This is a genomic window from Leptospira weilii serovar Ranarum str. ICFT, assembly GCF_000332415.1.
GTDB lineage: Bacteria > Spirochaetota > Leptospiria > Leptospirales > Leptospiraceae > Leptospira > Leptospira weilii_A.
This window is the reverse complement of the sequence record NZ_AOHC02000036.1, coordinates 35001-76235: the sequence shown is the minus strand read 5'-3', so window position 1 is coordinate 76235 and position 41235 is coordinate 35001. Positions and strand designations below refer to the sequence as shown.

At 44.4% G+C, this 41235-nt stretch carries 35 protein-coding genes (1 of these 35 cut by a window edge); 16 read left to right on the top strand and 19 right to left on the bottom strand.

The features are described 5' to 3' along the window. On the top strand, positions 1-275 hold a 275-nt coding region (locus LEP1GSC060_RS10975), incomplete at its 5' end, for an ATP-binding protein (RefSeq protein WP_196221641.1). A 163-nt stretch (positions 276-438) separates the two neighbouring features. Here LEP1GSC060_RS10975 and LEP1GSC060_RS10970 read toward each other — a convergent pair. After that, complete coding sequence (locus LEP1GSC060_RS10970; RefSeq protein ID WP_003003847.1) at positions 439-2529, bottom strand: heterodisulfide reductase-related iron-sulfur binding cluster; 2091 nt, start codon at positions 2527-2529, stop codon at positions 439-441. Between the two features lie 245 nt (positions 2530-2774). Here LEP1GSC060_RS10970 and mqnC point away from each other — a divergent pair, with 245 nt between their 5' ends. Further along, the gene (gene mqnC, locus LEP1GSC060_RS10965; protein WP_003003836.1) at positions 2775-3875 is read left to right on the top strand and encodes a cyclic dehypoxanthinyl futalosine synthase; all 1101 of its coding nucleotides are present in this window, start codon (positions 2775-2777) and stop codon (positions 3873-3875) included. A 241-nt stretch (positions 3876-4116) separates the two neighbouring features. Then, positions 4117-4485 carry an LIC11299 family lipoprotein gene (locus tag LEP1GSC060_RS10960; RefSeq protein WP_003003907.1) on the top strand — a complete coding sequence of 123 codons (369 nt, stop codon included), beginning with the start codon at positions 4117-4119 and terminating at the stop codon, positions 4483-4485. Here the strand turns inward: LEP1GSC060_RS10960 and LEP1GSC060_RS10955 are convergent. The 3 genes from LEP1GSC060_RS10955 to LEP1GSC060_RS10945 form a co-directional block, all read right to left on the bottom strand. Further along, positions 4469-5698 (bottom strand): GGDEF domain-containing protein, encoded by a 1230-nt coding sequence (locus LEP1GSC060_RS10955; protein WP_036096173.1) that lies wholly within the window; start codon positions 5696-5698, stop codon positions 4469-4471. The genes LEP1GSC060_RS10960 and LEP1GSC060_RS10955 overlap by 17 nt on opposite strands. A 106-nt stretch (positions 5699-5804) precedes the next feature. Further along, the gene (locus LEP1GSC060_RS10950; protein ID WP_036096200.1) at positions 5805-6635 is read right to left on the bottom strand and encodes a GerMN domain-containing protein; all 831 of its coding nucleotides are present in this window, start codon (positions 6633-6635) and stop codon (positions 5805-5807) included. Between the two features lie 28 nt (positions 6636-6663). Beyond that, positions 6664-7344 carry an HAD family hydrolase gene (locus tag LEP1GSC060_RS10945; RefSeq protein WP_036096197.1) on the bottom strand — a complete coding sequence of 227 codons (681 nt, stop codon included), beginning with the start codon at positions 7342-7344 and terminating at the stop codon, positions 6664-6666. A 93-nt stretch (positions 7345-7437) separates the two neighbouring features. Here LEP1GSC060_RS10945 and LEP1GSC060_RS10940 point away from each other — a divergent pair, with 93 nt between their 5' ends. Genes LEP1GSC060_RS10940 through LEP1GSC060_RS10930 form a run of 3 tightly spaced genes read left to right on the top strand, consistent with a single transcriptional unit; the run spans position 7438 to position 10537 of the window. Continuing rightward, positions 7438-8700, top strand: a complete 1263-nt coding sequence (locus LEP1GSC060_RS10940; RefSeq protein WP_003003890.1) for a KamA family radical SAM protein — start codon at positions 7438-7440, stop codon at positions 8698-8700. Next, a complete protein-coding gene (locus LEP1GSC060_RS10935) occupies positions 8693-9838 on the top strand; it encodes a D-alanine--D-alanine ligase family protein (protein WP_003003783.1) in 1146 nt (381 codons plus the stop codon). Before LEP1GSC060_RS10940 ends, LEP1GSC060_RS10935 begins: the two co-directional genes overlap by 8 nt. A gap of 15 nt (positions 9839-9853) precedes the next feature. Then, positions 9854-10537 carry an iron-containing redox enzyme family protein gene (locus tag LEP1GSC060_RS10930; protein ID WP_003003887.1) on the top strand — a complete coding sequence of 228 codons (684 nt, stop codon included), beginning with the start codon at positions 9854-9856 and terminating at the stop codon, positions 10535-10537. Here the strand turns inward: LEP1GSC060_RS10930 and LEP1GSC060_RS10925 are convergent. The 4 genes from LEP1GSC060_RS10925 to bfr all read right to left on the bottom strand — a co-directional run bounded on the left by LEP1GSC060_RS10925 (position 10514) and on the right by bfr (position 14139). Then, positions 10514-10858, bottom strand: coding sequence for a DCC1-like thiol-disulfide oxidoreductase family protein (locus LEP1GSC060_RS10925; RefSeq protein ID WP_003003841.1), 345 nt, complete (start codon positions 10856-10858; stop codon positions 10514-10516). The two genes, LEP1GSC060_RS10930 and LEP1GSC060_RS10925, sit on opposite strands and share 24 nt — an antisense overlap. A 438-nt stretch (positions 10859-11296) precedes the next feature. Then, positions 11297-12412 (bottom strand): hypothetical protein, encoded by a 1116-nt coding sequence (locus LEP1GSC060_RS10920; protein WP_003003936.1) that lies wholly within the window; start codon positions 12410-12412, stop codon positions 11297-11299. 15 nt (positions 12413-12427) lie between these two features. Next, positions 12428-13675, bottom strand: coding sequence for a THUMP domain-containing class I SAM-dependent RNA methyltransferase (locus LEP1GSC060_RS10915; protein ID WP_003003815.1), 1248 nt, complete (start codon positions 13673-13675; stop codon positions 12428-12430). Then, entirely contained in the window at positions 13672-14139 is a 468-nt protein-coding gene (gene bfr / locus LEP1GSC060_RS10910; protein WP_003003943.1) for a bacterioferritin, read from the bottom strand. Before bfr ends, LEP1GSC060_RS10915 begins: the two co-directional genes overlap by 4 nt. A 148-nt stretch (positions 14140-14287) precedes the next feature. Between bfr and LEP1GSC060_RS10905 the strand changes: the two genes are divergently transcribed. The 4 genes from LEP1GSC060_RS10905 (at position 14288) to LEP1GSC060_RS10890 (ending at position 20204) form a co-directional block, all read left to right on the top strand. Further along, a complete protein-coding gene (locus LEP1GSC060_RS10905) occupies positions 14288-15406 on the top strand; it encodes a thiolase family protein (protein ID WP_003003849.1) in 1119 nt (372 codons plus the stop codon). A 14-nt stretch (positions 15407-15420) separates the two neighbouring features. Beyond that, a complete protein-coding gene (locus LEP1GSC060_RS10900) occupies positions 15421-16452 on the top strand; it encodes a glycosyltransferase family 9 protein (RefSeq protein ID WP_003003736.1) in 1032 nt (343 codons plus the stop codon). After that, complete coding sequence (locus LEP1GSC060_RS10895; RefSeq protein ID WP_003003792.1) at positions 16449-17732, top strand: aminopeptidase P family protein; 1284 nt, start codon at positions 16449-16451, stop codon at positions 17730-17732. The genes LEP1GSC060_RS10900 and LEP1GSC060_RS10895 overlap by 4 nt, the downstream gene beginning before the upstream one ends. Positions 17733-17795: 63 nt before the next feature. Next, positions 17796-20204 (top strand): SpoIIE family protein phosphatase, encoded by a 2409-nt coding sequence (locus tag LEP1GSC060_RS10890; RefSeq protein ID WP_003003802.1) that lies wholly within the window; start codon positions 17796-17798, stop codon positions 20202-20204. A 76-nt stretch (positions 20205-20280) separates the two neighbouring features. On the opposite strand, the gene LEP1GSC060_RS10885 is transcribed toward LEP1GSC060_RS10890, so the two are convergent. Together LEP1GSC060_RS10885 and LEP1GSC060_RS10880 are read right to left on the bottom strand one after the other, a co-directional pair. Beyond that, the gene (locus LEP1GSC060_RS10885; RefSeq protein WP_003003894.1) at positions 20281-21450 is read right to left on the bottom strand and encodes an amidohydrolase; all 1170 of its coding nucleotides are present in this window, start codon (positions 21448-21450) and stop codon (positions 20281-20283) included. Between the two features lie 140 nt (positions 21451-21590). Then, a complete protein-coding gene (locus LEP1GSC060_RS10880) occupies positions 21591-23165 on the bottom strand; it encodes an FAD-dependent thymidylate synthase (RefSeq protein WP_003003915.1) in 1575 nt (524 codons plus the stop codon). Between the two features lie 577 nt (positions 23166-23742). Between LEP1GSC060_RS10880 and LEP1GSC060_RS10875 the strand changes: the two genes are divergently transcribed. Next, the gene (locus LEP1GSC060_RS10875; protein WP_003003769.1) at positions 23743-24021 is read left to right on the top strand and encodes a hypothetical protein; all 279 of its coding nucleotides are present in this window, start codon (positions 23743-23745) and stop codon (positions 24019-24021) included. A 53-nt stretch (positions 24022-24074) separates the two neighbouring features. After that, positions 24075-26003 (top strand): Lnb N-terminal periplasmic domain-containing protein, encoded by a 1929-nt coding sequence (locus tag LEP1GSC060_RS10870; RefSeq protein WP_003003856.1) that lies wholly within the window; start codon positions 24075-24077, stop codon positions 26001-26003. Between the two features lie 128 nt (positions 26004-26131). On the opposite strand, the gene LEP1GSC060_RS10865 is transcribed toward LEP1GSC060_RS10870, so the two are convergent. From LEP1GSC060_RS10865 to LEP1GSC060_RS20985, 3 genes are all read right to left on the bottom strand, one after another. After that, positions 26132-29440, bottom strand: a complete 3309-nt coding sequence (locus tag LEP1GSC060_RS10865; protein WP_003003909.1) for an efflux RND transporter permease subunit — start codon at positions 29438-29440, stop codon at positions 26132-26134. Between the two features lie 368 nt (positions 29441-29808). After that, positions 29809-30264, bottom strand: a complete 456-nt coding sequence (locus tag LEP1GSC060_RS10855) for an ankyrin repeat domain-containing protein (RefSeq protein ID WP_338041963.1) — start codon at positions 30262-30264, stop codon at positions 29809-29811. Next, positions 30243-30383, bottom strand: a complete 141-nt coding sequence (locus LEP1GSC060_RS20985; RefSeq protein ID WP_003003753.1) for an ankyrin repeat domain-containing protein — start codon at positions 30381-30383, stop codon at positions 30243-30245. The genes LEP1GSC060_RS10855 and LEP1GSC060_RS20985 overlap by 22 nt, the downstream gene beginning before the upstream one ends. 418 nt (positions 30384-30801) lie before the next feature. On the opposite strand from LEP1GSC060_RS20985, the gene LEP1GSC060_RS18975 reads away from it, so the two are divergent. After that, a complete protein-coding gene (locus LEP1GSC060_RS18975) occupies positions 30802-31845 on the top strand; it encodes a PLL family lectin (RefSeq protein WP_003003765.1) in 1044 nt (347 codons plus the stop codon). 262 nt (positions 31846-32107) lie between these two features. Here LEP1GSC060_RS18975 and LEP1GSC060_RS10840 read toward each other — a convergent pair whose 3' ends face one another. From LEP1GSC060_RS10840 to LEP1GSC060_RS10830, 3 genes are read right to left on the bottom strand one after another with little or no spacing between them, the layout of a single operon-like run. After that, positions 32108-32464: a hypothetical protein gene (locus LEP1GSC060_RS10840; RefSeq protein WP_036096166.1), complete on the bottom strand. Its 357-nt coding sequence runs from the start codon at positions 32462-32464 to the stop codon at positions 32108-32110. Positions 32465-32519: 55 nt separating this feature from the next. Continuing rightward, on the bottom strand, positions 32520-34151 hold the full coding sequence (locus tag LEP1GSC060_RS10835; protein WP_003003746.1) for an MptA/MptB family glycosyltransferase: 1632 nt from the start codon (positions 34149-34151) through the stop codon (positions 32520-32522). Further along, on the bottom strand, positions 34148-34858 hold the full coding sequence (locus LEP1GSC060_RS10830; protein ID WP_003003866.1) for a glycosyltransferase family 2 protein: 711 nt from the start codon (positions 34856-34858) through the stop codon (positions 34148-34150). The genes LEP1GSC060_RS10835 and LEP1GSC060_RS10830 overlap by 4 nt, the downstream gene beginning before the upstream one ends. 159 nt (positions 34859-35017) lie before the next feature. On the opposite strand from LEP1GSC060_RS10830, the gene LEP1GSC060_RS10825 reads away from it, so the two are divergent. The 3 genes from LEP1GSC060_RS10825 to arsS all read left to right on the top strand — a co-directional run bounded on the left by LEP1GSC060_RS10825 (position 35018) and on the right by arsS (position 37147). Further along, entirely contained in the window at positions 35018-35515 is a 498-nt protein-coding gene (locus tag LEP1GSC060_RS10825) for a DUF4395 domain-containing protein (protein WP_003003830.1), read from the top strand. 226 nt (positions 35516-35741) lie between these two features. Then, a complete protein-coding gene (locus LEP1GSC060_RS10820) occupies positions 35742-36080 on the top strand; it encodes an arsenosugar biosynthesis-associated peroxidase-like protein (protein ID WP_003003912.1) in 339 nt (112 codons plus the stop codon). A gap of 23 nt (positions 36081-36103) precedes the next feature. After that, positions 36104-37147: an arsenosugar biosynthesis radical SAM (seleno)protein ArsS gene (gene arsS, locus LEP1GSC060_RS10815; RefSeq protein ID WP_036096191.1), complete on the top strand. Its 1044-nt coding sequence runs from the start codon at positions 36104-36106 to the stop codon at positions 37145-37147. On the opposite strand, the gene LEP1GSC060_RS10810 is transcribed toward arsS, so the two are convergent. The 3 genes from LEP1GSC060_RS10810 to LEP1GSC060_RS10800 form a co-directional block, all read right to left on the bottom strand. Beyond that, on the bottom strand, positions 37096-38181 hold the full coding sequence (locus LEP1GSC060_RS10810) for a DNA-methyltransferase (protein WP_036096163.1): 1086 nt from the start codon (positions 38179-38181) through the stop codon (positions 37096-37098). The genes arsS and LEP1GSC060_RS10810 overlap by 52 nt on opposite strands. A gap of 162 nt (positions 38182-38343) precedes the next feature. Further along, the gene (locus LEP1GSC060_RS10805) at positions 38344-40563 is read right to left on the bottom strand and encodes a cation:proton antiporter (protein ID WP_003003839.1); all 2220 of its coding nucleotides are present in this window, start codon (positions 40561-40563) and stop codon (positions 38344-38346) included. Positions 40564-40655: 92 nt separating this feature from the next. After that, positions 40656-41235, bottom strand: the 3' portion of a protein-coding gene (locus LEP1GSC060_RS10800; protein WP_003003775.1) for a penicillin-binding transpeptidase domain-containing protein. 257 nt of this gene lie beyond the right edge of the window; the window shows 580 of its 837 coding nt (coding positions 258-837); its start codon lies off the right edge, out of view; its stop codon occupies positions 40656-40658.

Below are 41235 nucleotides of genomic sequence, written 5' to 3'. Positions count from 1 at the left end.
TTCCTTGTGCGATGATCTTCAACGAACTTTTGAACAATTCGCTTACACACGCGTTTAAGGAATCTCAGGATCCGAACATAGAGATTCGTTTTTCTAAAACCGGAGAAAATTACAAATTAATGATAAAGGACAACGGAGTGGGAATGACCGCTCCGATTGATTTGAAAAAATCAAATACGACCGGTTTCACTTTGATTCGGATTCTTTCCAAACAGATCCGAGCCGATTTCGAGCTTTTTAACGATCGGGGTTTGGTCGCCGTTTTGGAATTCTAAATTTGTAGTTCTTTCGTAGCCCTTGCGAAGGATCGGTAAGATCTTAGGTAGGTCTGAAATGGGATCGAACGACGTCGGGTTTCTTATCCGGCTTTTACGGACCCGTCGAAATCACTTACGCGATTTCGACGGTGTATTTTAGAAAATCCTAAATTAGAATTTGTTACTGAAGATTTTCCGCAACCAACTCCGCGATGTCTTTCACTTTTACTTCTTCGATCTTTCCTTCGTGTTTTACGCCGTCGGTGATCATGGTCACGCAGAAAGGACAAGCGGTCGCAATCGTAGTCGCTCCGGTATCCAAAAGTTGTTTCGTTCTTTTGACGTTAACGCGGTCGTTGTTTTGTTCTTCCATCCACATCTGAGCTCCACCGGCTCCGCAACAGAGACCTTTTGAGTGGTGATCGGAAGGTTCCGCGAGTTTTCCACCCGCAACTTTTTTAACCACGTCTCTCGGGTTTTCATAGTTGTCGTTGTAACGGCCGATGTAGCAGGAATCGTGATAAGTGTATTTGCCGGAAGAAGCGTCTTCTGCCGTTTTAACGTCCAACTTTTTCTCTTTTACGAGGTCGTTGATAAACTCGGAGTGATGAACCACTTCGAAGTTTCCTCCGAACTGAGGGTATTCGTTTTTGATTGTGTTGTAACAATGCGGACAAGCGGTTACGACTTTTTTGACGTTGTATCCGTTCATCGTATCCACGTTGGCTTGCGCCAGAGTTTGGTAGAGGTATTCGTTACCGCCCCGTCTCGCGGAATCACCGGAACAGTTTTCTTCCGTTCCTAAAATTCCGAACTTCACGTCCGCCTTCTGTAAAATTTTCACGAAAGACTTAGCGATACTTTTGTTTCTTTCGTCAAAAGCTCCCGCGCATCCGACCCAATAGAGAACGTCTACGTTGGAATCTTCCGCCATGGTTTTAACGCCCAGGCCGTCCGCCCAATCGGCTCTCGTATGCGCCCCGACTCCCCAAGGGTTCGAGTTGTTTTCCATGTTTACAAATGCGTTTTGAAGTTCCACGGGGAACTTGGATTCCGCAAGAACCAAGTGCCTTCTCATTTCCATGATCGCGTTGACTTGGTTGTTTCCGACAGGACAAGCTTCCACACAAGCGTAACAAGTAGTACAACCCCAAAGGGCTTCTTCGGAAAGTCCTTCGTAGGCGTTGATCACTCCGGTATCCAGAGCCGCTACTTTTTCAGCGGCTATCGCCTGGTCGGTTTCTTCCGCTCTGATTTTTGCGACTTCCGGCATTTTATCCAGAAGTGCGTGTTTGAGATCGGCGATGATCGCTTTCGGGTTCAGAACTTTTCCGGTTCTGTTTGCGGGACACTGAACTTGACAGCGACCGCATTCGATACAAGACATCCCGTCCAAAAGATTCGGCCAAGGGAAATCTTCCACACGATTTACGCCCCAGACTACATTCTCATCTTCTAAATTGAGTTTGGAAAGAGCTCCCTTGGGAGTATCGGATTGAAGAAAGTAGTTAAAAGGTGCGAAGATTAAGTGCGCGTGTTTGGAAGTCGGAACGTAGAGCATGAAAGAGAACACGGAAAGAATGTGAACCCACCACATGATCTGAACGACTACGTCCGCTGTGGAATATTCCACACCGATCGATTTCCAAATCGCACCGATTCCCGCCGCGATGAAAGAAGCGTTTTCCGTAGGACTGTCGTAAACCGCGCCGACCGCCTTCGCGCCTTCTCCCAAAAGAGTGGAGATCATCAGGATCGAAATCATTCCGATTACGATTGCGGAAGCGGGAGAATGAACGTCCAGGCCTTTCGCTTTTTGAATCCATCTCCTCCAGGCAAAAAAACCGAGACCGATCAAAACGAGAATCGAAACGACTTGAACGACGGACTCGTAGAGATGTCCCGTACTTTCTCCGAATAAGAAACCGATCAGGGAGAATTGATAAGGGTCGTCCATTCCGTAACCGACAAGACCCGCGACCATCTGGCTCGTGGTATGAATGGTATAAACGACGAAACCGTAAAAGATAAACGCGTGCATGATTCCGCGCAGAGGTTCTTTGAAATTCTTCTTTTGAAGAATTACGTTTTGAAAGAAGCTGTTGATTCGAAACACCCAATTCGGGTTTTCTAGAAAGTTTTCCGTTCCGGCGGCTTTTCTCGCGCTAAAAATCAATCGGAGACGATACAAAATCGCACGGATAAAAACTACGTTCGCGATTACGAATAAGACTGTGAAAATCAGATGGAAGGCGATTTGTGAAATTGCCATATGGATGAGTTACCCTTTCTTGTGAATTGGTGAATGATTTACAGCGTAGGAATCGAGATTTCCCCTGTCGAGGAATTTTCAAAACAAGACCCCGAACACCGAATCCTGATTTCTAATCCTGAACCCTAACACTGAATCCTGATTTCTAACCGCACCTGATCCCTAAAAAGAGGGTGCAAAATTCGGAATCGGTTGAATGATTGAAGGGCGGGCTTTTTAAGTTCGTTTGATTATAAGGAGTAAACGTGGCCTCTATCTTTTCATCACAACCCGCAGATCGGATTTTAGAAAAAGCCTTGGATGGGAATCGGATTTCTCCCGAAGAAGCTCTGACGCTCTATCGGGAAGGGGATCATCTTAAGATCATGGCTACGGCCCGTACGCTCCGGGAAAAAATTCTCTCTCACTCCTACGCAAGTTATACGATGTTTCGGGTCGTGAATTACACGAACTATTGCAACGTAGAATGTAGTTTCTGTTCTTTCATGGACGAGATCGGAAACGGCAAAGGTTACGTTCTTTCCTCGGAAGAAATATTGGAAAAGATGGACTACGCGGTCCAAGAAGGAGCCGATCAGATGTTTCTGCAAGGAGGAGTCTATCCGGATCTTCCGTTTGATTATTATTTAGGCGTGATCACGGCCGTTAAAAAGAAATATCCGGAAATGCACATCCGCGCTTTCTCCCCGGTGGAAATCATCAACTTGGAAAAGGTCACCGGACTTTCACTCAAAGAAGTTCTCCACCTTCTCAAACAAGCGGGACTCGATTCCGTTCCGGGAGCCGGGGCCGAAATCCTGACCGATCGGATGAGAAACATCATCTCGCCCAAAAAAGCGACCACGGAAGAATGGGTGCGCGCGATGGAAACCTGTCACGAAGCGGGACTTCTCGGAAGCGCGAACATCGTGTTCGGCTCCGAAGAAACTCAGGAAGAAGTCATCGAACATTTAAACGTTGTGCGAAATCTCCAGGACAGAACCGGAGGATTTTTATCCTTTATACCTTGGACCTTTCAACCCCAGACCAAACGATTTAAGGTGCGAGCGGTTGCAACCCAGGAATACCTCAAGGTTCTGGGGATCTGTAGAATTTTCTTGGATAACATCAAACATATCGAAACTTCGGTGATGGTCCTCGGAAAAGGAGTCGGACAATTGGCTCTCACGAGCGGAGCGGACGATATATCTTCCGTGGTCATAGAGGAAAACGTTTTGCGATCTTACGGACTCAAGACCGAAAAAGAAGCGGTAAAGTTTTTAAAAGAAGGAGGATTTGTTCCGAAACGAAGGGATCTTCTCTACAATTACGATCGTTACAAGAACGAACCGGTTCAAACTTTTTGAATTAGCCGCTACCGATCTCTATAAAATCGAGTACCGTTACCGTTTATCGCAAAATACTGTTTTTATGCAAAAGATCGGATACTGGAGTATATAGTTATGAGTAAGAGAAAAAAAGTTTCGTACAAAAATGTAAGTGACTCATTCCTTCTTGTCGGTCGGATATCCTTCGGTAACTTGCGATAAGGGCGACTTTTGATCGGTCGGGATCGGGATTCAAAAAATCTGGTTGAGGGAACCAAAGATGATAAAAATATTAAATTGTATTCTTGTGTTTTTAATCGCGCTTGCCGCTTGCACGAAACAAGTCAAGGAAAGGATTCATATCGATACGGGAGTGACCGTGGAGGTATTAGGTCCGCACAAATACAAACTCGTCTCGATCGGAGGCGCTTCTTCGGCTTCCGTCGAGGAAAACGATCTATTCAAAATGAAGAATACTTCCTGCACGGCCGCAAAGTCCATCGCGGCGCGCAAACTCGAAGAACTCGAACCCGAACAAAAAAACAGATTATTTTTTATGGAAGCCGTGGAAACGAAGTACATAGACGAAGGTGCGTACTGTGAAATTACGTTTCACTACGAACTCCCCGTTCCTAAGAAGCAGCCGTAGTTCCCCGATCCCCTTTCGAAAAGTAACGAATCGGCTCGATAAAGGAAACTCGGTTTCTTCCTTTTTTCTTGGATTCGTACAGAGCCGAATCGATGGAATGATAAATATCGTCGAAGCTGAATTCTTCCGTCGGACCGAAGATACAAGCTCCGATGGAAACGGAAATTTTAACGGGACTTCCGTTTTTGGTTCGGTAGGATAATTCCTTTTCGGAGACTTCCATCCTTAACTTTTCGCAGAGTTGAGCGAGATCTTCCTTTTTGATCGCATCCAGAAGAATACAAAATTCGTCTCCTCCGATTCTGGAACAGATGTCGGTCGCTCGCACTCTCTGTTTCATCACTTCCGAGATGGTACGCAGAGACGAATCTCCCGCCAAATGTCCGTAAGAATCGTTGATCTCTTTCAGATAATCCATATCCAAGATGATCATCGCGAGAGAGAATCGATAACGTTGCGCTCTTTTGAGAAAGAGTTCGAACTGTTCGATCAAATATCTTCGATTGTAGAGCCCGGTGAGTTCGTCCACCTTTGAGATTTTTTCGATCTGAATGTTTTTATCTCTGAGTTTGCTCACCGCTTTTTCGAGTTTTTTCTTGGCCCGGTGATCCATCACTCTCCAAAAATTAATGAGAAGGTTTCCGAAAACTCCCGTAAACAAATAGATGAGTACGTTTGCGAAGTCGTGTTGTAACACGTTTGCGCTTCCGGTCAGAGTTGTACACAAAACCAGGGAAAAGTAGAAGAGCGCGTTGAAAATGACCGCGGTCGTACCGGTCAACCAAAGGAGAATGTTTCCGCTTACGACTAAGGTCGTATAAAAATGAAAGTAGAGTTCCATTCTTTCCGAATCCAAAAAGACGTAAGGGAGGATAGAAAACACGATCGCTCCCGAAGAAAGAATGCTGTATCTTTCGATTCTCCTGCGGAAAAAAGGTGGCCATTTTATAAGCAGAAATGCGAAGAAAGCGGACAAAAGAACGACCGTTAAACGCGAATAAATCAGAATTCGATTTTCTTTTCCGAAAATGGAAGCGCCGTCCGGAACCAAGGCCGAAAGAAAACTGATTCCGATACAAAAAAAGAAATAGCTGACCGTGGCCCTTCGAACGTCCGGTTGATAGACTCTCAAATAATCATCCGGAAACGGATTGAAAAAAACTCTCCTAGCGAGTAGTTTTATTTTTTGATTATTTCCCAATGAGAATCTCATACGTTTTGCAAGGAATCAGCTTCCTCATTTTAGAAACGGTTCTGTTTAAACAATCAGGATTTATAATTCCGTTCGGGTGATTTTGTCTGTACTCGTTGTTTGACGATTAAAAAACGACGATCTTTCTAGGGTTTTTTGTCAGAAGGGAGGGCAAAGGCATTCCTTCGCCGCCGATGGAGCGTACGAACTTTCCGTTGATCTTGAGTTGAACGCCGGTGATCGGAAGATTTTCCATCAGGCTGTAGGTAAGTTGATCGATCCTGTCTTTTAGAATTTCAGGTCCCGCTCCTTTTTCCAGATCGTTACTCAAAGAAAGTTGGAGAACACCTTCTTGGATTCTATAGTCTTCGTCATAGTGTAGGTTTTGCGGAATGGAATTCAGGATTCCTTTTTCTTTTTCCTGGGAAACGGGACCCGCGATCAGCGAATTTAAGATGAGTTTGACCCTGTCGCCGCCCTTCGAAAGCCGCAGAACCTTTACAAGTCTGGAATGACTTTTGCTTCCCTTGCCGTAGAATTTTAAGAAATACAAAGACAATTCTCCCTGATTTGTTGGGATGGGAGTAGAGTAGGATTGGTTTTCGACGGATGGGACGGGAGGTTCCAGAACGGGAACGAGACCGTCTTCGTTTAGATCTTCTTCGATGGAGTTAGAGTTGTCGGAAGAAGTCTGAACGTCTCCGTTTCGGAGAAGTTCTTCTAAGATCTCGTCTTCCGCCTGATCCATGATCTCTTTGTGATTGAGATTTCCCCTCTGAGCGGAAGTTGATTCGGGGTTCATCTTTCCTACGTTTCTAAATCCTTGAAATCCGGTTCCGGAAAATCCGGCTCCGGAAAGGGAAAAACCGGCCCCCGTACTTTTATCCAAAAGCACCAACGTAAAAATGATTCCGGTGAGAATGAAGATGAGATTTTTTCTTTTTTCGGAATCCTGCACACTCTCATTTTCGGAAAGAAAGGAGATTCTATGCAGGCAAAAATCGAAGGACATCCGAGAGGTTTTTGAGTTCCCACTCGAAGTCGGGAATTTCCCCGGCAGGCGCGTGTCCGTACGAACAAAACGCGAAAGGACAACCGTTTTGACGGGCGGCTTCGTGGTCGGAAAGTCGGTCTCCGATCATGAGAATTTTGTCTGGTTCGAGATCGTAGAGTTTTCTATATTCTTTCAGAATTTCTCCCTTGGTTTGGATCCGCTCGTTGTCTAAAACGAGAATCGGATCAAAGTAGGAAAGAACTCCGGCGATTTCCAAGATCGTTTCGATGTAGGGTTTTCGTCCGTTGGAGGCGGCTAAAATGCGAAATCCTTTTTTAAAAAGAGATTCGATCGTTTCTTTTACGCAAGGATACAATTCTCCTTCTCCGTTTCGGATCCTCTCACAGAGAAAACGAAGTACGCCGTCGGAAATGACGTCTCTTTGTGTTTCGTTCAGTTGGGGGAGAAGGTTTCGGAAAATGGTTTTGACCGGCTTTCCGATTTCCAACATAAGCCGATCCCTGGTCGGAAGTTCCACCTCGACTCCGGAGGTTTTGGAAAAATTTCGGATCGAGTCCCGATAGACTTCGAGTATGATTCCCTCGGACGAAAAAAGGGTTCCGTCCACGTCGAATGCGAGCGCTCGGATCGAGTCGCCTGAAAAATCAACCATCGAAGGACAGTTTTTCGAAAACGATCCTTTTGGCATTTTCTTTTTCCCTTTGCTTGATTTTCCTCCGACTCGGGGAAAATAGGAAGAACCTTTATGAAGAATTCGGATTCGCACTCATTCGCACAAAAAACCAAGACAGAAAGTTTTGCAAATCGGTCCGAGTTGTTTTCTTCCTTCGATTGGACCGATTATAAGGCGCAACTTCAAAATCGGGTGAGAGGTTTGGAACTGGGACGTTATTTCGATTTGACGGAAAGCGAAATCATCGGAATCGAAAATACGATTCGACTGAACGTTTCCGCGACGCCGTATTATATTTCCATTGCGGACCCGGAAGATACAAATTGTCCGATCCGAAGGATGATCCTTCCGAGAGAGGCCGAATCGATTTTTTCTCCCGAAGAATCTCCCGATCCTTTGCACGAGGAACGATTGTCTCCGGTCAAGGGATTGACTCACATGTATCCGGATCGGGTTCTTCTTTTTACTAATCACGAATGTTCGGTTTATTGCAGACATTGTATGAGAGGTCGTAAGGTTTCCGATTCCAAGGAAAGAATGCTCACGGAAGATCTGGAAGCCTGTTTTGAATACATCCAATCGCGTCCGGAAGTGACCGACGTCGTTTTATCGGGGGGAGATCCGCTGAATCTGAGCGATTCCAAGGTCGACTGGATTTTGGAGCGTTTGGAAAAAATAGAACACGTAAAGATCTGCAGACTAGGCACTCGAAATCCGGTCACTCTTCCGTTTCGGATCACATCAGAACTTTGTAATATTATAGAATCCCATAATACGGATCGGCTTTCCATTTTCTGCAACACTCAGTTCAATCACGCGAAAGAATGTACTCCTCCGGCCAAGGAAGCGATCTTAAAACTTCTCAAGGCGGGAGTGAACGTCGGAAATCAATGTGTTCTCCTGAAAGGAATCAACGATTCCGGAGAAACTATGTTAGAACTTCATAAAAAACTGTTGGAGTTACGGATTCGCGCCTATTACATGTACGACCCCGAGCTGATTCCGGGTTCCAGGGGTTTTAGAACCCCGCTCGCTAAGGGAATCGAAATCATAGAATTTATGAGAGGAAAGATCGGAGGAATGGGGATTCCTCAGTTTGTGAACGATCTTCCCGGAGGGGGCGGAAAAATCACGTTGACTCCGGACTGGTACTTGGGTTTTTACAAACCGGAAAGGACACACGTATTTAGATCCGCGTTACGCGGAACCTATCACTTAAGTCCGGAACCTCCCGACTCCACGATGGAAGGATTTTATCCGGAAATTTCTTTGGAAACCTGGGAAAAAATTCTCTCGAACGGTACCGGAGCAAAGGAAAAAAAAGCCGATGCGTGACGTAACTCCGACCGTTCTTATTTACGCCGACCTCCACGAGTTCGAGGGAGAGTTTCCGGAAATCTACAAACAGGAATGGGAATCTTCAAGGTCCGTGGAAGCGATCTTGGAATTGTTAAGCGAAGTCGGAGAAAGACCCGAGTTGATCGCGACTCCGGGAGAACTTTTGGAAAAACTAAAACGTTACTGTGACTTCGACTTTACCGAACGTCCCGTGCTCTTTCATCTGATGGAAGGTTTTTGTTCTAGAAACAGGGAGTCTTTGATTCCGGCTGCGGCGGAGTTATTCGGTTTTCCTCATACGGGTTCCGACGTTTATTGTCAAAATTTATCCTTGGATAAAAACCTAACTAGAATTTTCGCCCAATCGATCGGCGTTCCGATTGCGCCCGGATTTTTGATTCGTTCCCAAAAGGATTTTGTCCCGCCAAAAAAAAAATCGATCGGTTCTAAAGAAAGTTCTTTCGAGTCGAATGGGTCTTCGGCTTGTCCGAAATTCAACTTTGTAGTTCCGAAAGGATTTTCCTTTCCCGGTTTTTTAAAACCTGCCGGAGAAGGTTCCAGTCTCGGAATCGGGGAGGAAAGTGTCGTTTCCGACGAAAAGGACCTATGTCTTAAGTTGTCCTCGAAATCCGAGGTTTTTTTTCCGTATCTCGTGGAAGAATACTTAACGGGAACTGAATATACTATTTCTGTAATAGGTTCTGCGATTCTAGGTTATCGGGCCGGTTCGGCGGGTAGATTGGTTCTTCGGGACGATTTGAAAGTGGAAGAGGTCTACGGGGAAAAAACGAAATCCAAAAGTGTTATGCCGGAAACTCTTGTATTTGATTGCCCGAAGGATTTGGAAACATTCTTTCGGGAACAAAGCGTTTTACTTTGCGAATCTCTGGGGACATCCGGGCCCGCGAGACTCGACTGGAAACTCGACTCTTTGGGAAATCCTTTTTTTCTTGAAATCAATTTGACTCCCGGTTTGTCTCCGTTTTATTCCACCTTTCCGATTTGTTATCGTCAGAGCCTAGGGGACGAAAAAACCTTGTTCCAAGAGATTTTACAAATAGCTCGTTTGGATTTTGAGACCGATCGATTTTTATATTCCAAAAAGAAAATCGGAACCGCTCTAAACCGAAAATAGAATTAGAGATTTATCATGCAGACCGTAACCCAAACATCCTTTCGAAATTTTTTGGAAGAATCGGTTCGCAATCATCCGGTTCTAACTTCCAATCGCTGGTTGGAAAAAAAAGAAAGTAGAATGGAAAAGGAAGATCTTCTTCTTTGGCTTCGTCAGGAATACTTTGTAAGCGTGGATTTCGTAAACTGGTTTTTGAACGCGGCCGCGATCAGCGATTCCGTGGAAGCGAAGATCGTACTGGTTCGGAATATTTGGGAAGAATTGGGCGAGGGTAAGGCGGAGGATTCTCACGTTTGTATCTTAAAGAAATTTCTTTCGGATATGGGCGCGAACGTTCATAACGAACACCGACTTCCCGAAACGAAATCCTATCTGGATTTGATGCAAAAAATCACCACGTCCGATTTTTATTCCGCCCTGGGCGCGCTCGGTCCCGCGAACGAGTACTTGTTGAAATTAGAATATTCCAGAATGTTTAAGTCTTATCGGGATCTGAGAGAAAGGTCTTTTTTGCCCGAAGGAAAATTTTTTCAGGTTAACCTGGACGCGGACGAATCCCACGCGGAAAAACTCTTTCGTTTGATCGAAGTTGTAGCCGACACGGAAGAAAAACGAAATCGAGTGACGGAAGGAAATCGGCTCGCTCTCGACGCAAGACTTGTGTTTTACGAAGGTCTAACGGCTTTTCAGGGATTTTAAAAGATTCATTCCGATCATTCCGAAAATCGGAATCAAGGGAAGATAAAGAAGGGGGGCGATCCAGCGAACTCCTTTGAGGGAATGACCGAGTTTTCGAACCGCAAAAAAACCCGGATATCTTCTTCCGTTTGCGATCATCTGAACGTTTCCTTCTAGGACGGAGACGTTCAGAGTCGGATGGATTTCTTTCAATTCTTTTTCCGAAAAGTCCCGAAAGGACCGAAATCTGATCTTGGGATCAAGATTGAGATTTTGTAATTTGATTGCGAGTTTGGAGCAAAAAGAACATTCCCCATCGTATAAAAAAACGTAAGCTTCCATGATCGTTACCGGTTTGCCGTTAAATTAATTTTTGATCGGTTCATTCTTTGAAACATATCGATGAACGTTTTTTAAAATCCGATTCATAGAATTGAAATTTGTAGTTTATTTTCAATCCGTTTTTTCTTGCTCATAACTATATAATAAATATATAATATTTTGAATGAAAGCAGTGTTTGCATTAAAAATTAACGGGTCGTGTTCCGGGTCGCTCATCTTTGCTTCGCAAAGAACCAAATGCTTAAACGCGAAACTCAACCTCGCGGGTCGCTCGGTAATGCTTGCATTTGGTTATCTCGCTCCCTGAACTCAACGGAACACTCTCTACGGGTCGTGTTCCGGGTCGCTCATCTTTGCTTCGCAAAGAACCAAATGCTTAAACGAGAAACTCAACCTCGCGGGTCGCTCGGTAATGCTTGCATTTGGTTATCTCGCTCCCTACGGGTCGCTCGATAGATCTTGGGGGAGGTTTTTTAAAAAAAAGCAGATGTTGGAAACATGTTCTCCTTTGACACCGATCCAAAAGTAAATCCAGATTCCTTCTTTCTGCATCCCGTCGCAGACTTTCATGTACCATTTCGAGATCGTGTTTTCCTTTCGGGCCCTCCAGAATAAAACGGGAAACTTGCGGATCATCGCGTCCCAAATATCTCTTCCGACGCCTTCTCCTCTTGCAATTTCGTCTACCGCAAACTTCGAAAGAAAGGTTCCGAAAGGAGTGTTCTTTATCAACGCACAACCCTTGAATTCGGATTCTAAAAGAACGCCGGCAAATTCCTGATTCCAAAAATCTTCTTTGAGAGATTTCTGAAACGCTTTCTCTATCAGTCGATGCATTTTCTCTTTCGAAATCGAATGGGGATCTTCGATAAAGTCGATTCGATTTTTTTTTCGAATGAGCGTCCCGCTTCCTTTGATCGTAAATAATTCCTTGAGTAAGGACGAGGCGGACGTGATCGCGATTCCGAATTCCTTGTCCATTACGTTTTTGTAAAGTTCCAAACAGGAAGACAAAATAAGCGCGTCCTCCGGATCGGATGGAGTCGACGAGTCTACGTCGAAGATCGAAATTTTATTTCCTTCCGAATAAATTCCGCCTCTCAAATAAAGATGAACCAATTTTTTCGTGTGTAGAGTGGAACAGAGTTCGGTTAAGAATGCGAATAAAGCCGGACCTTTTTCTTCGGCGATGAAAACCGGAAGTTTTTTTTCCGAAAGAGCCGAGTTCACCGCGCCCGCCAAGTTCCTCGGATGTCGGAATAATTTTCCGGGCAGAATCGAAGAGGAATCTTCCTTGTTATGATTTCTATAAAATAGATTGGTATAGGAAATCCCGTCTTTGTCTAAAACGACAACCGGATACAGGTTCAACTTGTGAAGTAGTTTGAGATTGTAGAGAAGCGCTTCCGCAGATTCCGTGAGTGTTCCGGAATCCGCATAGATCACCGCGAACTTTTCGGGTTCGATCGAACGAAAGAGTTTTAAAAATTGAAACGAATCTTGGGTGTTTTCTGTGACTTCTAAAAGTTTAAGGAGAATTTCCTGATGATTCATTCCGATTTGATTGGATTATTTGCCCAATGTGTAGGCAACTAATTTTCCTTTCAGCTTGCCGATCGTAAGCGACTGTTCCTTGTCTTTTTTCAATTTAAGAAAACCTAAAAGAGAAGTGTCTCCGCATACGAGCGCGAGAATGTTCCCCGCAAAATGGTCCTTCAACTTCTTCCCCCAAGCGATATAAATTTCCTTGGCCTCTTCCTTGGTTCCCAACCTGACTCCGTAAGGAGGATTGGTAACGATAAAACCTTCGGAAATTTTTTTTTCGTTTTCGGAAGTGGTCGCGTCGGATTCAAAAAAGGCGATGAGATGATCCACACCCGCGTTTTTCGCGTTCAGTCTCGCAAGGTTCAAAACCTTTTCATCCCGATCGGACGCAAAAATTTTCACTTCGGAATCATTCCTAACGTTTTCCTTAAGACCCGGTTCTCCGAAAAGTTTTTTAAACGGAAGTGAAGAATCCAAACTTCTGTAATTGGTATAACCGCCGTATAAAAGTTTGAGAGCCGCTTCTATTACGATCGTTCCGGAGCCGCAGAACGGATCGTATAACGGCGATTTGGTGTTCCATCCCGAATAACGAACCGACGCCGAGGCCAGAATTTCCCGCATAGGCGCCTCTCCTCCGATTCTTCCGTGCCCTCTTTGTTGAAGAGGTCTCGTATTCAGTCCGAGAGAAAGTTTTGCGTGATCGGAATGGGAACGAAGATAAAATAAAAAATCGGGTTCGTCTCGGGAAACCTTAGGGGGTTCCTTTCCCTTGGAACGAAAACGATCGAACATCGCGTCCTTAAGTTTGTATGTCGCATAACGCGAGTCCTTCAAAGAATCCTTTGTGGTCGAATCGATTCGAAAGGAATGTTCGGAACCTATGATTTTCTCGAACGGAAATTGAAGGGCTTGATCGTAAAGGTCCTCGGGACTTTCCACTCTCCAATATCTTAAGGAAACGCTGATTCCGGAAGCGATTCCCGTGGAAAGAATGAATTCCTTTAAAGATTTGGTCGGGCCTTGGAAAAAAACTCCGCCTCTGTTTTCGGCGACGATCCTCAGACCGGCCTCCAAAACTTCATCTCGCAACAGCCCGGAAAGTCCGTCCGGGCAGGACGCGTGATATTCGAACGAATCCGGTTTTGAAAAATCCCATTCCGTTTTGGACGTGGAGTCGTTTTGTTTTTGAATACGATCTTCGGAAGGAAAGGGTCTTTTTGTTTTCAACCGGAGTGATTTTTTAGGAACGGGTCTCTTAAAATTTGTCACTCGATTTGTTGTGCTAGATAGTTTTCAACGCCGATCCGACGAATGATTTCCTGTTGGGATTCGATCCAATCGATATGTTCTTCTTCGGAGACGAGGATTTTTTCAAATAACTCTCTCGTTCCGTTATCGTTGTTCTTAACAGCGATCGTGATTCCACGATTGAATCTTTCAACCGCCGAGTATTCCAGATCGAGATCCACTTTTAAAATCTCTTCGATGTTTTTTCCCACGTTAATCTTCATATATTTTTGAAGATCGGGAACTCCGTCCAAGTAAAGAATACGATCGATGACTTCATCCGCGTGTTTCATCTCGTCGATGGATTCGCGTTTCATAAAGTCTGCGAGTTTTTTAAAACCCCAGTTCTTGTTCATCTTTGCGTGAATAAAATATTGATTGATCGCTGTGAGTTCCGCAGTGAGCACTTCGCCGAGAATCTCAAGCACTTCCTTGTTACCTTTCATTGTATTCCCCTTTTGTTATCCATTCAGTATAAAAATCATTCTTAATTTTGCAAGGATAGTTTACGAACTCGGATGAAAAGTCGTCTTACTTGTGTTATTTAATTTTTTTTGATTTTCAATCTCACAATTTTCAAAAACATAGACTCTAATGTCTTCATCCGTTTTTATCATCGATTCGGAACTCAGTCGTTTCGGTAAGACCGAACTTGATTATCATTCTCTTTCTTATCAAACTGCGATCCGACTTTTGGAAAGAAATGTTGAGTTTGAACCTCAATTTCTAATTTTTGCGGCGATGGCTCCCGAAAGATATACGGGAGAAATTTTTCTTCCCGCAAGAATCAAAGAAAGCCTGGGTTTAAAAAATTTATTTACCGTTCGAACCGAAACGGCTTCTTCCTCCGGAGCCAGTGCGTTTCATACGGCGACGTATCTTTTACGATCGGGAGCGTTTCAAAGAGGAATCGTAATCGCCACCGAAGTGATGAGTCGTTTGGAAAGGGAACAGAACAATCTTCTTTTAGGAAGTGTTTTGTCGGAACGCCAAAAACGTTTTGCGATGTCGATGGCTCAAGGCGGAGGAATGATCGCGACACGTTATCTGCACGAGTACGGATACGATCGTAAGGATCTATATGCCCTTTCCAAAAAGTTGCACGACAACGGACTTAAAAACGAAAAGGCTCATATTAAAAAGAATATTACGGAAGAAGAATATTTTAAATCTCCTCTTTTTACGAGTCCACTTTGTCTTTATGATATTTCTCCGCTTTCCGACGGAAGTTGTGCGGTTCTCTTAAGTTCCGAAAAAACGAAATCCTCAAAGCCGCTGAAAGTCAGTGGAATCGGACACGGGATCGGAAATCTTTCCTCTCCTCCGGGGCTTTTGAGTTTTCCCGCAGGTGTGGCCGCGTTTGCGGGAGCTTACAAGGAAGCGGGTATCAAACCGGAACAAATTCAAATCGCGGAATTGCACGACGCGTTCACACCTTTTGAATTGATCGGAGCCGAGGACGCCGGACTTTTTCCGAAAGGTCAGGCCCTACGTTATGTGAAAGAGGGAAAAACTCATCCGGAAGGACAACTTCCGATCAACGCCTCGGGCGGTTTAAAAACGAGAGGACATCCCGTCGGGGTTTCGGGGCTGGCTCAAGTCGCGGAATTACAAACCCGGATGTATAAGGAAGAACGTTTTCAAAACGGTTTGGCGTTTTCCATAGGCGGATTGGGTGTGAACAATTTTGCGACGATTCTTTCCAAAGTTTAGAACGGAATTTGACAGTGAATGAAAAAATACTTCTGATTCAGACCGCATTTTTAGGAGATCTGATTTTAACGACGTCCTTCTTTCGAGAAGTCAAAAGGAAATATCCGAACTCGCATCTTACGGTTATCGTCAATAAGGGAACGGAAAGCGTCTTAGAGGCCAATCCTCACATCGATCGATTGATTCCCTTGGATAAAAAAGAATTCAAAAAGTCTCTTTGGAAATTTTTTTCTTTTTTACGGAGTCTCAGAAAAGAACGTTATACGCTTTGTCTGCTGCCTCATTTTTCCTTTCGTTCCACTTTGATCGGATTTGCAAGCGGAGCCAAGGTGAGAATCGGTTACGAATCCGCGGGTTTTTCCTTTTTGCTTACGAAAAAAATTCCCAGACCACTCAGGGGAACACACGAGGTGGAAAAGTTATTTTCCTTGTTATACAGTAAAGAAGAATATTCTAATATTCAAAAACGTCCCGAACTTTTCTGGCGGGAGGAATCCGTCTTCCGGGTTCGCGTGCTCATGAAAGAGAACGGACTGGAAGCCGGGAATTACGTCCTACTCGCGCCGAGTTCCGTCTGGGAAACCAAACGGATGCCCGCTTCCAAGTTTAGGATTTTAGGGGAACGTCTCGCCAAAGAATCCGGAAAAAAAGTGGTTCTTATCGGTTCCAAGGCGGATATCGATCTCTGTGAAGAAGTCGGGTCCGGTTACGGAATCAATCTCGCCGGAAAAACCAACTTACCCGAACTTTCGTTTTTGGTTTCCAAGGCGGCTTTGATGGTCAGCAACGATTCCTCTCCGATCCATTTTGCGTCGGCGTTTAACGTTCCCACGTTAGCCGTCTTTGGCGCCACCGTTCCGGATTTCGGTTATACTCCTCTTTCCGATTCTTTTTTTATCTCCGAAATTGAGGGACTTGATTGTCGTCCTTGCGGGATTCACGGAGGAAGGATTTGTCCGGAAGGACATTTTCGTTGTATGAAGGAACAGGATACGGACAAAATGTTCCAAGCCGCCGTCCAATTAGAAAAAGGAAACGTAAAATGACCCCTTACAGAGAAAGGATCGAAAAAGTTCAAAAGAGATTGAAAGAAGGAGAGGTTTTGATCGTATTCGCCGCTTCTCATTCCATCCGAAATCGGGACGTGGAATATAAGTTTCGTCAGGATTCCGATTATTACTATCTCACCGGCATCGAAGAATCCGATGGAATTCTAATATTAAAAAATTCTTATAAATCGATTTTTGTACTTCCGAAAGACAAGGAAAAGGAGATCTGGACCGGAATCCGAATCGGAAAAGAAAAAGCGAAAGAACTTCTGAACTTGGACGAATCCTTCGATACGACCGAATGGGAATCCAAGCTGGATGAAATTTTAGTCAATCAATACACGTTGTTTCACTTTTTTGGAAAAAATTCGACTCGGGATTCCAAGTTGATCGAATGGATCCATTCTCTCAATCAAAGATCCAGGGAGGGAAAATTCGGTCCTAAAAGAATCGAGTCGCCCGAGTTTTTACACTGGATGCGTATGTTTAAATCTCCTTTGGAAATCGAAGCGCTTCGGGAATCCGCAAGAATCACGGCCTTGGGTCATGAAAGACTGATGCGCGAATCCAAACCCGGAATGTACGAGTACGAACTGGAAGCGATTTTGGAATCGGAATACTTAAAACACGGGGCTTGGGGCGGTGGTTACGGACATATCGTCGCGGGCGGAAAGAACGCCACGATCCTTCACTATACGTCTAACAACTGTCAGTTGAACGACGGCGAACTTGTACTCGTCGACAGCGGAGCGGAAAAGGGATATTATACCGCGGACGTGACTCGTAATTTTCCAGTGGGAAAAAAATTCTCTCCCGAACAAAAGGCCGCGTATGAAATCGTTTTAAAAGCGCAAAAAGAGGCGGTGTCCAACGTAAAGGAAGGTACGGAGTTCGTTACGATCCATAACCGCGCCGTTAAAACGATCTGCGAGGGTTTGAAAGATTTGGGCCTTTTGGAAGGTTCTTTGGATTCCATTTTGGAACAAGGAACATTCAAAAAATATTATATGCACAAAACCAGTCATTATCTGGGTATGGATGTACACGACGTGGGATCGTATTATCAGAACGGAGTTTCTTGGGTGTTGGAAAACGGCCAAGTGATCACGATCGAACCCGGTCTTTATTTCGATCCTACAGATCCGGAAATTCCCGAAAAATTCAGAGGGATCGGAATTCGAATCGAAGACGACGTTTTAGTTCAGGGCCAAACCCCGGTGAATCTGACTTCCATGATTCCGAAGGAAATCGAAGAGATAGAATCCAGAAAGAATTGAATTTCGTTCTACAAAGCCATCGTTCTAAATAACCTGAATTCGGTATAAGAAAGTTTCTTTTTTATGAAAACGACAAGTAAGCTTTCTAAAAAACTCTTGTCGAAACCGGAAGAAACGGGAGTTTTATGGTTTCTTAGGGTGTTTTTTTATTTCATTTCATGGATCACAAAAAGCGTCGGTTTTTCCAAAAATCGCCGACCTTTCCGCTCGCAATTTTTAAAAGATCAACATCAACATCCTTCCCGGACCTCACATTTTTTCGTTTTTCTTTTTACCAAAATTTTGTTTTTTTACGCGGCGTTTCATAATTTTTACAAATCGTTTTTTTGTAATGTTGCAAATCGGATTCCGATTTTTCCGGCGTTTTTATTTTACTTTTTGATTTTATCTACGCTTTCTTCCGAGTCGATCCAGAAAATTTACTCGTTAGACGAAATCGTCAGTTTGGATTCCACCCAGGAACATAGTTGGGAAATCGCGTCGCAAAAAATCGATCCCGTTTCCTTTTCAATGTCTTATTTGGAAGGTCAAAGGAATTTGAAGATTCCGTTTGAGCCGTACAAAGTTCCCGGAGTTTATAAACTTTCGGACGAATCCGTTCAAACCGCGATCATCGTTAAAAAATTTATCGCTCCCGAAAACTGGAAGAGCGTCGGGCTTGCGGTTCGTCTGGGAACTTTGACGGATAAGGATAGGACTTATCTGAACGGAACTCTGATCGGTCAGACGGGGAATATGGATTCCACCCTACCGCAGGCGTATGATAAAATTCGAATTTATCCGATTCCGAACGATCTGATCCGCCGAGGTCAGGTGAATATTCTCGTAATCGAAGTGAAGAAATACTTTCAAAAAGAGATCGGAATCGAACAGGATAAAACCGCGATCGGAGACTCTCTCCTGATACAAAAGGAACTGCTGAGTACCGAGTATATTAAAATTTTATTATTGATGATTTATACGACCGTGGGAGCGTATTTTCTTCTTCTTTATCTGCGCCGTCGAACCGATCGCGAAAATTTATACTACGGTCTTTTTACGATTTTACTCGTTATATATCAGTTTTTAAGAAACCAGATCAAATACGAACTCGGGATCGAGTTCATTTATATGAAAAAATTGGAATATATAGTTCTTACCGTTCTGGTTCCGATTTTCGCAAATTTTATCCGTATCTATTTTAAATATCCCAGAAAACTTGTTCTGAACGTTTTGGACGTTTTTTACGTTTGTTTTGCGCTGTTTTATATCGTTTCAAACGAAGTAACGTATTATAATTTTATAAATAAGAATCTGGTTCAATACGGATGGATTTTATATCTCGGGATCGTGTTGGATCATTTGATCCGTCGTGTGATCGCAAAGGATAAGGACGCTCTTTTGATTTTAATCGGGGTTTTGATCACCGTATCGGCGGCGCTTTTGGACACACTCGGCGCGAGAAACATAATCGTTTTTCCGAGGATCGTGGGTTATTCGTTCCTCTTTTTTATTTTGAGCATCGCGACGATTCTCGCCAATAAGTTCGTTCGATTGAACGAGGAAGTGGAGGAACTCAACGAGGACCTGGAAAAAAAAGTCGAACAAAGAACCGAGGAATTAAAACTTTCTTTGGAACAGGTCAATCGGTTGAAAATTCAGCAAGACGCGGATTATTTTTTAACTTCACTTTTGATCAATCCTCTTTCCTCGAATAAAAACACGAGCGAGGTGATCAAAACCGAATTTTATACGAAACAAAAAAAGTCCTTCGAGTTTAAGAACAAAACTTACGAAATCGGAGGAGACATTCTGATTTCGGGTAACGTGAAACTTTTCGAAAAAAAATACGTCGTTTTTGTGAATGGGGACGCGATGGGAAAATCGATCCAAGGCGCCGGCGGCGCGCTGGTTCTGGGGACGGTGTTTAATACGATTCTTACACGATCCTCAATCCCATCCCAACAAAATAAACGTCCCGAAAGATGGTTGGAAGAGGCTTTTTTAGAACTTCAAAAAATTTTCGAATCCTTCGACGGTTCCATGTATATCTCCATCGTTTTGGGTTTGGTGGAGGAATCCACGGGTCTTCTTTATTATATCAACGCCGAACATCCTTGGACGGTCCTCTATCGAGACGGGGTCGCTTCGTATATCGAGGAGGAACTGACTCTCAGAAAAATCGGAATTCCGGAAAACGAACAACACCTTGTCATCAAAAACTTTCAGATGTTTCCGGGTGACACGATCGTGATCGGTTCGGACGGAAGGGACGATCTTTTGATCGGAAACGAAGAGAATCGGGTCGTCAACGAGGACCAGAATCAATTCTTAAAAAGAGTGGAGGAGGGTCAAGCGAACCTTCGCGAAGTATATGATCGAATTCTAAAGTTCGGCTCTCTTCTGGACGATTTTTCTCTTTTAAAGATCACGTATCATCCCGTACTAGCGGATGGATTTCAGAAATCAGATTTCAGAGATATTACAGAATAATTTACAGAATAGAAAAATCATGCTTTGTCAAAGTCTGATCACCCTAACTCCTTGAAACACACATCCGCATTTTTGATCAGTTTTCTTCGAGATAGATTTTAATCGCCTCTTTCAGCACTCTAAGGCCGATCGAAAGAGAATCCTCGTCTATATCGAATTTGGAACTATGATGCGAATGAACGAATCCTTTCTCTTCGTTCCGGGAGCCCACAAAAAAATAACAACCCGGAACCTTCATGAGAAACGCGGAGAAATCCTCTCCACCCATGGACTTTGTGTTTTCTTCCGTTACACTGCCCGGCCCGAGAATGTTAAACGAAGCCTTACGCACGATGTTTGCCATCGCAGAATCGTTGATCGTGGGTTGATTGGTTCTTTCGTAACGGATGGAAACTTTCGCTCCCAGCGCGGACGCGATTCCGTTTACGACCCTTTCCAGTTTTCCGGGAACTTCCTCGAACATCTTTTTGGAATACGTTCTTACCGTTCCTTTTAACTCGGCGGTTTCCGGAATCACGTTAAACGCGTTTCCGGCATGAAAACTTCCTACGGTTACGACACAGGAATCGAGAGGGTCCGTGTTTCTGGAAACGATCGTCTGTAACGCAGTCACGATATGCGCACCTACCACGATCGGGTCCACGGTATGTTGAGGCATGGCTCCGTGTCCGCTGATTCCGTCGATCGAAATCGTAAACTCATCCACGGCGGCCATCATAGGTCCGTCCACAACTCCGATTTTTCCCACAGGAATATGATTCCAAACGTGAAGCGCGAGCGCCGCGTCTACGTTATATTTTTCTAATATACCTTCTTCGATCATTTTGTCCGCGCCCTGGCCGCCTTCTTCCGCGGGTTGGAACACGAGCAAAACCTTTCCTTTTGGGAGAATGGATCCGATGTCCTCCTTGATTTCGGTCGCGAGCCCCATAAGAATCGAAGTATGAGCGTCGTGACCGCAAGCGTGCATAACGCCGTCGTGAACGGATTTGTATTCCTTATGGGATTCCTCGAAGATGGGGAGGGCGTCCATGTCCGCTCGAACGAGAAGCGTTTTTCCGGGTTTGCCGGAATCGATCAAAGCGACAACTCCGGTTTTTGCGATCTTATCCTGAAAGGAAAGTCCTAGGGATCTTAAGTGATCGATCACGAAATCGGCGGTCCGATTCTCCTCGTACTTAAGTTCCGGATGTTTGTGGATTTGTCTTCTGTAACGGACGAGTTCGTCGGTTCGGTTTGGGTTCACTGTGAGTTTCCTATTTCTCGGACCATTCTACTCTTTCGAACCGTTTTGGGAAAGAATTTTAGATTTCGCTTAAAAACTCTCGAGGCCGAAAAAAATAAATTCTTTTTGATAGAAACGAAGGTCGGTTTAACAATAAGGTTTTAAATCACTCTCGAATATTCCGAAAGTTCCCGTTTCCAGACCTGAGTTCCGCAGTAGTGATCACCTTCCGGACAGTAAGGTTTTACTTCTCCTTGCAGACGGATCCAACAAGGCGCCTTGATCCACTTTGCGATCTGAGGATGAACCTTCATTACGTCCGTGAGTTCTTCCACGGAAGCTTGGAAGATTTCTTCCTGAGCGTTGTAACAAGTTCTGGATCTCCACTTGTGATGAAGGTTGAGAAGGTCTCCACTTTCGTAAAAACGAATCGGAAAACTGTTCGGTAAGAGATAAGCGCCGTGTTCGGGCGAACCTCCGGCTTCCAAGAAACGATTTAATTTTTCGAAGATCTGTTTGTGAGTCTTGTCGTACTTCTCTTTCAGCTCCGGATACTTTTGGACGACGAGAGGAGTCACGTAATCCGGAACACCCGCATACTGAGACATGAGAACCGGTCTTCCGCCGGGAACCATTCTATGTCTTTGGTCCTGGCTGTCCGCCGTGTGGGAAATTCTTTTTTGGAAAGAATACTGAACGTTGAAAAGCGCCCTCGTGATCGGGCTCATGGAACTTTCATTCAGAGTGGAGGTAAGATGTCTATTTTTTGCGGGATTCAAAACCAGATCGATCGCATCCTGATCGGTCAGAGAAGATTTAGGAATTCCTAATATAGATCGGACCGACTGCGCCAAAATCTCGGGACCGTTGGAAGAATGAGAAACGAGTTTGGAATATCTTCCTCCCAGTTCGTTATCGAATTCTTTTACGAAGTTCGCCGCGATATCGGGATGAAATTCTCTTTTGCCGGAACCGAACATAGAATCAAAAAAACGATACTCGGTCGTTTCTTCGAGAGGAATCGGATCGTCCATCTCGTCCGCGTAGAGTGGATCTACCGCGCGGACTTGATTGACCATTTCGGTGACCACGGCTCTTTGTTCCTCCGGAACGTCGTAGGAATTCATCATCCTGTAGTAACGATGAAGCGTAAGTCCGTTGATGGAATGATAGAGATACGTGTAGGTTCCGAGCGGTAGCAGATAACGTGCCACCTCCAGACATTTTTTTTTGATCGGAATCTGCCACTTGTCCGGATAATTGGCACGAGCCTTATAGATCTGAAAGTATTCTTCCTGAATGAAAGGATGTAAAATTTCAGTGTAAGAAAAATAAGCCTGACTCGCAAAGTCCACCGCGTCCAGATAGAGTTCTAAAAGTTTTCCGCTTAACTCGGAGGGAACGTAGTAGTTCTCCTTTTTGACTTCCACATATCTTTGGGAAACCTGTTCGGAATTATAAAACGGATGAGAATGCAGAAAGGACCACACGAATTGTCTGGAAACCTTGTCGAGTGTGAAGATAAACTGGGGATGTTGGCGAGTGGTAAGATGCCCCGCCTTTTTTGTGGACTTCGCGACTCTGTCCCGGATCTCGATCGATTTTTCCGACGCGATCATATCGGAGGGGAGAAGGATTCCCTTGGACGAATAACAGGTTCTTGCCGTGGCAATGGATAGATTGAACGGATCCTGGCTGTGATCCAAAAGGGAAACGATTGGTTTTTGGGCTGACATGAAAGTCTCCGAGACGGGCGGACTATGTCCCCCCTGTTTCACTATTCTGAGAGGTGAAATTCCACCGAAAACTCTTTTTTGGAGGATCGTTTTGTTGTAGTTCCCAGGTTTCGAGTGATGGGTCCGATAGGGGGAAGGTGCACAAGGTCTCCGCTCCGCCTCGCCGGGCTATTCTTTCGTGTTCTAAGGCCCGGAGCCTGAAACGCGATCCATAGGAAACGCGATATAGAAATTTTGTCCGAACGTTCGATCTTCTTTTTAAGGAAAATAATAAAATTTGCATATTAGAGTTGCTGAAAAATGAATTCCCCATCTGTTTTTGTTACATTGAAATGGACGATCGAAGCAGTTTTGTTAATCTGAACTCAATAACTTAATAACTCAATAATAGAATGCTTGAGAAGAGCTTTTTGTGCTTATCCAAATATCGAAACGAAATTTTTAGAGGCCCTCACTATCGAAGTGCGATAGGATTCATTCCATTCGGTAAATTTTGGAACGCCTCTTGATATAAAATTTTATGATTGATAGGACTCTATAGAAAAGGATCTTAACCAAAATCAAGGAGAATCTCTCAATGAAAAAAATTCTATTTTTAACCTTCGTTGTTGGTTTAATCGCCAATTGTTACAGTATTGACAAAACGAAAGTTGGCGGCAAAGACGTGATTACGGCGACTCAGATGAACCCGGTAATTTTTACCGCTTGGGGAGCGCCTGTAACGGCTTGTTTGAACGATTTGAACAAAGAGGGTGCAACTCAGGTTGTAGACGCTAGAGGAGCTGCGACTGGCGGTATGTTTTCCACTTCAAGAATTTCCGGAACTGAAGCTTGTCAGGCAACCGGCGTTAAATAGTTTTTTTAGCCGCTCGTTCTTCGGGCGGCTGATTTCCTTCTTTAAAGGCATCCTTGGTCAGGTCGTTTTCTCGTATTCTAATCGTTTATCTATTTATTATTCCTCTTTTTTCAGAAAACCAAAGTCCAAGGGAACTTTTTATAGAAGATATAATCGAAAGTATTCAAAAAGAAGGGATTTATAAAGAAAGAAGCTGGTTAACCTTATTACACTACGAGAAAGTCTCTGAAAATAAATATCAAAGTTATGCGGACAGCGATTCCTTTTTTTTCTCTCCGTCCGGTAAAACGAATCCGTCTTTGGAATTGGAAACGAGCCTTAGGGTTCTCTCTAAAGATGAAGCTCTAACCGATCTTTCGGTGGAATGTTTATTTCCGGCTCGTTTTCATTGGATACGGGAACGATTTTCCATAAATTTAAATTTATTTCCGATACCCTCTTGCCCCAAATTCGAAGAGTTTCATAATCAGATGAAAGCACATTCGCTTTCAGTCGTTTTTGCCGCCTTTCATCCTGAACACCCAGCTTCCTTATTCGGACATACGATGCTTAAGTTTAATTCCAGCACCAAGGAAGCGGAGGAATTGGAAGATGTGGTCGTCACTTACGCCGCGATAATTCCGAGAGTTATAGATCCTTTTTCCTATGTTTTCAACGGTTTAAGTGGAAATTTTCCGGGATCTTTTGAGATTCAAAAATATAAATATAAGATATACGAATATAACGAATACGAAAATCGAAGTCTCTGGGAATATAAGTTGAATATTGATGAAAAAGGTATTGAAAGAATCATCCGTCATTTATGGGAAATGCAGAAAAATCATTTTGATTATTATTTTTTTGATGAAAATTGCTCTTTTAGAATTCTCACTTTGCTTGATGTAGGTAACCCAGAACTTCGATTATCCGATCGAAAAAAAATTTTAGTACAACCTGCCGATACGATCAAGTTGATGGCGGCTCAAAAGAACTTATTGCTGGAAGTAAAGTTCAGACCTTCCATCGTAGAAAGATATAGACAAAAATACGGTTTTCTTGACGAGTCAGAGATGGAACTTTTAAAAAAAGTTATTAAGGACGACGCTGATGTGAGTCAGGAGTTACCGGAAAGCCGCAGAGCGATTCTTTATGATGCTGCGATCGATTATCTTCTGATTAAAAAATCTATGGAAAAAGGAACTCTCGACGAAAAGGATAAGGAAAGGTATTATAAATATAATTCACTTAGAGGGGATCCGGGAAATTTATTAAAACTAAATGATTATCATTTTCCCCCTACGGCATCGAATCCGCTTCTTGGGCACGATCCTTCTCAAATCATGGTATCTGCGGGAAATTCTTCCAACGGTGCATTTGGGGAATTCACTTTTAGACCGGTTCTAAGGGACTTTACGGATTCATATCCCGGTTATTCTCCGTACAATCAATTATTCTTTTTGAATACGAATATACGCGTTTATGAGAATATGAAATCGCCGAAACTTCAAGAGATACATTTTATTCAGATGACCTCTCTGAATCCGATCGGTCAATTCTTGAATAAGGCATCTTGGCGTTTCGATATAGGCGTTAAATCTCTTTTGACGGAAAAAATTTTTAAGGAAGATCCTGGTATTTTATTCGGCTTTTCCAGCTTTGGATTTGGAGTCACTTCGGAACCGTTTTATTATTTCTCGCGTTATAGTTTGATTTTTTATACATTTTTGGATTTGAGGGGAGATGTATCCGATTCTTTTCAGAGAGGGTATCGATTGGGATCGGTCGCAACGGTCGGGATGTTATTTAGAATTACCGAACGATTTTCGTTTCATTTGATAGGAGACTATCGTTCTTATTCTTTCGGGGATAAGCAGTATTTTCCCGAGTTCTCCATACAAGGAAATTATTTGCTAACGGAACGTATCGCTTTAGAATTTCAATATAGAAAAAACTATTTTACTTCTTTGGAAGAAACCAAGTTCGGCGCCAAACTTTATTTCTAACTTTCTACCTAATTCTCTGCACTCAGGATAACTCATAAAGAAGAACTCCATAGTTTACAACCAAAGAATTATCTCTTTCGAATATAAGCTTTTTCTGATTCTCCAAAAAAATCGAGCTTCCTATTCGTTTACTTCTTCTTTCCCTTCTTCGATTTGAAAGATTTTTTCTTAGGTTCTACGTTTTCCTCCGAAGTATCCTCCTCCGTGAACACTTCCCGGACTTCCGAATGAGAATGAGTTTGCAACCACTCGCCGTTATCGTGAGCGAAACCGTGGCCGTGATTTGTGAAGGTGCGTTTTTCCAAAAGTCTGCGTTTTGCGGACTTTCTTCTTTCCTGACTTTCGTACAGGTTCAAAAGATATTCCATCACGATCGGAAGAAGGACGCGGGAAAAAACCGTGGCGACGATAACTCCGAAGATCACAACCGTCGCCAGAGGTCTTTGTACTTCCGCGCCCGCCATTGTGGAGATCGCCATCGGAATAAACCCGACTGCGGCGATAACCTCCGTGGTCATAACCGGACGAAGAGAATGAATCCCCGCGAGATAAACCGCATCCGCAATCGAGGCGCCTTTTTCCAACTCTTCCCGAAGTGTGGAGGCGTAAACGACCCCGTTTAAAACGGCGATCCCGCTCACCGCGATGAACCCGACTCCGGCGGGAATACTAAACGGAAGACCTCGGATTACAAGACCGATGATTCCGCCCGAAACCGCGAGAGGAACCACGATAAAGACGCCTAACGCGTAGTAGACGCTCCCGAACGCCGCTATCAGCATAAAGAATATGATCGCAAGAGCGATCGGGACGACCAAGGCCAGTCTTTCTTTCGCTCGAGTGAAGTTTTCGAACTGACCTCCCCAATCGGTTCTGTAACCCGGAGGAAGGTTCTTTTCGATTTCTTCGGTGACTTTTTGAGCCTCGTTTACAAAACCCACGAGGTCCCTTCCTCGAATGTTGGTTTCCACCATAATTCTTCTTTTGAGAGATTCCCTATAAATCGCGGCCGGACCTTCCACGAGTTGGATCTCCGCAACCTGGGCGAGTGGAACCGTGGACCCGGATGATGTGAAGACTGGAATGTTTTCCACTTGTTCCAAATCGGTCGCGTCGATTTTCAAACGAACCACAAGATCGAATCGTTTAAAACCTTCGAAGACCTTTCCGGTTTGTCTGCCCAATCGGAGCGCTTCCACGGTCGCAAGAATCTCTTCGGCTTGAACTCCGTAACGCGCCATGTTTTCCCGATCGACCTTGATCTCCACAATCGGAAGACCCAATACTCTTTGTACGCGTAGGTCCGCGACTCCCGGAACATTTTTGAGTTTGTTTGCGAATTGGCCAGCGATGTCCTTGAGTTTAACGAGATCGTCTCCGTAGATTTTGATCACTACGTCCGCCTTCGATCCGGAAAGAAGCGCGTTGACTCGGTTTTCGATCGGCTGAGACAAACTGATCGTACTGGAAGGGATGAACTTTAAGATTTCATCCTTCATCTTGGTCATGAGTTCTTCCCTGTCGTTGGCGCTCGTCCATTCTTTGCGGGGCTTGAGTTTTACCATCGCCTCGCCTTCGTCGGTGCCGATCGGTTCCGCCGCGGATTCTCCTCGACCCATCTTGGAAACCACGCTGATGACTTCCGGAAATTTTTTTAAGACGGCTTCCATATCGGAGTTTGTGTCCCTGGAATAATTGAGAGAGGTGGAAGGAAGGCGTTTGATATCGATCGCGATTTCTCCCTCGTCGATTCGAGGTAAAAATTCGGAACCCAACGTGGACGCCAAGAGCAATGAGAATACAACGACGCCGATTCCCGCGTAACAGAATTCTTTTTTGTGGGACATTCCAAAATTGAGGAGAAGTTTGTATTTTTCAGTGATGACGTCCCAATACTTACTGTGAAAAAAAACCGGATTCTTAAAGATAATACTCGCCGCTGCGGGAAAGGTGGTTAGGGAAAATAGAAGAGCGGCGCCTAACGCAAGCGCTACGGTGATCGCCATCGGTTTGAACATTCTTCCTTCCACACCTTCCAAACTCATCAGGGGAAGATAAACGAGCAGAATGATCGCGACCGAAAACGTCGCCGCACGACCCACACGAACGCAGGCGTCCGTGATGATTTCCTCCGCGGCCAGTTCCCTGTCTCCCAATTTTGTCTGCATCTCGTAAAAGGAACGTTTTAATATAAAACCGTGTAGAATCGATTCGAGCATAACGATCGTTCCGTCCACAAGAAGACCGAAGTCGAGAGCCCCGAGGGACATCAGGTTCCCCACGATTCCGAACGCGTTCATAAAAATCGTGGCGACGAGCATCGGAATCGGAATCGCCAAAGCGACGAGTAACGCGCCTTTGACGGTTCCGAGGGCGAGGATTAAGACGATTACGACGAGCGCGGCGGCTTCCGCGAGATTTGTGAAGATGGTGCCTAACGTTCTTCCGATAAACTCGGAACGGTCGTAAAAGGTTTCGATCCTCATTCCGGGAGGAAGTCGTTTTCTAATTTCTTCGATTCGGACCTTGACCTTCTTTACGACTTGTAGAGAGTTCTGACCCATGAGCATCATAGCCGTTGCGCCGACCGCTTCTCCCTGGGAGTCCTTGGTCACGAGACCGAAACGAAGAGACGGACCGATTTCCACTTCCGCGATCTGACCGAGTAAAAGCGGAATTCCGTCGCTGGCGGTGGTAATTGCGGTGTTCTTTATATCCGCGATGGATTTATACTGACTTTCACCTCGGATCACGATTTGTTCCGAGTTCTTGGAGATATAACCGCCTCCCGTGTTTTGGTTTGCGGATTCGAGTTTATCGTAAATTTGAGAAAGGGTGAGGTTGTGAACCGCGAGTCTCCTCGGATCGATCTTCACTTGGTATTGACGCACCTGACCGCCGATGATGTTCACGTCGATGATTCCTTCCACGGACTTAACTTCGCGCGCCAGTTCCCAGTCCATATACGTTCGGAGTTCCTCCGGAGAATGTCGATCCGACGTGAGAACGAATTCGTAGATGTCACCGAGACCCGTGGCGATCGGAGAAAGTTCGGGTCTACCGTAACCCGGAGGAATGATGGCTTCCGCTTGTTTGATTCTTTCGTTTACGAGTTGTCTCGCAAAGTAGATATCGGTGCCGTCTTTGAAGATGACTGTGACCGAACTCACGCCCGTTCGAGAGATGGAACGGATTTCGGTTACGTTAGGTAGACCGGTAAATTCCATCTCGATCGGATACGTTATGAACTGTTCGACTTCGAGGGGGGAAAGACCCGGAGACGCGGTGACCGCCGAGACCTGAACGTTGGTCACGTCCGGGATCGCGTCGATGGAAAGGTAGAATGCGTTGTAAATTCCCACGAGGGTAATCATGAAGGTCAGCACCAAAACCAAGGCTCTGTTTTTAATCGAAGCTCGGATCAGTTTATCAATCATAATTGCGGGTCTCTAAAAAAGACGATATGGACAAGAAAGCTGTTTGAGGTTGGAGTTGAAAGGTTTTTTTAGAAAGAATTTCTTTGGATCCAAGATCGGAATCTTTCCGAAACTGCGGGAACTTCCTCTTTTTAGATGTCAGAGAATCCCCTCTTTTTGTTTTCGCAAAGAGTTCGGTTTAGAATCAATATGCAGAAAAAGGAATAAACTTCCATATTCGATTCCCAGCCAAAAAAAGAATCCCGATAAGGAAACGCGGAGTAGGCGGAGTAGGATACAAAGATCGAAAAGGACCAGACGACTTTTCCGTAAAAGTTTTTTAGTATCTTTCTAAATTTGCAATTTCATTTCTATACAGAAAATTGAACTCAGAATGGATCTTTTTTTTCAGAAGCCTTTGTTAATACGTCAACGATTTTCCAATGTTTATTTTCTTGTGCAAACGTGAGAGCCGTATTTCCTTTTTTATCGCGAAAGTTTACGTCAGCCCCAGGTTTCAAAAGGAATCGAACGATTTTCTCTTTTTCTCTTTCGCAAGCAATCATCAACGCAGACTTGCTTTCCTTGTCTTGAAGGTTTATGTTTGCTCCATGTTTCAAAAGAAATCGAATGATTTTCTCTTTTTCTCTTTCGGAAGCGATTATCAATGCAGACTTATCATCGAAATTCGCAACGGCATCTATATTCGTTTTGTTTTCTAAGAATAGTTTCAAAATTTCGATGCCGCCGTTATTATCAAAAGCTGACATAAAGGGAGTATAATTACCGTTAGACGTTAAATTGGTATCGGCTCCATTTCGAGTCAGAAGTTTTGCAACCTGAATACTCCTTGTTCCCCCAAAGGTGTGCAGGATTGAATATTCTTAGAATTGACTTGTGCGCCGGTCGCAATGAGTTTCCGAACGATTTCAAACCTATCCATCTGGACACAATAGAATAACAACGTATCTCCCCATGAATTGGAAGAGTTTGACGTCGATTCCGGAGTCAAGCAAGGTTTGAACTTCTTTTGGATTGCAACCTAAAGAGAGATCGAACCAGCCCTTTTTCTTTTTGGGCGCGGCAAAGGATCCTTGCACGAAAATGACGGATATAGGAATTGTCAAAAGCGTTGTTTTTAAGGACCCCTGGTGCAAAATTCCACGTTGGCACTGCATATGTCACGATTTTGAAGGATTTTTTTATTGTGCAGAATCCCGCAGCATTTAGGTTAGTCCCGCCGCATTTTCCTGTGTGGTCTTTCGGACGATTTATTTTGTCCGATGAATGACAAGGACAAGTGATCCGTTTTTGGGAAAATCCGGGATATTTTTTTTCAGCACAAACAAGAAAGACCAGATCAAGGGGAAAGGAGAATTTTAATGGAAAGCAGTGTCAATAAAAGTGAATCCAGTGAGGAACTCTCGTCAGTGTCCGCCGTTTCCTGGGGACCGGACCGGCTGGACCTATTCGTGCGCGGCATCGATGGACGTATGTATCATAAATACTGGGATCGTTCCTATTGGAGCAAAGATTGGGAAGATCTCGGGGGGCAGATCCTCGGAACGCCGAGCGCCGTTTCCTGGGGGAAGAACCGGCTGGATATCTTCGCGCGTGGTCTTGACGGACGTGTTTGGCATAAATATTGGGATGGTTCCCAATGGAACGCATATGATTGGGATCCTTTTGGGGAGCAGGAGATCGTAGGTGTCCCGAACGCAATTGCATATGCTCAGGATCGTCTGGACGTATTAGCCCTCGGTACGGACGGAGCTGTGTGGCTTAACTGGTTGACCGTATCCACTTCGGGAAACTGGAGTTCACTTGGTAATCCTGGTAAGGGTATATTCGCTTCACAATCTCCGAACGCGATCGCTCTGAAGCCAGCGCCCGGCTCTGGCTTGACACAAGTGCATGTGCATATATTCGTAATCGGTACAGACGGGGCAGCATGGCATAGATCGTTGTACCCTCACCGGGCATGGGAATCTCTCGGTCAGAAAATTCAGTACACGCCGTCCGGGGCGTCCTTCTTCGAGAATCGGCTGGACGTATTCGTGTGTGATACGAACGAAGCTGTACTGTATCGACGGTGGAATACTGACAGCTGGAACATAAAATGGGAATCGCTTGGGGGAAAGAGTATCGGGGCACCGACCGTCGTTTCCTGGGGACCGAATCGGCTGGACCTATTTGTGCGCGGTACGGACGCAGGTGTGTATCATAAATGTTGGGATGTTATCAGGTGGAGTGAAGATTGGGAATCGCTTGGGGGAAAGATTGTCGGGGCACCGACCGTCGTTTCCTGGGGACCGAATCGGCTGGACCTATTTGTGCGCGGTACGGACGCAGGTGTGTATCATAAATGCTGGGATGGTACCCAGTGGAGTAAAGATTGGGAATCGCTTGGGGGGAAGATCGGCTGAACTTGCAAAAAGTTCCATCTTTGCATGTATGCAAAGATGGGATGTAGGGATTTCCCGAAGCAAAGCTATTTTTACCTGTCGATCTGCGCGCCCCGATCCATCTGTACTCCAAGGTGGCGTATTTTATTTTCGTTCAGAACCCGAAGCACATTTTTTCTGGCTTCGGGGTCCGGTGCATAACAAAAACAGGTTCCCTCCGCCCCGCGCCCGATTGCGGACCGAACTTAAAACCCCTGCGTATCTTTGGGTTCCCCGAAATCGATCAGTATGATTCCATCCAGTTGTACCGGCAACCGTTCCACTCCGTACGGGATCGTGGCGAAGGGCCGGAGAAAACATAAATCAACCCGCCCCGATAGCAGGAATACTGATCCATCATTCCGCCCGCTCCATGAAACATTTTTTTTCCACCTTTAAATACCAGGTATGCGATCTGTTCTGAATTGTTCCGGTATTTTGCTTTAACAGGATGTTCGCCGATTTTTTTTAAAGCCCCCTGGTTCGAAATTCCACGTTGGCGCCGGTAACTTGGCATTATATCACGGTCTTGAAGGATTTTTTTTATTGCGCAGAATCCCGCAGCATTTTCCTGAGTGGTAAAGAATTTCTTTGGATCCAAGATCGGAATCTTCCCAAAACCTTAGAATTTGCGGGTGTTTCCCCGTTTTTAGATGTCAGAGAATCCCCTCTTTTTGTTTTCGCAAAGAGTTCGGTTTAGAATCAATATGCAGAAAAAGGAATAAACTTCCGTATTCGATTCCCAGCCAAAAAAAAGAATCCCGATAAGGAAACGCGGAGTAGGCGGAGTAGGATACAAAGATCGAAAAGGACCAGACGATCGGATAAAAATTTCCCGAAAAGATACAGAAGACGAGTAAAGGAAGAATGTACCAAGGATGAACCGTGGTGGAAAGAATCAAAAAGATGAGATAGATCGTTTCGGCGGATTGAAACAAATTTCGAAAACCGGTTTTCTTTTTTTTCCAAAAGGAATAAAGAAGAATGGAGACGAACGCGGTTCCGGCGCAGATTTTTCCGGAAGCGTAAAAGTTTTCTCCGATCGTTCTCAAGAACTCGCGTAAAATGTAATACACACTTCCGTTAAATTCAAAAAGTTGAAAGAACACTCCGATTCCGGAAGTTCTTTGTTTTAGGACGGAATCCGGAAACAAGTATATTCCGGCTGAAACTACAAAAGCAGGTAAAAGAAAAAATTTCAGAACCAAGAACGATTGTTTTTTGTGTAAGAGGATCCGTACGACATACGGAACCAAGATGAGAGGAGTGACCTTGGTCAGAATTCCGAATATTAAAAAAATATAATGAAGAATGAAATCGTTCGTGCGTTCTTTTTGCGTCCATCGAAACAAATGCCAAACGGCTCCGGTTAAAAAGAAAATCAGAATGGCTTCCGGATGTGCGTTGCCGGAAATTTCCAAAAGAACCAAAGGATTGAGCCAATAGATCAGACTTTTATGGAAAGAAAGTCGTTTCTCTTTTAGGATTTTGCAGAGAAACCGAAGAATTCCGAACTCGGAACCGAGTAGAATACATTTCCAGATCAAAATTCCAACAAATACATTTTGAAAGAAAACCATTCCCTTGGCGCTTACGTAAAAAAGAAACTGTAGAACGGGAGGATACACGGAATAAAATTTCAAAGAATTCATTTCGATCAACAGTTCCGTAGAAAGCGCCGACGTGTCGGGGTTCGCGTTCGAAAGAGAAAAATCCTGGGGCAAAAAGGAAAACGGAGAAGTTCCTTCGGACAAAAGAAGACCGTCCCATAAAAAACGATATACGTCTTCGGAAAGCATCGGATCCGCAAATAAAAGGAGGATTCTCAAAATGAAACCGAAAACGATCCAAAATAGAAATGGAATATTCGAAAAACAGAATAAATTCCTCTTTTGTAAAAAAAGATAAAAATCTCTACCAAGGCCGGGATGGGTTCTTGCAGTTTGATCTTTCCGTAAGTTTTGGGACACGCCGTAAGTTTTTTCGGATGGTAACGTCTCTCGTGAAAAATCGGACGAGTTCGTTTTACCGGCAAATAAGAACGAAATCGTTTTTTTGTAACACAAGGAAAACCGGCGGAAAAATTGCCGAAGAAAAAAACGATTTCGGATCGGAAACGAACGTGTTCCGAGTAAAATCAAACCGTATGAGACGAAGGCCGGAATGACGGAGATTAAAAGAAGAGAAAAATTTTTTCTTTCTCCGAAGTGTTGGAACCAAAGAACCGGGAAAAAAAACGAAATAAGAAAAAAAACAATGAGTAAATTTCGAGCGCGGTTTGGGTTCATTTTGTAAACAGAAGTTTTCCGATTGTATATAGAATTTTCCAACCGGCTCGTATGGAACCGCAAATCGTCCCGCTGATTTTGGAAACTCCGATTCTTTTTTTATAACTCACGGGAATTTCGATACAACGTAAACCATGTTTTGCGGCCTTGATCTGCATTTCCGCCGTCCAACCGAAATTCCGATCCTGCATATTCAATTTTTTTAATGAATCCGAACGAATCACCCGAAACGGTCCTAGATCGGTAAAAGAAACGCCGTATAAAATCCGGATGAGAGTCGTGGAAAACCAATTTCCGAATTTCTGTACCGGCATCAATGCGCCATTTTCCGATGGACCGAGAACCCTGGAACCGATCGCCAAATCTACATTCTGTTGTTTGAATGTTTCGACGAACAAAGGCAACTCCAAAGGAGAGTCGGAATAATCCGCGTCGATAAACGCGACCAAATCCGGAGGATCGGGAGAATTGAAAATCCTTTCCAGTCCTTTGAGACAAGCCGCTCCGTAACCTCTTTGAGTTTCGGATAAGACGACCGCTCCTAAATCCTCGGCGATTCGAGCCGTTTCATCCGTACTTCCGTTGTCCACGACGATGACCTCGCGAAGGTCAAACCCATCGACTGACTTCAAGTCCTTCAGAACGAACGGGATCGATTGTTCTTCGTTGAGAGCGGGGATGATTATGCTGACGGACGGACGCACCATGAAAGTTTCAAAATATATTTTTCGTTCTACTTTGGATACAATGTTCCCGTATTTTTATGCTTTTCGTTTCTTAGCTGAGTTACAACGTATCAAGACAACGTTTCATTTGTTTGTGTCTAAGAATTAGATTCGTTGTTATCCAAGAGGAGAGTTTAGTTTATGATTCAAATCGGAAATTTTCCGGATTCGGTCAACGAATATGCGGCAAGATCGGTCGCCGGGCTCGTTTTTATTCTCGCGATTGCGACACTTTTTACCCAGTCGATTTGGCTGAATGTCGCCTTGTTCTACGGATTTACGGCTCGAGTATTGTACGGACCGAAATATTCCCCTTTCGCCAAACTCGCAATTTATGGAATCGTTCCATGGTTCAAACTGGGAAATAAAACCGTGGCCGGTCCGCCCAAACGATTCGCACAAGGAGTCGGTTTTCTGTTTAGCCTAACGTCTTTGATTTTACTTACACAGGGAAAAATTTTGGCGTTTCAGATCACTCTTGCAATTCTCGTTTTTTTTGCGGCCTTGGAATCCTTCGTGGGATTTTGTGCGGGTTGTTTCGTATTCGGTTATTTGATGCAATGGGGAATCGTTCCGCAGAAAGTCTGCGAGAAATGCAACAATCTTACGGTTACTTCAAAAAAACAGAATATTCATTGACTCTAAATTACACGATTTTAAAATGAAAAACCCTATTGCCGATCTTTATAGGGTCGAGTACCGTTATTTTTATCGCAAAATACCGTTTAAATGTAAAATGATAGGTACTTTATTTTATAATTAACGTGAGTTTCGTATAACCAATGCGAAAGCGATTGTATATTTCAGCCTTCGAACTCACGTTAATGACGAGTAGGAATTCATTCAGTTCAAAAAAGGAATCGTCATGTCCAAAGAATCTTATTACGTGCCGGAAGATCTAAAGAAATTCGGAAGTATCGGAGAGTTTCAACCGAATCTCGCTAAAAAATTTTTCGAATATTACGGAGAAGTGTTTGCGGACGGAGCGTTGACGGCCCGCGAAAAATCCCTGATCGCATTAGCGGTTTCTCATGCGATTCAATGTCCTTATTGTATCGACGCGTATACAACCGACACTTTGGAAAAGGGAGTGAGCGAAGCGGGGCTTATGGAAGCCGTTCATGTGGCCGCCGCGATCCGCGGAGGAGCGTCTCTCGTTCATTCCGTTCAGATGATGAATCAGGTTAAAAAATTAGGAATGTGATTGGAAATCCGGCGAGAACATCCGTGAAGTCCTTATTGTCCAGAAGAAGCGAACTCGTATCCCCGGAGAAACAGTTTCAAATATTGAAAGAAGTTTTCGTTTCTAAAAATCTTCCTTCCTTTGCCGAAAAACTTCAAAACTCCGGAGTCGGGATATTAAAACCGGTTTCGACTACAATCCTTCAGATCAACCTCGGGAAACTCTGCAACCAAACCTGTAAACATTGTCACGTGGACGCGGGGCCCGATCGAAAGGAAATCATGGACCGGGAGACGATGTTTCATTGTTTGAAAATCCTGGCGCAGAGTCCGATTTCGACCGTGGATCTGACCGGGGGCGCCCCGGAAATGAATCCCGAATTTCGATGGTTTGTCGGGGAACTTAGAAAACTGAACAAGAAGGTGATGGTTCGCTGCAATCTTACGATTTTACTCGCGGGAGAAAAATACGGGGATCTTCCGGAGTTTTTTGCGGAACAAAAGGTGGAAGTCGTTTCCAGTCTTCCGTATTTCGAAAAAAGAAGGACGGACGCTCAGAGGGGAGAGGGCGTTTTTGATCGTTCCATCAAAGCATTAAAAAAATTGAATGCGGTGGGTTATGGAATTCCGGATTCAGGGTTGATTTTAAACCTCGTATACAATCCGGCCGGAGCTTTTCTTCCGGGTTCGCAGGCCGCTTTGGAATCGGAATTTAAAAAATCATTGTATGATGGTTTTGGAATACTCTTCAATTCATTATTCACGATTACGAATATGCCGATTTCTAGATATTTGGAATATCTGCAGGAAAGCGGAAATCTGGAAGATTATATGGAAAAACTTGCGACCTCGTACAATCCCGCGGCGGCGCAGGGACTCATGTGCAAAAACACTCTGAGTGTGGGATACGAGGGTTCTATCTACGATTGCGACTTCAATCAGATGTTGGAAATGAAGGTGGAGGGAAAAGTCCGAAACGTTAGGGACTACGACCCGGCAATTTTAGCGCAAAGAAATATCCGAGTGGACGAACACTGTTACGGCTGTACTGCGGGATCCGGCTCGAGTTGCGGAGGCAGTACGGTTTGAAGTAAGGGAGAATATTCAACTTCGATTTCGTCCTGCGAGTTACGAAGGATTCGGGCGATTTTTTCCAGGTTTAAAAATTTCTCTTGTTTGGTAACGACGGGGGTTTGCAGATTTTGATTGAAATGAAGAATCGGTTTTCCTTCGTCGAGTCTGGTCCGTACGAAAAGATCATGGTCGTTTTTCCGCTTTTGTACGATTTCATTGAGCATTTCCCCGAGGGAAGGAAGATTTTCGAATTGGGGTAGACTCGAATCCAAATCGAAGCCGACTGAATTTCTGGCGTTTCCGATCGCGGCCAAGGTGGTAGTTCCGGTTCCTAAGAACGGATCCAAAACGACGTCTCCCTTTAAGGAATACATCCGTACGATTCTGTTTGCAAGTTCGAGCGGATACGCCGCACTCCTTTCCCTTCCTGCAAAATGGTTTAGACCCTGCCTTTTTCCCTTAAAGTCCCAGACGTCGGTAAACCAAAAGTTGCGCTCTTCCCAAAAAAACGCGCTTTCGGCGCGGGCGCATTGTTCCTCTTTTGTCGCAAAGTTTCTTTTATTATTTTTTCTGAATATTAAAATATGCTCATGTTCTAAGGTTACGTATGCTCCCGCCGGGAGCATACCGGAACCCATAAATTTGTTGGGTGCGTTTGTTTGTTTTCTCCAGAGAATTCCGGGAAGGTTTTGGAACCCGATCGAGTTACAACCTTGTAAAATTCTTGCGTGATTCGTGTACATCCGAAAACCGAAGGAAGTGTTTCTCGTCGCGTCCCCGATATTGATCACTAAAAAACCTCCGTCTTTCAGAACGCGGAAAGATTCTTTCCAAACCTTGTCGAGTTCAACATGCATTCGTTCGTAGGAAAGATTCGGATCGGTAAGAAAACTTTCTCGAATTTCTTTTGAAAAACCGAAAAAGAGTTCGTCCCACATTTCGATCATGGGATAGGGGGGAGAGGTAAGAACGAGGTCCACGGACTCGGATCGTAACGGAAACGTTTCTCTCGAATCTCGAAATAAAATCTTGTGAATCGTTCGTTTCATACTCTAAAAATAAAATTCCGTATTCGTTTTCTTTTGTCCATTCAAAACGACTTCTAAAATTTCCGCGCGGAGAAACTCGCGGGCTCCTCGGATGAGAACGTTATCCGCAATCCCTTCTTACATTGTGGGACTCAAGTTGCGCATAACGTAACGATCGCCGTGTCAGCTATTCAAAAGAAAACCGTCCACGGAACGAATCAAAAGAAGACCTCCGCCGGTCGGAAGTTCGTTCACTCTGAATTCGGGATGATTCTCCCAGATGTCCAAATCGCAAAGAATCAGATCGAACTGTTTCCAATCGTAGGCGCCGCTTCCCGGCGTTAGGATTTTCACCTTCTCTTTTTTGAGGGTCTGTTTGATTCGGGTATGATTTACGGAGCCGTTTAAATCCACGATCGACAGTTTGGAATTGTAGTTGCTCGCAAATCTTTTGGCGATCTGAAGAAGTTCGAGATCCTTTTCCTTACCGAAAAGGATGTGGATGTTTTTCACGTCTTCCAATTGGGAAGAAAATAAAATTCCCGTATTACAATCCGTTTCGTTCAAAATGGTTCGAATTTTTCCGCCGAGAATATCGTCCGAAAAAAAAGAACGGGCCGCCCCGATCAAAAGGAGTTTATACTTCCCTTCGTCCACGATTCGAATGATATCTTTCGTGATGTTCGTGGAGGTTTTGTAGATCGTCCGCAGACGCATGTTCAAATCCTTTGCAAGTTCTTTGAGAGGAGTGAAACTCGAAGACTCGTATTTTTCCGCGTGAAACTCGGAGATATTGGAATCCGGAGACAAATGAACCGCGGTGACTTCTCTCTCTTTTTTTTTCTCGGGAAAAAGTCCATAAGCAATCTTTAATAGTTCCAAACCTCTCGTATGTTGCGCGAAGGAGATGAGGATTCCGGTGTTTGTAGTCGGTTTTGCGGCGAGGTTTTCCTTTGCAAAAAAATATTCCACGAGTTTCAGACCGGGTCCGGTCATGATCGTGGTGGCGAGGGCCATAAGGACCATCATCGAAAAAATCTCTTCGGATAAAACTCCGAGGTCGTAACCGATGTTTAAAACGATCAACTCCATAAGGCCGCGGGTGTTCATTAGGATTCCGATCGATAGGGAATCCTTCCAGTTTTTACCGGACATACGGGATGCGATCGCACTTCCGCCTAACTTCCCTAAGACGGCCACAAAAAGGATGAGAAAAAAAACCGGCCAAAGACCCGAACTCGACAAAAGACCGAACTTGGTCCGCAACCCCGTAAACGCGAAAAAAAGAGGAAGTAAAACGGTGAGACTGAAGTCTTCTATCTTTTCCACAAGATTGTCTCTGAGTTCCTTTTTATTCGGCATCACAACTCCCGCGAGGAAGGCGCCGAAAAGCGCGTGGATTCCGATCGCTTCCGTGATCCAAGCCGAAAGGAAGATGAATAAAAAGAAAAACGCGGTGATCGTCTTCGTCATCGATTCTTTGGTGGTGTATAAATTACCGGCCCTTCTCATCAAAGGAAGAATACCCTTCCACATCACGAACATATACGTCAGGGACATGAGGATCATCAAAATCCCCGAAGAGAAAGAACCCGCGTTTACGATCGTAACTACGATCGCGAGTATACACCAAGCCGTAACGTCATCCGCCGCGGCCGCGGTGAGCGCAAGGCTGCCTAACGCGGTTTTGGTTAGCCCCTTTTCCAGAATGATTCTTGCAAGAACCGGAAAGGCGGTGATGCTCATTCCGATTCCCATAAAAAGACAGAACGCAATGAAGTCCACTCCCTCCGGAGCCAACGGAACGTAGATGAAATACGCAAGGCCCGCTCCCAAAAGAAACGGAAACATGATGCTCGAATGTGAGATGATAACTGCGGACTCGGCTTGGTTTTTTAGGATTTTAAGATCCAATTCCATCCCGATCACGAACATAAAAAGTAAAAGTCCGAGTTGGCTCAAGATCTGCAGAGTGGAAAGGGATTCCTTAGGAAACAAAAGTTGAAATCCGTCCGGAAAAACAAGGCCCAGCAAAGAGGGACCGAGAAGAATTCCCGCAAGAATTTCACCGATCACGGAAGGTTGCCCGAGAATTGTCGCGAGTTTGCCGAAGAGTCGCGCCGAAAGCATGATTACGATCAATTGAAGAAGAAGTCTGGAGAGCGGTTGTTTCAGATGACCGGAGAAAATTTTTCCAACCGCTTCCACGTCCAAAAAGTCCGGTCGGGAAGCGGTCGTTTTAGGGAAAGAATTTTTTGCCTTCGTATTCTTTTCCGAAAAAACTTGAGAAGAATGAAAACTTTCCTTTTCCAGTTCCAGACTTTGTCCGGTCCGAAGGATGAGTCCCAAGATCAAGATGAATAAGAAAATTATAAAAATATAAAATAGTGATATTTTTTTCATCAAACAAATCCTTTGTTTGAAGGCATTCTTCGGTTGAATTCCGGTTTCGTCATTCAGATTTTTAGATCGTTTCCGTCTTTCGAAGCGATCGATTAAGGAAGGATGGATTCTTCTCGGAGAATTTTAGAAGCGAGTTCCGCCGCTTCCAAGGGGTTCTTCGGTTGTCCTAACACTCGGACTCTTGTAAGAAGTAACCAACGAACGTTCTCCTTCTGAAAGGAAACCCAAAACCAAGAATCGGTTTCGTCTTGAGAATAATAGAACGCGGAATCCGATTTATAATCTTCCACTCCGTTCCAATCTCCCGTAAGATCGTGGCTTCCGCTCGCGTTGGAAAGAGAACCGGGCGATCTTTTGAGCAGATTCCAAACGATCCCGATCGTCTTTTTGCGAAAAGGCGGAGACGTATCTTGAAGTCGGATTAAAAAATCCGCAAATTCCAAAGGTGAAATCGTATACGAGCCGTCCGACCAAAAAGAATTTCCGGCCGATGGAACCGAAGAATGAAACGAGCCGATTTTTTCCAGAAGCGGTTTTCCTCTTTCCGGTCCGATGTCGTTCCATAGTTTCGTGAAATACCATTGGACCGAATATTCCAAGGCGGATTTGAGATTCTGATCCTTCTGCCAACGAATGTAAGGATATCTCGTCTTATCCCAGAAAAAAAAAGAT

Bases quoted from the DNA above. Each gene is read 5' to 3' on its own strand.
- LEP1GSC060_RS10970 (WP_003003847.1), bottom strand. From the start codon at position 2,529: ATGGCAATTTCACAAATCGCCTTCCATCTGATTTTCACAGTCTTATTC.
- LEP1GSC060_RS10960 (WP_003003907.1), top strand. From the start codon at position 4,117: ATGATAAAAATATTAAATTGTATTCTTGTGTTTTTAATCGCGCTTGCC.
- LEP1GSC060_RS10955 (WP_036096173.1), bottom strand. From the start codon at position 5,698: ATGAGATTCTCATTGGGAAATAATCAAAAAATAAAACTACTCGCTAGG.
- LEP1GSC060_RS10945 (WP_036096197.1), bottom strand. From the start codon at position 7,344: ATGGTTGATTTTTCAGGCGACTCGATCCGAGCGCTCGCATTCGACGTG.
- LEP1GSC060_RS10940 (WP_003003890.1), top strand. From the start codon at position 7,438: ATGAAGAATTCGGATTCGCACTCATTCGCACAAAAAACCAAGACAGAA.
- LEP1GSC060_RS10935 (WP_003003783.1), top strand. From the start codon at position 8,693: ATGCGTGACGTAACTCCGACCGTTCTTATTTACGCCGACCTCCACGAG.
- LEP1GSC060_RS10930 (WP_003003887.1), top strand. From the start codon at position 9,854: ATGCAGACCGTAACCCAAACATCCTTTCGAAATTTTTTGGAAGAATCG.
- LEP1GSC060_RS10925 (WP_003003841.1), bottom strand. From the start codon at position 10,858: ATGGAAGCTTACGTTTTTTTATACGATGGGGAATGTTCTTTTTGCTCC.
- LEP1GSC060_RS10920 (WP_003003936.1), bottom strand. From the start codon at position 12,412: ATGAATCATCAGGAAATTCTCCTTAAACTTTTAGAAGTCACAGAAAAC.
- bfr (WP_003003943.1), bottom strand. From the start codon at position 14,139: ATGAAAGGTAACAAGGAAGTGCTTGAGATTCTCGGCGAAGTGCTCACT.
- LEP1GSC060_RS10905 (WP_003003849.1), top strand. From the start codon at position 14,288: ATGTCTTCATCCGTTTTTATCATCGATTCGGAACTCAGTCGTTTCGGT.
- LEP1GSC060_RS10895 (WP_003003792.1), top strand. From the start codon at position 16,449: ATGACCCCTTACAGAGAAAGGATCGAAAAAGTTCAAAAGAGATTGAAA.
- LEP1GSC060_RS10890 (WP_003003802.1), top strand. From the start codon at position 17,796: ATGAAAACGACAAGTAAGCTTTCTAAAAAACTCTTGTCGAAACCGGAA.
- LEP1GSC060_RS10880 (WP_003003915.1), bottom strand. From the start codon at position 23,165: ATGTCAGCCCAAAAACCAATCGTTTCCCTTTTGGATCACAGCCAGGAT.
- LEP1GSC060_RS10875 (WP_003003769.1), top strand. From the start codon at position 23,743: ATGAAAAAAATTCTATTTTTAACCTTCGTTGTTGGTTTAATCGCCAAT.
- LEP1GSC060_RS10865 (WP_003003909.1), bottom strand. From the start codon at position 29,440: ATGATTGATAAACTGATCCGAGCTTCGATTAAAAACAGAGCCTTGGTT.
- LEP1GSC060_RS18975 (WP_003003765.1), top strand. From the start codon at position 30,802: ATGGAAAGCAGTGTCAATAAAAGTGAATCCAGTGAGGAACTCTCGTCA.
- LEP1GSC060_RS10835 (WP_003003746.1), bottom strand. From the start codon at position 34,151: ATGAACCCAAACCGCGCTCGAAATTTACTCATTGTTTTTTTTCTTATT.
- LEP1GSC060_RS10830 (WP_003003866.1), bottom strand. From the start codon at position 34,858: ATGGTGCGTCCGTCCGTCAGCATAATCATCCCCGCTCTCAACGAAGAA.
- LEP1GSC060_RS10825 (WP_003003830.1), top strand. From the start codon at position 35,018: ATGATTCAAATCGGAAATTTTCCGGATTCGGTCAACGAATATGCGGCA.
- LEP1GSC060_RS10820 (WP_003003912.1), top strand. From the start codon at position 35,742: ATGTCCAAAGAATCTTATTACGTGCCGGAAGATCTAAAGAAATTCGGA.
- LEP1GSC060_RS10810 (WP_036096163.1), bottom strand. From the start codon at position 38,181: ATGAAACGAACGATTCACAAGATTTTATTTCGAGATTCGAGAGAAACG.
- LEP1GSC060_RS10805 (WP_003003839.1), bottom strand. From the start codon at position 40,563: ATGAAAAAAATATCACTATTTTATATTTTTATAATTTTCTTATTCATC.